Source organism: Lachnospiraceae bacterium, from assembly GCA_025758065.1.
In the GTDB taxonomy this organism is placed as follows: Bacteria; Bacillota; Clostridia; order Lachnospirales; family Lachnospiraceae; genus Enterocloster.
The window spans coordinates 1063700-1121370 of sequence record CP107199.1 but is presented as its reverse complement, the minus strand read 5'-3'; the positions used below and the strand labels follow the sequence as shown (position 1 = coordinate 1121370).

The window sequence follows — 57671 nt, the reverse complement described above, 5'->3', positions numbered from 1 at the left end:
GATATGGTGCAGACAAATAGAAAAAGCGCAGGAGAAATAAGATCATCATGGAGAAGCTGAAACAGAAAGTAAGGCAGACCATAAAAGAACATCATATGCTGCAGCCGGGTGATCCTGTGATCATTGCGCTGTCCGGCGGGGCAGACTCTGTCTGCCTTTTAAGTCTGCTTGCAGATATGAGAGAGGAATTTGGATTAAAGCTTAGGTCTTTGCATGTACACCATGGTCTTCGCGGGGAAGAAGCGGACCGGGATGCAGCCTTTTCACAAAAAATCAGTGAAGCTTTTCATGTCCCCTGTCATATGATAAAAGCAGATGTAAAACAATATGCTTCTGAAAATGGGCTGTCAGAAGAAGAGGCCGGACGTCTGATCCGGTATCAGGCGCTGGAAGAAACTGGAAGAAACTGGGAAAAAGAAACAAAAAGACCGGTTAAAATAGCAGTGGCCCATCACAGCCGGGATCAGGCAGAGACTATTTTGCTGAATTTATTCCGTGGAAGCGGGCTTGGAGGTTTAAAAGGCATTCCTTATGTACGGGAAAACATTATAAGACCTCTTTTAGATGCAGAGAAGGAAGAGATACTGGCATATCTGGAAGAAAAGGAAATTTCCTGGGTCAATGATTCCAGCAATGATACGGATCATTATGCAAGAAACCGCATCCGCAGTCATATCCTTCCGGCTGTTAAAGAAGAGATAACCACCGGGGCGGAAGCGGGGATACGAAGGGCCGGATATCTGGCAGGAATGGCAGATGCCTATTTAAAAAAACAGGCAAAAGAATGGATCAGGGAACAGGTCACATTGGCAGATGATCACTGTATGATCCCGGAAGAACCATTTAAGCAGGCAGATCCGGTGATCCAGCTGTACAGCATCATGGAACTTTTAAAACAATATGCCGGATCGGCAAAGGATCTGAGCCTGGTCCACGGGGAACAGACGGCAGAACTGTTTGGGAAGCAGACGGGACGCAGGATCAGCCTTCCCTATGGCCTGCAGGCGGAAAAAGTATATGGCGGGGTAAAGATCGGGGTACATGAAAATGCCGGGAAAAATAAAGGATCAGATGACGCTGTAAAAGAAACGTTAAAAACTTCCCTTCCGGAGCCAGAATTTGAGGTTTTTTCTTATGAAAAAGCCATGGAATTTCCGCAAAAGATGTATACGAAATGGTTTGATTGTGATAAAATAAAGGGTACGCCCGTTGTCAGGACCAGACAGACCGGAGATTATATTATGCTGGATAAAGACCGCAAAAAAGCGCTTCGCCGCTTTATGATCGATGAAAAGATACCTGCAGATAAGCGGGAGCAGGTGGCACTGCTGGCAGACGGAGACCATATCATGTGGATCATAGGGTGGCGCATCAGCAATTATTATAAGATAGGGCCAGATACAAAACGAGTATTACAGGTTAAGATCAAAAACGGAGGATAAATCATGGCAGACAAAATTCGTGTGTTATTAACAGAAGAAGAAGTAGATAAGCGGATTAATGAGGTAGCAGAGTGCATTAATAAAGATTATGCTGGAAAGAGCATTCACCTGATCTGCATTTTAAAGGGAGGCGTATTTTTCACCTGTGAGCTGGCAAAGAGACTGAAAGTGCCGGTTTCTATGGATTTCATGTCCGTATCCAGCTATGGCTCAGGTACTGTATCCAGCGGAGTAGTACGTATCATTAAGGATCTTGATGAGCCGTTAGAGGGAAAAGATGTCCTGATCGTAGAAGATATTATTGACTCCGGACGTACTCTGGCATACCTGATCGAGGTATTAAAGCAGAGAGGACCGAAGGATATCCGTCTGTGTACCCTTCTTGACAAGCCGGAGCGCCGTGTGAAGAAGCAGGTGACTGTAGATTATACATGTTTTACTATCCCGGATGAGTTTGTAGTAGGTTATGGTCTGGATTATGACCAGAAATACCGCAACCTGCCATACATCGGCGTGGTAGAGCAGGAGCCTGAACAGTAAATTTAAGGAGGCAATTCGTTGAGACAGCAACAGACATTCAGAGGTTTTATGTTTATTATCCTGATGCTGTTCCTTCTGATGCTTGCATTGCGTTTTCCGTATGCAAGACAGGCAGAGGCGGTGACAGCCCAGGAATTTACCCAGGTTCTGGAAAGCGGAAGCGTGACAGATGCAGTGATCAGTCCAAATCCACAGACACCAAGCGGATATGTGACAGTTACACTGGCCAATGGTCAGTCCGTCCGCCAGAATGTATCTGACGTAAAAGATGCAGAGCAGCTTTTAAAGGACAATAACATTGATTATTCCATGGAGGAAGTACCTCAGGAGAATACACTTCTTACTGTGGTAATGCCTTTCATGCTTTCAATCGTAGTAGTTGTTGTGATCGTTACTATGATGAACCGTGGGGCAGCAGGAGGCGGTTCAAATGCCAGAATGATGAATTTTGGCAGAAGCCGTGCAAAGCTCAGCCGTGACAGTAAGGTGAATTTCACTAATGTAGCTGGTCTGGAAGAGGAAAAAGAAGAGCTGGAAGAAGTAGTGGATTTCTTAAAAAATCCTCAGAAATACACCAGCGTAGGTGCGCGTATCCCTAAGGGAATGCTTTTAGTAGGCCCGCCTGGAACCGGTAAAACCCTTCTTGCAAAGGCAGTAGCCGGGGAAGCAGGAGTTCCGTTTTTCTCCATTTCCGGTTCTGACTTCGTGGAAATGTTCGTAGGTGTGGGCGCTTCCCGTGTCCGCGATCTGTTTGAAGAAGCAAAGAAAAATGCCCCATGTATCATTTTCATTGACGAGATCGATGCAGTGGCCCGCCGCAGAGGTACCGGTATGGGCGGCGGACATGATGAAAGAGAGCAGACATTAAACCAGCTTCTGGTTGAGATGGATGGCTTCGGTGTCAATGAAGGCATCATCGTTATGGCTGCTACCAACCGTGTAGATATCCTTGATCCGGCAATCCTTCGTCCGGGACGTTTTGACCGCAAGGTGGCTGTAGGCCGTCCGGATGTAAAGGGAAGAGAAGAGATATTAAAGGTACATTCGAAAGAAAAGCCATTAAGTGAAGATGTAGACCTTCACAGAGTAGCACAGACAACTGCCGGTTTTACAGGCGCAGATCTGGAAAACCTGATGAACGAGGCTGCGATCATCTCTGCAAGAGATAACCGCCGTTTTATCCGTCAGGCAGATATTGACAAGGCGTTTGTAAAGGTTGGCATTGGTGCTGAGAAGAAGAGCCGTGTGATTTCTGAAAAAGACAAGAAGATCACCGCTTATCACGAAGCCGGTCATGCGATCCTGTTCCATGTGCTTCCTGATGTAGGACCTGTGCATACAGTTTCCATTATCCCTACAGGTGTTGGTGCAGCCGGTTATACCATGCCGCTACCGGAAAAGGATGAAATGTTCAATACAAAGGGCAAGATGCTTCAGAATATCATGGTGGATCTGGGAGGACGTATTGCAGAGGAGATCATTTTCAAGGATGTGACCACCGGAGCTTCCCAGGATATCAAGCAGGCAAGCAAGCTTGCAAGGGCCATGGTCACTCAGTATGGTATGTCTGACCGCGTGGGAATGATCCAGTATGGCAGTGATGAGGATGAAGTATTTATCGGCCGCGACCTGGCACACACCAAGTCTTATGGAAATGAGATCGCAGATGTGATCGATGAGGAAGTTAAGCGGATCGTAGATGAATGCTACAGCAAGGCGAAAAAAATCATTCTGGAACATGAGGATGTGCTCCACTCCTGTGCTGCTCTTCTTATTGAAAAAGAGAAGATCGGACAGGAAGAATTTGAAGGATTATTTAAAAATCATGAACCTGTCATGCATAATGACGGTGAGGTGTAAAACAGGATCAGAAAGTGTCTGTCAATTTTGACAGCAGAAAACAGTAAAAAAAATTCATATTTGTGCACACTTTTATGGGGGGTTATGCTATTATAATAGACGTAACCCCCCAATACATTATATAGTTTTTGCTACACCCCATAAGAAACGAAATACCTTCTCCTGAAAAGCCTGGCTACCCCGCCAGGCTTTTCCCATGTCTGGACACCTGGAAAAAACTGGGGTTTAGAAGGTTGTTGCAGTTAAGAACCGGTATACCGGCGTGTTGCATATTTAAGAAAATTGATTTACAATATTAATGATGAGTAAGAAGCCATTTTTTGAAGAAAAATGAGTGGATTACGAATGTTTTTCAAGAGTTTAGGAAATAAGAGGACAAACGTGTGATGAGTGATATCCAGATAAACAGGGAAGCCCTGTTTTCAGCAGAAACCCAGGATTATCGTATGCCTTCAGAGCCGGATGCCGGTGATATGGTTACAGTGCGGATGCGGACGGCAAAAAACGGTGCAGATCATGTTTATTATATAGAAAAGAAGAAAGCTGTTTTGATGAAAAAAGCTGCTTCTGACAGTCTGTTTGATTATTATGAACATAAGATAACAGTGAAAGAAGCGCAGATACTTTATCATTTTAAGATCGAAAATGATGGTGAAGTCTGTCATTACAACCGTCTGGGACCATCGGATCAGGACACAGACCAGTTTGATTTTAAGATCACACCCGGCTTTCATACCCCGGATTGGGCAAAGGGCGCAGTGATGTACCAGATTTTTGTGGACCGCTTCTGCAATGGTTATCCCACTAATGATGTACAGTCCTGTGAGTATGTTTATATTGGAAGACCAGTGTATCAGGTCAATGACTGGAGCAGAAATCCGTCTACTATGGATGTAGGCTGCTTTTACGGCGGTGATCTTCAGGGTGTGTGGGACAAGCTGGACTATATTCAGAGCCTTGGAGTAGAGGTCATCTACCTGAATCCAGTATTTGTATCCCCCTCAAACCATAAATATGACTGCCAGGACTACGAACATATTGATCCTCACTTTGGAAAGATCGTAAAAGACGGCGGTTCTCTGGTGGATCAGAATGCAGAGGATAATAAAAAGGCAGAGCGTTATGTAGTCCGTTCTGCTGACAGAGAGAATCTTAAGGCCAGTGATGCCTTTTTTGCAGAATTTGTAAAAGAGATCCATAACCGCGGCATGAAGGTGATCTTGGACGGTGTGTTTAATCACTGCGGATCCTTTAATAAATGGCTGGATGCAGAGCAGATCTATGAACGTTCCGGGGACTATGAGCCGGGGGCTTATATTTCAAAGGACAGCCCATATCACAGCTTTTTCCGCTTCAATGACAACAGTGACAAGGCATGGCCTTATAATAAGACTTATGATGGATGGTGGGGGCATGATACACTGCCGAAGCTGAATTATGAAGGCTCTGATAAGTTAGTAGAATACATTTTAAATGTGGCCAGAAAATGGGTTTCCCCACCTTACAGTGCAGACGGCTGGCGCTTAGATGTAGCTGCGGATCTGGGGCATACAGCGGAATATAACCATGCTTTCTGGAAGAGCTTCAGAAAGGCTGTAAAAGAGGCAAATCCACAGGCACTGATCCTTGCAGAACACTACGGCGATCCTTCCGGCTGGCTTCAGGGAGATGAATGGGATTCTATTATGAATTATGATGCCTTTATGGAGCCGGTCACATGGTTTCTTACAGGTATGGAAAAGCACAGTGACAGCTATAACGGCGGACTTTACGGAAATGGCCAGTCTTTCTTTGATGCCATGGCTTATCATATGAGCCGGATGCAGACGAATACTGTATTTACAGCCATGAACCAGCTGTCAAACCATGATCATTCCCGCTTTCTTACCAGGACAAACCAGGTAGTAGGCCGCATTGGCAATATGGGGCCGGAGCGGGCTTCTGAAAACGTAAAGAAATGTGTTATGAGAGAAGCGGTCATGATCCAGATGACCTGGCCGGGTGCACCTACGCTGTATTACGGTGATGAAGCTGGTGTATGCGGCTGGACAGATCCTGACAGCCGGCGAACCTATCCATGGGGCAGAGAAGACCTGGAATTAATGGAATTCCACCGCTATATGGCCGGTATACACAAACGCCTTCCTGCACTGCGAAAAGGGGCTGTAAAGCCATTGTTTGCAGCGAACCAGCAGATCGCCTATGGACGTATGTGGGGAAAGTACCAGACAGTGACTATTATTTCCAATCTGCCTCAGCCGACCACTATGGAAATTCCAGTATGGCAGTTAGGAGTGACCGATGAGGACATCTTAGGACGGCCGATCCTCACAACAGAAGAGGGATACAACGCGGGAATCTTATTCTACTATGTAAAAGATGGCATTTTGAAAGTGAGAATGCCTGCTTACAGCGGTGCTGTATTTACTTCTCATCCGGAAGATTTCTATCCAGTGTTAAGATCCAGATTTGTGGAGGACGGGGAAGAAGCGAAAGAAAAAGAACGGCCGGAGGCAGTTGGACGGGAATAGACAGTTAAAAGAAAAGATATAAAATATAAAAACAGCCGGGATCAGACCGGCTGCGGATATCAGAAATATTTTTGAGCAGACTTTTTTTGTGGTCTGCTCATTTTTTTGATGGCATGTGTCTGGAAGAAGCTGACGTTGGCAGGCTCTGTAAACAGAAAATATTATTTATGTAAAAAAAGAACAGAACCACAAAGGCTCTGTTCTAAAAGCTGCCGTAGACCGGAATCGAACCGGTACGGGTATCACTACCCACGGGATTTTAAGTCCCGGGCGTCTGCCAGTTCCGCCACTACGGCATATTCTTTTTCATACATACCTATCGCTGAAATCAGAATGCATACGTGCAGGCACTGTCACCCTTAGCAGGTATGTAAATGGGCGAAGGTGGATTCGAACCACCGAAGGCAGTGCCAGCAGATTTACAGTCTGTCCCCTTTGGCCACTCGGGAATTCGCCCATGGCTTTTACAAGCAGTAATGATAATACCATAAGAAAAGGGAAAAATCAATAGTTTTATGAGGAAAAAATTTCAAAATTTTTTTAAGAAAGTTACAGAAAATAATATTCCCAAAAATTGGAGATGTGCTACAATAAAAAAATCAAAAATAAACGGATCCCTACCATTCATATTTTATCGGAAAGAGGCATATTATGTACATGAAACAGATAGACCAGGGGGAGCAAAAATGTACATTATATATTCAGACATTGGGGACGATGCGGCTGACTTCAGGGGATGAGATAATTTCGCTGCATACATCTATAACAGGGAAAGCCTGCCAGCTGTTTCTTCTTTTAGCTTATGCAGGAACAAAAGGCATTACAAGAACAGCGCTGCAGGATGCGCTGTATGACAGGAAGACAACAGATGCAGCCAATGCACTGCGTATTAATGCCAGCAGGCTGAGAAAGCTTCTGATGCAGTCAGCACTTCCGGAGCATACATATGTGATGGTGGATAAAAATATTTACTATCTCACAGAACCTGAAGGCATGGGGGATTTTCAGATGGATGCGGTTCTTTTAGAGCAGCTGTGGGAACAGAGCCGGGGCGAAACGGATGTATCAGTCCGGAGAGGATTATTGGAAAAAGCGTGCAGCCTTTATGGAGGGGAGTTTTTAGCCCCGCTTTCCGGTGAAGTATGGGTGGAGAATTTAAGAGGCCATTTCCAGGAGATCTATTTTAAATGTGTACAGGCATTGTGCCAGATCTTAAAGCAGCAGGAAGATTATAAAAGCCTGGTCCAGGTAACGAAGGATGCTATGCGTTTATATCCTACAGAAGAATGGACAAAGCTGAAAATGGATGGCTTTATGGGAATGCAGAAGTATAAAGAAGCAGTAGAAGCCTATAAAGATGGGGTAAAAGCCATTTTTGCGGAGCAGGGAATGGCGGTTTCGGAGCAGATGTGGGAACGGTTTAAGTCCTTACGCCAGTATATGGAGAAGCAGCCGAAAAATCTGGAAAACATAAAAGAGTGGTTATGTGAAAAGGAATGGATCCCTGGGGCATATTGCTGCAGTTATCCAGGTTTTATTGATTGTTACCGTATGGAAGTAAGGGCAGCAGAACGAAGAAGACACCAGGGGATATTGATGGTATGTACCATAAGAGACCGTCAGGGAATTGCTGTGGCAGAAGAGGAAAAACAGCAGGAGTATATGGACAAGCTGGATCAGTGTGTATGTACGTCGTTACGGAGAAGTGATATTTATACCAGATACAACCGGGAACAGATATTGATCCTGGTAAATGACCTGAAACCAGAAAAGGCAGTTTCCGTAGAAAACAGGATCATTGCAGCATTTCGCAAGGCATGCGGGGGAAAAGCAGAGGTGCAGACGGAAAGTATCCCATTAAAAGAATGGCTGGATCTGCCAGAGGAGCTGTTAAAAGCGAAAGAAAGAAGGAAAAAGACAGAGCGGGGAAGCCGTGCCAAAGGAGACAGTCAGTTATAAGTTATAAAAAATGGTTACATTACGGTTACAAATATAAAAAATGGTTACATTACGGTTACAAATATAAAAAATGTTGAAATTATTAAATTTTTCAGTATTTGTGAAATGGTTTATGAAATGCCTGCTGTTGTATGATTAGTTCATCAGAAAAAATCATATATAACAGTGAAGATCATGAGCAGTTATCATGTTGTATTTACTGGTACAGTTATTTACGAAACGATGTACTATAGGGAGATAGATGAGGAGGAAAAGTGTATGGTAAAAAGGAATGAATTTAAAAAGCGTTCACGTTATCTTGCTATGCTGACAGCATTATCACTGGCATTTTCCAATATTGGTTCCTGTGTAAATATGGTATATGCAGCAGAGGCAGAGTCCCAGGAAAACGGAAGTGAGGAAGGACAGGAAGCTGGCGGTGAGGAAGAAAACGGCGGTTCTGGGGAAGCAGACGCAGGAGAAGATTCCGGCAATGATCCTGAAGAGGGCGGATCCGAAGAAGAAAATGGAGACGGGAACGACTCTGAAGGCGAAAATGGCGGAGAAGAAAATTCCGGAGAGGAAAATTCTGGAAATGAAAATTCCGGCGAAAAGGGAGAAAGCTCTGATCAGGGAGAGAATCAGGGAGAGTCTGAAAAGGGAGAAAACGCTGGTGAAGACAGCAGCGAAAACAGTTCTGGGGAAAATAAATCTGAAGAAAATAAAGATGAAAACGGATCCGGGAATGAAGGCAGAGAACAGTCTGGTACTGAAGAAGCAAATGGTCCTGAAGGCGGCAAGAGTACAGTAAAAGAGAACTCTGAGGCGAAGAAGGGTACATACAAGCTGACTTATTCCGTTGACCCGGATGAAGGAGCAAAAGTAGAAGGCCCATCATCTGTGACAGCCGGCAAAAATGCTGTGTTTACTGTAGAAGCGCAGGAAGGCTATGTGATCAAAAATATTTCCTGTGAAAGTGCTGAGATTTCTGCAGTAGAAGATATAGATACAGCATCTGCTTCCAATGCACAGAAGAAAAATGCAGGAAAGAATGATGGTGAGAAGTTCCAGACTTACCAGATCGAAAACGTAGAAGCTGATGCAGAGATCATTGTTGAAATGGATAATGAAGACCTGTCTGTATATGAAGCAGAAGACAGTACTGAAATCAATGGTGTCACTGTTACTGCAAAATGGAATACCAGGGAAAGCGGTATTTCCGCCGATGCGAAGCTTCATGTAGAAGAAGTAACAGAGCAGTCTAAAGATAAAGTGGTAGAAGACATCGAAGCCGGTAAGGTAGCACAGTTAGATCCACAGGAAAACCAGATCCAGGATGTAGTGGTCTATGACATCACTCTGGCAGATGCGGATACTGTATACAGCGCATGGGCAGATGGAACAGTTCTTGTAACCTTTACAGGAACTGAGATCGAAGAAAAGATCGCCCAGGCAGATAAGGTTTCCGTTCTTCATGTAGATGATACAGAAGACAAACTCACCCAGGTAGCAGCAGAAGATGTAGCCGGTGAGACCGGTTCAGAGGTTTCCTTTGAGGCAGAGCATTTTTCAGAGTATGCTGTGGCATTTACAAAGAAAGTGGTGAAGGCAGCAGATGCTGTGGTCAGCCCGGATATGAACTCTGCGGATATTCAAAATGTTATTAATGATGTTAAAAATTCTGTTATTGTATTCAGCAAGGGCGAATATAAGGATATGGCATTAACCATTCCTGAAGGCAGAGATATTACAATCGTTCCAGAAGAAGAGGTGAAATTTACATATACTGCAGCTAAAAATGCATTTGAAGTAAAGAAGGGAAGTTCCCTTACCATTGGTAATGGAGCAGAGGCTACTCTGGAAATTGATGGGGCTTCTAATGGTATTTATGCATATAATATTGACGGTGATGCCAATATTACAATTACTGGAAATACAAGATTCTATGTTCACGATAATGTTATGGTAGATGGACCATTAACAGGAAATGGTATTTCCTTAAATGGTAAAGGTGATTATTATTTAATTGCAGAGAAAGGTTCTTCTGTTGAACTGGTGAGAAATAAAGCGGGAATTTATACATATGGAGCAGAACCCGGAACGCAGAGCAGCCCGATTGGTGTATTAAAAGCAACCTTTACTGAGTGTACATTACTTGATCTCTCTGATAATACTGCAAGTGGTATTCATCAGGGTGATGGACAGTATATGAACGCAGAGATCATTGTTGATGGCTGCCAGGAAGTAAAGATGAATAAGAATGGCATAGATGCTGTCTGCGTGAATGCTGGTGCAAATCTGTCTCTGATCCGGATTAAAGATTGTCCTTCCGTTGAGATGAATGAAAATGGTTCCTGGGGAACCAATGGCGGTGATATTGAAATATTAAACTCTTTGGTAGATATCAGCCGCAATTCTGATAATCCATGGGCCAGAGTTAGTTATACTTCTTCTAATTTGTATGCTGAAAGCTTGAAAGTAGAAAAGTCTACGGTCACAGCCAATAACTGTGGTGCCAACTGTGGAATCTGGGTAGAATCTTCAGCCAATATTGAAAATTCTACCATTTATGCAAATGATAATGGTTTGAAATGCTACGGAAATTATAATCGTTCAGATAAGCCATATTATTGCGGTGATTATCCGTGGAATACAGGAAACGGAATTGCACTGTGCGGTTCAGAGACCAGGATCGTGGGTTCTGCCATTTACGCTCAGGGAAATGGCGGAAGTGGTATTGCTTTTGCATCTACGGAAGACAAGGGAAATGTTCAGGTTATTTCTTCTGAACTGTATGCAGATAAAAATGGTGTTTCTGAAAATATTGGAGCATCCGGAGAAAGAGTAAATAATGTAAATGTAAATAAACATGATGCCATTCATTTTTCAGGAATTGCAGTTATCAGAGGAACAGTAGAGGTAAGTGATTCTATTATCTCTGCAACAGAAAACGCAAAATATGGAATTTCCTATCATGACCTGTATAATGCAGAATTAACACTGGATGGAAAAACGGTAGCGAAAGTTCAAACAAACAGTGATATCCTTAAGGGTGAAGTAAGAACTGCTGACTATACAAGTGGTAAGCAGGATACAGTTATAATAAATGGTTCTCTTCAGGGTGACCGTGATAATATGACTGGCGAATATACTCTGAATGATTTAAAAGCTGAAAATGAAATTTATACAGCTCCTGTTAATATTTACGGAACCAAGCTTACAAGATTTAACTTACATGGTTCCAAAAATCTGGAAGTTGGGGATTCCATGACTCAGGAATTCACATATCTGGATCCTAATGTAAATGAGACTGTGGACTATTCCTTCCGCTACAACACAGCAGCAGAAGACTTAAACGGCACTGGCGGCAATGCATATGTATGGGCCCCTGTATCTGTTCTTCATTATGACGCAACAGAAGGCAAGATCAATGCTTTCGGTACTGCTGTACAGGGAAATGTGGCATTAGTCAATGCCCGTGGTGATGGCAGTGCAGTAGGAAATACAGGAAATCCGGAAGAAACTTCCGACCGCTATGCAGCAGACTACACCATTTTCGGAAACAGCATGAACTTAACTGAAGGCGAACTTCCGGTGGCTGTAAGAGACGGATACAAATTTGCAGGCTGGTATGTAGCTGATGACGAAGGTGCAGCAGTAGATTATGCAAGAAGCGGCAACTGGGCAGAATTAAATAAGCTGTTAAACATACGTTTTACAGCTGATTCTAAGGTATCTGAGGATATTAATGATGTATCTAAAGGACAGGAAGAAAAGACCATCTACGCAAAATGGGTACTTCCAAGCCAGTATAATATCGTGATCAATTACATTAATGAGCGAACAGGTGCAAGCATTACTGCTTCCTACAACTCACGACAAACGCATGAATGATTATCCCCTGTCAATTCTTTTTTTACTATATTTCATTTTTTTAAGCTTCTAAAAGTTCTTCCAGATATTGAATCGGGTGCAAACTAACTACAAACCTTTTCTTTCTCATCGACAGCTTATGCCTTGTCATCTGTGCCGGTTTCAAAATACTCAGGCTCCATTTCCTTATGATATTCAAATTTTGTGCTGCCAGCTTATCTATTGTTGTGTTCGCATCTTCCCGGAATGTTACATCCAGATACCAGTGCATGCTTTCTATACTCCAGTGTCCTCTAACTGCACGGCTGACCTGTTCGATATCTGCCCTCAAACTGCTAATGAAATAACGATACTCTATGGCTGTATTGCCTTCCTTCTTCAGGGTTTTCTTTTCCATTATGATGCTGGACAGTCCTTTCCACTTCTTTTTTTGACTTAACCACTTTATATCCTCTGTCTGATAATACTCCCTTATCTCGATCTGACCATGTGCTTTTTCCTGGTTTTTTTTGTAATTACCTCTTTCACGGATCTCTTTTTGGAACTCTTCGTCTGAAAAGTATTCTTGTACATCTTCATACAGACTGTTTTGATTTCTCTTCAATGCCAGCACATAGTCTGCCCGTTTTTTCTTTATTTTCTCCGCTATTGCAGTCTGCGTTCCCATTGCATCGATTGTTACGATCTGGCCTTTTATCTGGATCTTGTCCAGCAATTCCGGGATCGCTACGATCTCATTGCTTTTTTCTTCAACTGCTTTTTGACCAAGGCAAAAACCATCCTCCTTACTCCATGCTGATACAATGTGGGCCGCCTTCCCATCTCCTCTTTTATTGGAACGCATGGTTTTTCCATCGATACAGATGATCTTCTTCAGCAGTTCCCCATCGTCCTGATTTAAACGATCCTGCCATTTTCCATAGAGCTGCTGCAGGATTTCTGGTGATATCATTCCCATTACGCGTCTTATTGTATCATGAGATGGTATTCCGTTTTTTAACTCTATATATTTGCGAAGATAATCCTGATAATTTTCTGCAAATAATGCCATTTCTACCCAGTCATCTGCATTTGCTAATGTTGCAAACAACACAATAACAAGAATGTCCTTTAATGTATGACGAACTTTCCTTTGCTGACGATCATCTTTTATGTATTCCAGCCAATCTAATAATTCCTGCATGTATCAACGCCCCTTTTCTTTTAATTTTATCAGAAAAGGAGCGTGTTCACAATTTATTTACTCATGCGTTTGTCGTGCCTACAACTCTGATTACATGGAGGAAGGCAGCAGCTATGATGTAAATGCCCTGCTTAACAAAGCGATTGACGGATATACCTGGATCCGTTACGAAGGCGGACAGTCGGCAGGCAGTTTAAATGGTGATCTGGTATTCAATGTATATTATAACAGCAATTCTACTTCTAACAGAGGCGGCGGCTCTGGTGGTGGAAGCAGCAGCGGAGGCCATGGTTCTATTGTCACAAGCAATGGAGGTCCTGGAGTGACCATTCAGGAGGAAACAGTTCCGTTAGCTGAACTTCCAACAGAAGCTCTTCCACAGGAACCGGTTTCTATCCCGGAAGATGAAGTTCCGTTAGCAGCTCTTCCAAAGACCGGACAGAGTGCTGGAAAAGAGATCGTGCTGTTTGTATCTGCTATTGCGTTAGGCGCAGCAGGTTTCTTTGGAAAGAAAACAAAAGAAGATTAAGAAAAAAGATTTTAAAAATTAACAGGATCCCGGCTTTTGGAGAAAAATCCCACAGCCGGGATTTTTTTGCTTAAAAAAATAACCACCCTATTGCCATGCAGCAACAGAAGTAATATTGGATCTGATGATCATCGGCTTCAACATGAGAGGATTATACATGTATCGCCGATAAATGTGGGAGGGGAGCTATTTATAAATATACAGTGCTAAAAGCGGAATCCCCGTGAGAATCAGGGATAGATTGAATTTCAGGATAAAAGATCGTATAATATCTTCATATAGTAAATTTTGCACTTACGGAGGAATTATTTATGGGAAAAAGAAAAACAAAGGCTATTGCAGCAGTGATGATGACAGCAGCACTTATGGGAGCTATGAGTGTTACTGCGTTTGCTTCTGGCTGGCAGCAGAATGATAAGGGCCGGTGGTATGGTACAAATGAAGATAACAGTCAGTGGTATTCAAATGGCTGGCAGTGGATCAATGATGGGGAAAACATTGCTCATTGCTACTATTTTGACGCAGATGGTTATATTTTAGTGAATACCACTACTCCGGACGGCTACTATGTTAATGAAAAAGGCAGATGGACTACGGATCTGAATCTGGTTCCTGGCGGCGTGGTCCAGGTTAAATATATTGATCCATGGGGAAATATGTTTGATATCCAGCAGTGGTAAAGAAAAAGGGATACAGAGAGAAAAACGTATGAGAAACGCATTTTTTAAGCAGGCTGCAGTGCTTGCGCTGGCAGCAGCTATGGTTGTTGGAACTACATCAACTGCGCTGGCAGGTGAGTGGAAGCGTCATAAATATTATGGCTGGTGGTATGAAGAGAGCGATGGAAGTTATCCGACGAATCAGTGGAAGTGGCTGGATAAAGATGGTGATGGCGCACTGGAATGTTATTATTTCAAGGAAGATGGCTATATAGCTACGGAACAGGGTGAGAACATGCCTGGAATTAATGTCACACCAGATGGCTATACTGTAAATTACGATGGCCAATGGGTGGTAAACGGGCTTGTACAAATGCAGGGAACTCCTACCAAGCTTCCGGCAGGGGCTGTTGTAAATGGCAATGGAATCCGCAGAAATCTGCAGCCTGGCGAAACGTATCAGGTATCCAATGGCACATGGGAGCGTGATGAAAAAGGATTTAAGTTCAAAAAAGCGGACGGGTTCTATGTGTATCCAGACATGGATATCAACTTTAAATACATGCATGATCCATATGTAAGAGATATTGTGTGGATGACAGATGATGACAATGACGGAACATGGGAAATTTATGAATTTAATGAGGACGGATATCTGGATACGAGCATAAGTAAAAGTGGATGGACCTGGGATTTTGGCCGCTATGGGATCCATGATACCTATGGGTATTTAACCACGAATTATTATAAAGGGGCATGGAGCAACATGGGACCTTATCAGGTTGTACGCCGTGGAAATACATGGTACTGCGAAAACGGTACACTTCCAGATTTTTCAGACGCATGTTGGCGTTTTACTGGTGATTATTCCCGTGATGCGTTTGCGATTATTGGCGGACTTGACCATGAACTCAGCCGTATGAGTAGTGGCAGCTATCGTAATGTAGAAGTGAAAGAGGTAAAATAAATTTCTGAGAAATCATTACAGTGATATTTCAAGGCTGTGTAAGGAAAACAAGGAGGCGGTCATTATTACAGTTAATGGCAGAGCAGCAGAAGCTTCAAAGGTTTTAGAAAGAAAAAACGAATAAATCATGAAACAGCCACCGACCGTCGGAATATTCATCCGGCGGTCGTTTTTTTTTCTGCATAAGCAATCAAAAAGGACACCTTTTATTGTATAATTATGTTACCCACAAAACAACACGAAAGAAGGTGTCCTTAATGAAAAATTAGCATTAAAGAAGCTGGTAACGACCCTGGCGCAGGGGAATCCTCGGGTTTTATGGGAAATGATAAACCGAAGATGGGATATAGAAGAGAACAGATTCCACCAGTTGAAAACGTATTATCATGCAAAACATTGCTATTGTCATGCAGCAAAAGAGAAAATAAGTGTAGAAGGGGAGCTATTTATAAATATACAGTGCTAAAAGCGAAATCCCTGACTGATAATCAGGGATTTCGCTTTTAAGATAAAAAGTTCCCCGTTTTGCAAGGGATCCATCTGGCAGAACGGGGAATTCTCATATTGAATAAAAAGTTACTGTTTTTTCTGCATAAGCAATCAAAAAGGACACCTTTTATTGTATAATTATGTTACCCACAAAACAACACGAAAGAAGGTGTCCTTAATGAAAAATTAGCATTAAAGAAGCTGCTAACTTATATGAAAAGTGTATATAAAATCCCGGAGAAAATCAAGGGGTTATCGGACAAAAGAAAAAGAAGAACGATCCCATTATTTAATATCGTCATGCCGGCACTGCTCTTTCTGATGCTGCAGTATGAGAGTTTTCATACAGTTTTTTCTGCGCCTGAAAGTATGGGAAAACGATTGAAAAACTGCATACATGGAAAAATACCTAAAATTGATGCGGTCCGTGACCTTCTTACCCAGATAGATCCAGATGAGATCCGTGAGATCCACGACCAGACGATCGATATCATAAAAAGCAACCGTGTATTTCGGGAAGGGACTATAGGTGGATATGTTGTAGCCGGTATCGATGGAGTGGAATTGTTCAACAGCACAAAAAAGTCCTGTTCGGACTGCCTTAGCCGGAAAAACCGTGCAGGTGAAACAGAATATTTCCACCGGAGCGTGGTCTGTATGACAGTAGGAAAAACGCCACATGTAATCCTGGGCCAGGAAATGTTAAAACCGAGGGACGGAGCGGAAAAAGATGAAGGAGAACTGACAGGAGGAAAAAAGCTGATCAGACGTCTGAAGGAAAGACACGGACATTTCGCAGATGTGATCGTAGCAGATGCGCTGTATCTGAATGCCCCATTTATCAATACGATAAAAGAGTGCGGACTGGATGCGGTGATCCGACTAAAAGATGAACGAAGGGAACTGTTTCAGGATGCGGAAAGCCTGTTTAAGCGGGATGAGGGGAAAAAAAGGTCGTTTACCTGTGGAAAAAAGAATATAGAAGTCTGGGATCTTTCAGGATTTGAGATAGATAATAGTCCCCATAAGCTTCGCGTGATCCGATATCATGAAAGCTGGAAAGAAAACGAACGCCGGATGTGGCTGGTAACGACTCTGGATCAAGGGGAACCTCGGGTTTTATGGGAGATGATGAACCGAAGATGGGATATAGAAGAGAATGGATTCCACCAGTTGAAAACGTATTATCACGCAAAACATTGCTATTGCCATGCAGCAACAGAAGTAATATTTGATCTGATGATCATCGGCTTCAACATGAGAGAATTATACCTGTATCGCCGTATTCAAAGATTTAAAGAAAGTGGAATCAGCCGAAAAAGTGTGAACCGGAAGTTTTGTGATGAGCTATTATTGGAAAAAGTAAAAAGTATCTTGTATGAAAAGGGCGGATAGTCTGTCAGTGGGAAAATAAAAACAGGCGCTTTGAAATGAGCTAAATTTAACTAAGGGGGGACGTTGTGCGCATTCAGCTATTCAGGAAGCAAAAGAGAAAATAAGCGTGAGAGGGGCACTATTTATAAATATACAGTGCTAAAAGCGAAATCCCTGACTGATAATGTTTATCATGGACGAATGACCTCGCATATGGTATAATTCATAAGATAGGCGTATTCCATTCATTTTTGGATACGATTGGAGGAAGACTATGGATGAGAAAAGGAAGGTGCGGGGGAGCTTCCGCATTTATCTTCAGTGGCCTTTATTTTTATCGGTCCTGATGGTCCTGCTGACAGCTGCTGTGGGGGCAGTTTCATTAAGAGCAGGCATTATAGTTTCATTTTTTACTCTTATCTATATTGGAATAGCGTTATGGCTGTATTTTTCCAGGAGAAAAGGCATATTGGGGGGACTTATCGCGTTTTCCCAGGCTTATGATCAGAGCAAGAGCAAGTTTTTAGAAGAAATGCTGGTGCCTTACTGTGTGGCGGATATAACAGGCCGTATTTTGTGGATGAACCAGGAAATGGGAGCTATTCTTGGGGATGACAAGGCTGCCATCAGGAATATTACCCAGATGTTTCCGGATATTACAAAGGAAATGCTGGTTACCGGCGGCGAAACGGTAAGTATACACAGTGCATTTAAAGATAAGAAGTACCGTGTGGACATGAAAGAGATCCATACAGAAGAGACTCAGGCAGCAGCGTCTCAGTGCGGGCTGGATGAAGGCAATTCCCTGGTGACTGCTATTTATCTCATTGATGAGACCCAGATGCTTCTTTATAAACAGCAGATCAATGACCAGAAACTGGTAGCAGGTCTTATTTATCTGGATAATTATGATGAGGCATTAGAAAGCGTAGAAGAGGTACGCCGCTCCCTTCTGACTGCACTTATTGACCGAAAGATCAGCAAGTACATTTCTTCCATGAATGGTATTGTAAAGAGCATTGAGAAGGATAAATATTTCTTTGTCATCAAGCAGCAGTACATTGCCAGGATGCAGGAAGAGCGTTTCTCTATTTTGGAAGATGTAAAAACTGTAAATATTGGAAATGATATGGCAGTCACCTTAAGTATCGGTATTGGTATGAACGGTGAGAGCTATGCGCAGAATTATGAATATGCAAGAACATCTATTGACATGGCCTTAGGCCGTGGCGGAGACCAGGCGGTTGTCAAGGATTCTGATAAGATCCTCTATTACGGCGGAAAAGCCCAGCAGATGGAAAAAACCACTCGCGTAAAGGCTCGTGTAAAGGCACATGCCTTAAAGGAACTGATGGATAATAAGGACCGTCTGCTGATCATGGGACACCGGATGGCAGATATTGATGCTTTCGGTGCAGCAGTTGGTATTTACCGCATTGCCATGTCCATGAATAAAAAGGCCAATATCGTACTCAATGATGTAACCTCTTCTGTGCGTCCTATGATGGAGCGCTTCCAGAACAATCCGGAGTATCCTGATGATATGTTCCTAAAAGGCGCAAAGGCAGCAGAACTGGTGGATGCAGGAACCATGCTGGTAGTTGTGGATGTAAACCGTCCAAGTATTACTGATGAGCCTAACCTTCTGCGTCTGATCCGCACGATCGTGGTTCTGGATCATCATCGTACCAGCAGTGAAGTGATCGACAATGCAGTTCTTTCTTATGTGGAGCCATATGCTTCTTCTGCCTGCGAAATGGTTGCAGAAGTGCTTCAGTATATTGCAGATGGGATCAAGGTAAGGCCCTGCGAGGCAGATGCCATGTATGCAGGTATTGTTATTGATACCCAGAATTTTACCAACCAGACCGGTGTACGTACCTTTGAGGCTGCAGCATTCCTTAGAAGAAGCGGTGCTGATGTTACAAGAGTGCGCAAGCTGTTCCGTGAAAATATGGTAGATTATCAGGCGAAGGCAGAGGCAGTAAGGGCGGCAGAGGTTTATATGGACGCATTTGCCATCAGTGTATGCCCGGCAGAAGGTCTGGACAGCCCGACCATTATTGGTGCCCAGGCAGCGAATGAGCTTCTTGAGATCAAGGGGATCAAGGCTTCTGTGGTACTTACAGACTATAACAATACTATTTATTTCAGCGCCAGATCCATTGATGAAGTTAATGTTCAGGTTATGATGGAAAAACTGGGCGGTGGCGGTCACAGGACCATTGCAGGTGCCCAGATGCAGGGCATTACAGTTGAAGAGGCCAAGGAACGCTTAAAAGCTGTCATCCGTCAGATGATGGATGAGGGAGATGTATCGTAGGGATGAAACAGATATACCAGGTATAGATCTGATACAGATTAGATTTAGATAGATACAGACATAGAAAGGAAGTTTTGTAAAATGGAAATCGTATTATTAGAAGATGTAAAGGCATTAGGTAAAAAAGGACAGGTTGTAAAGGTAAATGATGGTTACGCACGCAACTTTATCCTTCCAAAGAAGTTAGGCGTAGAAGCGACCTCCAAGAACTTAAACGATTTAAAGCTTCAGAAAGCAAATGATGCAAAGATCGCAGCTGAGCAGCTGGCGGCAGCCAAAGAACTGGCAGAGAAGTTAAACAATGCTTCTGTAACTGTTTCTATCAAGGCTGGTGAAGGCGGCAGGGCATTTGGTGCTGTTTCTTCTAAGGAGATCGAAAAAGCAGCTAAGGATCAGCTGGGACTGGAGATCGACAAGAAGAAGATCGTATTAAATACACCGATCAAGGCTATTGGCAGCTTTGAGGTGTCTGTAAAGCTTCACAAAGAGGTAACTGCAAAACTGGCAGTTAAGGTAGTGGAAGCATAGAAAGGTTCCGGGAGAACATTAACGATAAGACAGCCCGGGGGATATAGCCCGGAAATGTAAGGAGATAATTTTTATGGAAGAGACCCTTATTAAGCGGGTGCTTCCTCACAGTATAGAGGCGGAACAGTCTGTTATAGGTTCTATGTTAATGGACAGGGAAGCGGTAATCGCTGCATCGGAGATCATCACGGGCAGCGATTTTTATCAGCAGCAGTACGGGATCATGTTTGATGCCATGGTGGAACTGTTTAATGAAGGAAAGCCGGTAGATCTGGTAACACTTCAGGACCGCTTAAAGGAAAAAGAGGTTCCGCCGGAGGTCAGCAGCCTGGATTTTGTCCGGGATATCATTACTATTGTGCCTACATCGGCCAATGTAAAGTCCTATGCTGCTATTGTCAGTGAGAAAGCAGTCCTGCGCCGGCTTATAAAGACAACAGAAGAGATCGCGAATACCTGCTATGCGGGAAAAGAACCATTGGAAAATATTCTGGCAGATACGGAAAAGTCTATTTTTGACCTGCTGCAGAATAAGGGCGGACAGGAATTTGTGCCTATTAAGCAGGTTGCTATCAATGTACTGGAAAAAATCGAGGATGCATATAAAAACCAGGGAACCGTTACAGGTATTCCGTCCGGATTCATTGATCTGGATTACAAATTGTCCGGTTTCCAGCCTTCAGATTTTATTTTGATCGCAGCACGTCCGTCTATGGGTAAAACGGCCTTTGTCTTAAATGTAGTTGACTATGTTTCTGTGCGTAAGAACCTGCCATGTATGGTATTCAGCCTGGAAATGTCAAAGGAGCAGCTGGTAAACCGTATGCTTTCCATGGAGTCAAATGTAGACTCGCAGAAGCTGCGAACAGGTACTCTGACAGATTCTGACTGGGATGCAGTTGTGGAAGGTATTGGTATTATCGGTAATTCCAAGCTGATCATTGATGACACGCCAGGTATCTCTATTTCTGAGCTGCGCTCCAAGTGCAGGAAAATGAAGCTGGAATATGGCTTAAGTATTGTTATCATCGACTACTTACAGCTGATGAGCGGAAGCCGTAAAGGGGGAAATGACAACCGCCAGCAGGAAATTTCCGATATTTCCCGTTCCTTAAAAGCGTTAGCCAGAGAACTTCACGCCCCGGTCATTGCCTTATCCCAGCTGTCCCGTGCCTGCGAGACCCGTACCGACCATCGCCCTATGCTTTCTGACCTTCGAGAGTCCGGAGCCATTGAGCAGGATGCGGACGTTGTTATGTTCTTATACCGTGATGATTACTATAACAAAGATACTGAACATCCCAACGAGGCCGAAGTCATCATCGCAAAACAACGAAACGGCCCTATTGGTACTGTAAACCTGATCTGGAAGCCTGAATACACCAAGTTTGTAAATGCGGTGCGCCCTCAGGGAGGAAATCAGGAAGGATAATAGAATTTTGGCGCTTGCATCAGTTGGTGCAGGTGCCATTTATTTTTTAGTCATAATAGTGATTCTCAACGCATACATTGATAATAAACGGCGGCAAAAAGAGCCGCAGTTAATCAGAGTGATACGTGATATGAAGGAGAGAATGGCTATGGATGAGGTACATTATCTTATATCAGATGCGTCCAGGAAGGTGGATGTGGAAGCCCATGTATTGAGGTACTGGGAGGAAGAACTGGAGCTTGGGATCCCCCGAAATGAAATGGGGCACAGGTATTATACGGATTTTCATATCCGGCTGTTTAAACAGGTGAAAAACCTGAAGGAAAAAGGATATCAGTTGAAGGCGATCAAGCATGCATTGGAGCAGATGAAAAAGGACGGAAAGCTGGAAGGAGAGCTGACTGACGAACTTTTGGAGCAGGATATGGATGCAGCTTTAAAAGAACTTAAGGAAGAGGAAAGCACAGCCATGGTTGCAGCAGGAGAAGGCATGCCTCTTTCTGCCAGCGCAGAGGAAAAAATGGCCCAGTTTCAGCAGATGATGAACCTGATCATCGGACGTGCCCTGGAAGTGAATAACGAGAAGCTGAGCCAGGATATCAGCTGTCTTGTAAAAGAGCGGCTGGCAGGCGAACTGGAGCTGCTTTTAAAGGATTCCAATCAGAAAGAAGAGGAACGGTTCCGCATGCTGGATGAAACGATCCGCTCTTTTCAGAAAAGCGGACAGGAAGAAGCGGCTGCAGCGAAAGTACCATTTTTTAAGCGGAAACGCTTTGGACGTGGTGCTAAGAAGCTTTTTCACAGGGAAAAGAGAAGTTAAGAAAAAAGTTTAAAAAAGAGGGACAAGCCAGACACTGTCACTGAGATGACAGGATCCGGTTTGTCCTTTTTTGAGATAATTACCGTACAGGAACTTGCGATTTCCTTAAGACCATGAAAAATATCGAAAAAAGAAAGGAGATGTGTTATAACTTAAGTTTTTCATAATGGCGCTGCTGGACGGACTTTCGATGTCCTTTACCAGCGACAAACGTTGTTTCATCCAACTGCCAGATTTCTACGTATTTCGATGCGGCTTCCTTTAAGTATTCTGGCGAGTATTCCGTATTAATACTGAACTTTATCCCCGTGTATTGAAGCTCAAGATTAATTTCCTGAAACAGGGAAGTGATCTTCTCAAACAGGCGGTATCTGGATTTTTCAGTCGCTTTCTTCCATACCCAGGAATACTTGTTTGTGTTGGCTTCAAACTTAGAACCGTCAATATATAAATGTTGCAGGTCCGTATGTTCTTTCTCAAAAATTTTTTGATTGATATCACAGAATAGTTTCTCAATAGAATCGCTGAGTATCTCATTGATAAAATATCCAAAAGTCCGATAGGACGGGGCTTTATGATCCATCAGATATATGAACCTTAGATTCACTTTGCAGCTGTCTTCCAGCTCACGAAGAGAGACATATCCATTTGTCATAAATCCGAACAGGATTGTTTTTAGCATACTGACCGGGTTATACCGAAGTCTTCCCACCTCATGTTTCGTGATTTCCTTCAGGTATTTCTCCAAATCGATTTCTCCCATAAATCGATCAAATGTCAGCACCGGATCACAAATGTCCAGATAATCTTGAATAAATAGTGGCAAAACTGCCTGTTTTGGATTAGAATAAGTATTAGTTAGATTTTTCATCGCAAGTTAATTCTAACACAAAAAGAGGACCTTGGGGTTTTTTATGAACCCTTGGTCCTTCTTTTTTATAGGCTATGTTTTTTCACAGCCCCTTTAAGAGGTACAAAGTTCATAAAAGAAAAGGAGAAGGAATCATGGACAACAAGACTAATTTTTCCCTGGAAGGTAAGATTGCTCTGGTAACCGGCGCATCTTACGGAATCGGTTTTGCTATTGCAAAGGCTATGGCCGGCGCTGGCGCAACCATCGTTTTCAATGATATCAAGCAGGAATTGGTGGACAAGGGTATTGCTGCTTACAAAGAAGAGGGCATCACTGCTCATGGCTATGTATGAGATGTGACCAACGAGGACGCAGTTAATGCAATGGTTGCTCAGATCGAGCAGGAAGTGGGCGTAATCGATGTCCTGGTAAACAATGCAGGTATCATCAAACGTATCCCAATGATCGAGATGTCAGCAAAAGACTTCAGACAGGTTATTGATGTTGACTTAAATGCTCCATTCATCGTATCCAAGGCAGTTATTCCAAGCATGATCAAGAAAGGTCATGGAAAGATTATCAACATCTGCTCCATGATGTCTGAGTTCGGCCGTGAGACCGTATCTGCATATGCAGCTGCAAAGGGCGGCTTGAAGATGCTGACCAGAAACATCGCATCTGAGTACGGCGAGTACAACATTCAGTGCAACGGCATTGGACCTGGCTACATCGCTACTCCACAGACTGCACCGCTGCGTGAGAGACAGCCAGATGGCTCCAGACATCCATTTGACCAGTTTATCGTTTCCAAGACTCCGGCAGGCCGTTGGGGCGAGGCTTCCGATTTAGGCGGACCAGCAGTATTCCTGGCATCTGAGGCTTCCGATTTCGTAAACGGACAGATTCTGTACGTAGACGGCGGTATCCAGGCTTACATCGGCAAACAGCCTTCATAATTATATTTGTTATCTGATAAACAGGCAGGAGCGTCTTCCTTTGGGGAGACGCTCCTGTTTTTGCTTACTGTGAAATATATTTATTCCCTCCGGCATCTTTTGGAGCCTGTTCAGTTCACGTTTGCGCTCCCCAACAAGGCTTTTGCGGTAGCGGACAAGTTCCCGCAGCTCGCGCTGGTCTTTGTCTGGGGGTATAACTGGCCTGGAGCAGACCGTGTGTAAGGAGATTGGCAGTCCATTCCATTTCGCATCATTTATACTATTGAAGGCGTTTGACTTGTCGATGTGCTGGTTTTATCAAAACCTATTTTTTATATAGGATTCCCATATATTAGTTGCTATTTAGCAGTGGAGAAGATAAAATAAAAGTATTATTTTAGGGCAGAATGAGACTGATGGGGGGAGAGATGTAATGAAACAGTACTATCAGGGATTGTCATTGAAAGTAAAACTATTTGTGATTTTTCTGTTGGTCATAATCGCCAATTTTGTCGCTAATCTGTTCTATCGTCATGAGGTAAAAAATCTGATTGAATTTTATAATGTCAGTCAGACAGAGCATTACCGTGTTAACAAGATTTCCGTATCTTTAAAAAATGCAAAGTTGAGGCTGGATGAGTATTATTCCATTGGGGAGGAAGATGCTGCAGACGCATATGAGGCAGAAAAAGGAGAAGTATTGGCTTTTATTAGCCAATTGACTAATGAGCGGAACAATCCGGCGGAATGGTATATGATTCATGCTATCACTAATTCAGCGGAGGTCTTTTTTCAGAAAAGTGATATTACAGTCCGCAAAAAACGTGGCAGTGAGGATTTTATTTATATAGAATATTATCAGGCATCGAAAATCCAGGAATATTTAAATGGATACCTGAATGAATATCAGAATATCCTTCTGGAAAAAGATGGGGAAGAATATGCACGGCTGGAGAGGAAGGCCGCCAATATAGAGGCTATGACCAGGGTATTTTTGGTCGGAAGTGTTCTCATCAGTCTTTTGGCAGCGCTTAATCTGTCAGAGACGGTGACAAGTCCGATATGCAAATTGGCAGAATATACCCGGAAAATTTCAAAGGGTAACTTTGAACTGGAAGACATTCAGGTGGCAAGCCGGGATGAGGTGGGGGAACTGGCTGTGGCGTTTAATAGAATGAAGGATGACATCCGCCGCCTGATTGAAGAACTGAATCAAAAATCCCAGGTGGAAGCCAGGCTCCATCAGCAGGAACTGAAAAATATCCGCATGGATGAACTTTTGAAGGAGTCGCAACTTTTAGCCCTTCAGTCCCAGATTAATCCTCATTTCCTGTTTAATACTTTAAACTCCATCTCACGTTCGGCTCAGTACGAGACACCGGATGTGACAACGGCATTGATTCGTAATCTGGCAGACTTGTTCCGGTACAATCTGGATCATTTTAATCGTCTTTCCACAGTGGAAGAAGAACTGGAGATTGTGGCCAAATATATCTATATTCAGCAGCATCGTTTTGGGGAGCGGATACAATATGCTGTGCGGGTCGAAGAAACGGACAGTGATTACCTGATTCCCAGCATGACTCTGCAGCCTTTAGTAGAAAACGCAATCATTCATGGGATTGAAAACTTAGAATTCGGCGGTACGATTCTGGTGGATGTTTCCTGTCGCGGCGGTTTTCTGCGCATTAGGATTTGCGATAATGGTTGTGGGATTGAGCGGGAACGTCTCAGAGAAATATGGCTTGGAAATGACGAAAAGCGGAGAGGCCATACGACGGGGATTGGTCTGTCCAACATAGCGGCTCGAATCGGCCTGTATCCGGGAGGAGTCTGCAGGCTGTATTCCAGTCCAAGGTACGGGACGATTGTGGAGATTTTATTCCCACAGATGACGGAGGAGAAGAATGAATTATAAAATATTGATAGTCGACGATGAACAGTTGGAGCGCAGGGCACTGGAGAGCATCATAGTGTTGCAACTGGGTACCCGGGTGGAAATTATGCAGGCGGTAAATGGTAGGGATGCCGTGCAGATGGCACGGGAATTTAGGCCGGATATAGCGTTTCTTGACATAAAAATGCCGATTATGAATGGAATTGAGGCGGGCAAAGAGATCCTGGAATTTTTGCCGGATTGCTACATCATTATGCTGACTGGATTTACTTATTTTACCTATGCGAAGGAAAGCGTTAATATCGGGGCTGCAGATTTCCTTGTGAAACCGGCAGCCGACGAGGATGTGGTGAAGGCGTTGGAAAAAGCGACACGGGAAGTAGAGTCACGGATCAGAAAGCGGATAGACGATGAGGAAAACAGAAAGAAAGTCCGGCGTGCAGAACAATACATGGAAGGTGAACTAGTTTCAGCCATTGCCTGTAACAATGCAGACGAGGAATTGATCCAGGCGCAGATGGAGGAACTGGGTATCCAGTTCCACTATGGAGTGGGAGTTGTGGTCAGGGCACAGGCCAGGGGGCCAGAAAATCCACATTCAACTGCAAAATTGTGCAAAAGGTGTATCAGTCGCCTGGAACTGGATGGTAGAATTTGCTATTGCGAACACTATCATAACTTTTATTTGTTGCTCCTGACAGATGAGAGTAGAAGTCGAGATTGGTATAAGGAGCTGTTTAAACGGTTTAGTGTCATAGCGGAAGAGTCTGGTATCCAGGTGAAAGTTGCCGTAGGAATCCAAGTTTCCAAGTTGAAAAATATCTATCTGTCGTTCCAGGAAGCAAAAAGGAATATTAACAGTGATAAACGAATCCATATCCACCGGCATCAAATAGGGAACGGGGAGTCAAAACTGACTCAAAGGGAGCAGGAGCGCAAACTGATCGCTTATTTGAAGACAGGTAATTACGACGAGGCCATGCTTTATCTAGAACAGTTGATGGAACAGTTTTTTGAAGAAGACATGGAGCCTATGATGAAGATCTATGAGTTGCTTGTGGTGATTAACCGGAGTTTGCCGCAGAATCTGGAAATTATGCCGGTCTTTACCCTTTTTGAGCAGATGAGCGGGGAGTCCGGACGAGAACAGATTATGAGTTTGGCTTCCCAGTATGTGGAGCATGTGGTGGATGCACTGATTGCAGAGGAAAGTATGATGGATACTGCTTGGGCGTCTCGTGCAGAGGATTACATCCAGGCAAACTACAGCAGGAATATTACATTGGAAGACATGGCGGGTCATACGGGATTTTCCATTTACTATTTCAGCAAGTTGTTTAAGCAGCAGTTTCAGATGAATTTTGTGGATTATCTGACAAAAGTCCGTATTGAAAAGGCCAAGATGATGCTGCATGACGAACAAGCCAGTGTGAAAGAGGTGGGCCGTAGCGTAGGTTACAGTGAGGCAGGATATTTTAGCAGGGTTTTCAAAAAAGAGACAGGGGTTCCGCCATCGGTATACCAAAAAAGTGCAAAAAGGACAAAAATGTGTTAAGGCTTTGTAAAGACAAAAAATGGATAAAATATACAACAAAAATCTGATAGTAGACGACAAGTGTGTGCATTTTGTTTGCACTCATTGTCGTCTATAATTAATTTATCAATAAAATAACCAATAGGGGGAATAAAATGAAAAAAAGAATGTCATTTATTTTGGCAGCAGTATTGACTGCAGTATCTCTGACAGGTTGTGGTGCTGGTTCTAAGCCTGCGCAGACCACCACATCGACAGCAGCCGCAAAAGAAGAGGAGACAACTGAAAAGGCGACAGAAACTGCCTCAAAAGAAACCATTGTACTTCGTCTGGCTGAGACTCAGACTGAGACTTATCCAGCTACCATGGGAGCCATCGAATTTGCCCGTTTAGTAGAAGAACGGACAGATGGACGGATAAAAATTGAGGTATTCACCGGAGGGCAGTTGGGTGGAGACGAGCAGGCAATTCTGGAGCAGGTACAATTTGGAGCAATTGATTTTACACGTGCAAACTTTGCCCCGATGACAGAATTTGCTCCGATTCTTAATCTGCTTCAGATGCCATATTTATTTACCGATGCGGATCATATGCATAAGGTGATAGACAGCGAAATTGGTACTGAATTGTTGAGTAGTGTGGAGGCAGGAAATTTTGTCGGACTGGCTCTGTATGATGCAGGAACAAGGAACTTCTACAACTCAGTACGTCCGATTAAGACTGTGGAAGATATGAAAGGATTAAAGATTAGAACCACACAGAGTCAGTTAATCGTGGACATGGTTGAGGCTTTGGGTGCCTCCGCTACTCCGATGGCATTCGGTGAAGTTTATAGTTCTCTGCAGACTGGAGTGATTGACGGTGCGGAGAATAACTGGGTGTCCTATGATCAGAACAGCCATTACGAGGTGGCAAAGTATATCTCTTTAGATGGACATACGGCTCCGCCGGAAATCCTGGTATGTAGTAAGATGGTATTTGATAAACTGTCCCCGGAAGATCAGCAGATTCTACGTGAATGTGCTAAGGAGTCAGAACTGTGGGAGAGAGAAAAATACGACGAGATTGAGAACAAATCGATGGAGCACGTAATCGCTGAAGGTTCTGAAGTGACTGAACTGGAAGACAGAGAAGGTTTTGTGAAGGCAGTAGAGCCCTTGTACGAAAAATATGCAGGTGACTATATGGATACTCTGCAGGCTATTATCGATATGCAGTAGTTGCTTCTAATGATGGGGGAATAATCATGAAATATATTGATGCTTTTTTTAACAGACTGTTGGATTTGTGTATGATTCTTGCAAAAATCCTGCTGGTAGTCATGACAATTATCATCTGTATTCATGTGTTCTACCGTTATGTGTTAAACCGCAGTATTCGCTGGTCTGAGGAGATCACCATGATGATGATGGTGTACATGGGGTTTTTTAGTATCGCCTATGGTGTAAAACATCGGCTTCATTTGAGTGTGACTGTGTTTTTTGATATTTTACCGGAACCAGTAAAAAGAGCGGTACTGAAATTTACAGATGCAGTGCTGATGGTTATGGGAATCGTTCTCCTGTATTTTGGAATCGGCCTGATCAAAAGCACTATGAATAATCTCATGATTGCGACCCACCTGCCGTCAGCCATGCTGTACGGCGGGGTACCAATCTCAGGAATTCTGATTGCTTATTTTTCTTTTGTAAATTTGACTGGATTGCGGTTTGAACAGAAAAAAACGGAGAAGGGAAGTACAGAACATGGTTGATTATCTTGGCATTACAATCCTTTTGGGGTCTTTTATCCTGTTGCTCATCCTGCGCACGCCCATATCGTTTGCGCTTCTGACATCAGCAATCTTGACTTCTTTTTACCTGAAGGTACCGTTGATGAGCGTGGCGGTTCAGATGGTCAAAGGAATCCATTCTTTTTCCCTGTTAGCCATCCCATTTTTTATCCTGGCAGGAGAGATAATGGGAGCAGGAGGTATTTCAAGAAGGATTATTGAATTTACCAATGTACTGGTAGGCCGAGTGAGGGGCGGTCTGGCGCAGGTAAATATCTTAGCAAGCATGTTCTTTGGCGGTATTTCCGGTTCTGCGATTGCAGATGTGTCTTCTATCGGAGCCTTGTTAATTCCTATGATGAAGGATAGTGGTTATGATACTGACTACGCGGTGGATGTGACTATAACCAGCGCCTGCCAGGGACTGATTATTCCTCCCAGCCATAACATGATTATTTTTGCAGTGTCAGCTGGAGGCGTGTCAGTGGGACAGTTGTTTTTAGGCGGCATGCTTCCCGGCGTTTTGCTTGGGATGGCGTTAATGATTATCAGTTATGTTATTGCTGTCAAGCGAGGATATCCTAAGGGAGCAAAGATTTCTTTTAAGGAAGCAATCAAAATTGCCAGCAGTGCAATCCTGGGATTGCTCACTGCAGTGATTATTATCGGCGGTGTAATCGGTGGGATATTTACAGCAACAGAGTCTGCTGCGGTGGCCTGCCTGTATGCGTTTATTGTAACATTCTTTATTTACAGAGAGATTCCTCTTAGCAAGATGGATGAGATTTTGCTTAATGCACTGAGGACTTTGGCGACGGTTCTGGCACTCTTGGCATGCTGCAATGCATTCGGATGGTTTTTAGCCTATCTGAAAATTCCTGCCTTGATTACAGGTGCATTATTGGGTGTGAGCAACAATAAGATTGTAGTACTGCTTTTAATCAACTTGCTTTTGCTGGCACTGGGAACGATTATGGATATGGCACCGTTGATTATGATTACTACTCCAATCCTGATGCCGGTCATTCAGAGTATTGGAATGAATCCTATTCAGTTTGGTGTCATGATGGTGTTAAACCTGGCAATCGGACTTTGTACGCCTCCGGTGGGCGCGGTGCTGTTCGTGGGCTGTACCATCGGCAAAATATCCATGGAAAAGTTAACAAAATCACTGTTTCCGTTTTATGCAGCGATGCTGGCAGTGCTGATGCTGGTAACTTTTGTACCAGAGGTGGTTTTGTTTATACCGAATTTGCTTTTAAAATAAGAAGGAGATGGAATTATGATAGATAAAAAAGTATTGTTTATTACAGGCGCTGCAATTGGAATCGGTCACGCGGCATGTCTCAAATTTGCTTCTGAAGGGTATGCTATCGCTTTCAATGATTATAACGTAGAAAATGGGAATAAAGCATTGGAAGAACTTAAAGATAAGGGATATGAAGCAATTTTTCTTCCGGGTGATGCTACGAAGGAAGAGGAAGTCAAAGCCATGGTGGCGAAGACCGTAGATACATATGGCAGGATTGACACTCTAATTAACAACGCGGGGGGCCTGGGAGGCAGATCTTCTTTTGAAGGTATGGAAACTGAGTTTTGGAATCGGGTGATGGATTTGAACCTGAACGGAGCATTTTTTGCTGCTAGAGAGTGTATCCCCTATCTGAAAACTGTAAAGGGAACTATGATTAATATTACCACGATTGCGGCTTATAATGGTGGAGGACCCGGAGCAGGTGTATATGCGGCAGCAAAGGGAGCGGTTCTGACTATGACGAGAGCACTGGCAAAGGAACTGATTCCGGCAGGCGTCCGCGTGAATGCCGTTTCCCCGGGAACAATCAATACAGCTTTCCACGCTGCCAGTAGTAAAGAACTTTTGGAAAGTTTTGTAAAGGCAATTCCTGCAGGACGCATGGGACGGCCTGAAGAGGTTGCGGATGTGATGTATTATCTGGCCTCAGATCAGTCTTCTTATCTGGTAGGCGAGGTGGTTCAAATCAATGGTGGACAGATGATGCTTTGATTGATATGTCAATGCATTGATAAGGAGAAGAACGACATGGTAGTAAAGTATGAAACTGTGGTGGGACAGGACATCGGAGGAGGAATTACAAGAAGGATTTTGGCTCATAACGGTAATATGATGATTGTTGAAGCTGTTTTTAAGAAGGGCGCAGTAGGGACTGCCCATCGGCATCCTCATGAACAGGTAAGTTACATTTTATCTGGCTCTTTTCAATATACGATGGAGGAAGAAGTTTATGAACTGAAAAGGGGGGATACCTATTATGTACCTCCTGGAGTTCTTCATGGTGCGACAGCGCTGGAAGACGCGGTGATATTGGATATTTTTACACCGCAAAGGGAAGATTTTTTGGAATAAAGCAGATAATCCCTGACCATGCAGATTATGAACTGTGGTCAGGGATTTTTGCTTTATTAGGAAATGTTATGTCCTATTATTTCCCGATGGAATCGAACTTATCGCAGATTTCCTTGGAAGGTGCTGCAGTGGCCAGGGAAACGATGATGATTGCCGCACAGGCCACCAGGAATGCCGGGAGCAGTTCGTAGATTCCCCAGATACCGCCCATAGGCTTGATGCCATATTTCCGACAAATACCATGACGCCTCCGGCTACCATGCCTGCGATGGCACCTGGAAGGTTGCTGCGCTTCCAGAACAGGGCAAACAGCATTACAGGTCCAAAGGATGCGCCGAAACCGGCCCAGGCAAAGGAAACGATGGTAAATACGGAACTGTCAGGGTTCCATGCCAGGACAACAGCCACCAATGCAATGCCGATAACGGTAAGTCTGGCGGCCCGCATGGAGGTCTTGGTGTCCATCTTAATCTTTAAGAAGTCCTGAAGCAGGTTCTGGGAGATGCCGGAAGCCGCTGTAAGCAGCTGGGAATCTGCCGTGGACATGGTGGAAGCCAAAATGCCTGCCAGGACGATTCCAGCGATGATGGAAAGCAGGAAACCATTCTGTCCTAAAAGTCCGGACAACTGAATGATAATGGTCTCAGACTGGGAACTGGTGGACAGCATTGGCACGGAAGCGCTGTAACCGATGATACCGATCAAGATGGCCACAAACATGGAAATCACTACCCAGACAGAAGCGATGCGCCGGGAAAGAGTCAGTTTGTTCTCATCCTCAATAGCCATAAACCGCAGCAGGATGTGAGGCATGCCAAAATATCCAAGGCCCCAGGCTAAAGTGGAGCAGATAGTCAGCAGGCTGTATGGAGAGGATGTGTGATCTGCCATATTGTGCATGCTGGTCATGCTTAAGTACCCTGCCAGGGACTGGGCGTTGGAAATCACGGCATCCCAGCCTCCAGCTACATGGATGCCGAAGAAGACGATGATAATAAGTGCAATGCTCATAACTACGCTCTGAATCAGGTCTGTGGTGGAAACAGCCAGGAAACCGCCTAAGACAGTGTATCCGATGATGATGGCAGCGCCTGCAATCATGGAGACATGATAGTCAAAGCCAAACAGACTGTTAAACAAGGTGCCTACGGCCTTAAATCCGGAAGCCGTATAAGGGATGAAGAAAATCAGGATGATCCCTACAAAGCCTGAAAACAAAGCGTTTGTAGGGAGTTTCTTGTGTTATGCTCTTTTGCCCAGTTCCATTTCTTTGAAGAATCTTTTGAAGTCTTCCTGCTTCGCGTAAGCATAGTAGAAGTTTGTTCCAAACGTTTCTTGTATTCGGCGATAATCCAAGGCTACTTGATCCTCGCTGCTGAATTTCAGGCTTGGCACCAGTTTCCCACTTTTCCGATCCGGGATTTCCTCGTACCGGATCTTTCCACCAACATCCAGCAGGCGGACATAACCGCCTCTTTCCAACAGGCAGTTTGCGCTTCGCAGCGCTTCCGCAATCCTGTCCACCGACAATCTTTCAATCCCCATTCTGTTTTGTATCAGACGCAGGATCACAAGCGCCACGAAACAGATCAGAAAGTGTGCCCGGATATGCTCCCGCTTGTTCAGATAAATCGGTCTTGCATCGAAATCGCTCTTCATGGTCTGGAAAGATTCCTCAATACGCCACAAACCATGGTATACTTCCCGTATCTTTGCAGCATCATAATCCATCTCACTGGTTATGATTGCAAAATATCCGTCATAAAGGGCATCTTTTTCCGCCTTCTCCCGGTCCACTGCGGATACTTTGGCTGTCTGCCTTTCATCCAGAACTTCACCGGTCTCTTTCAGGATGGTTTCTTCTTTTATATACCGGTCTTTTCCATGGACGATCCCATAGGCATTGTTCTTTGTACTCTTTTCTGCTTTCTTCAGCTTTTCTTCTCTTTTCTTTGCTGCCATTTCTGCATCTGCTCTTGACCAGTAAAGAAGAACCTTCCGCTGCCGCCTTACCGCTTTCTTTTTCTCTGTTTTCTGTCCGTCCTGCATTTCAAATGAGATATCATACCCCTGGTATTCTTCCGTGAGCAGTTTCCATTTGTAGGAACCGTCTTCCGCTTCCTGCCAGCCTTCCTGGGCAAACAGGGCTTCCTGGTAACGTTTCCCTTTTGTTCCTTTTAATATCTGGGAAAATACATAACCATCGCCCTGACTGCACAGAAGATCAATATTGCGAGAACAGTTCATCCCTTTATCTGCCACGACAACTGTCCGTTCCATGCCGTATTCCTTCTTGAATCCGTCCAGATTTTCTTTCAGTGTATCGGAATCACTCATGTTCCCCCGGAATACATCCATGCATATGGGAACCCCGTTTCCATCCATGAAGAGTCCCATCTGTATGATAGGCGTCAGCTGGTGCTCCTTGGAAACGCCTTTCTGCCCCAGGGCAGGGCCGCTTACCAGCTTTCCCGACCGGTCACGGTATTCTTCATCCGGGTCTGCAAAATCTTTTTCCGTATAGTAGTTTGTTACATCATAGAAACTGTACTGCAGGTCCCGACCAAACCGCTCTCCCACCTGTTCACTGATAAAACGCTGGAGGTCATAAAAGATGATGTTGAACTGGTCTAATGCGCGGTAAATATCCGGAAGGTCAAATTCGCTGTTCAGGCCGTAATAATTCAGAAGGCGTGAAGCTACTTCCCGTTTCGAGGCCGGATAGAGGATTCTGTCCATCACAAGGTAACGGAAGATTTCATTCAGCGAGTATTTTCCGCGGAATCCGGATGACCGTTGGTATTGTTCAAAGAAGGTGTCGATTCCAAGAAGATGGTAAACGGATTCCGGAAACTTGTAGCCATAGTTAAGCAGCCTGTTGTTTTCGGAATACATCATTTCGGAAACGGGGATTTCAATACGCAGATCCCGCTTATGCTTGAGGCTGTCATTGCAGGCATTTACTTCTTTCCAAAATGCTTCCAGGTCAGTCTGATCTTCCAAATAGCCGAAGCTTTTTACGGTACGCTGTTTAGGGGAAGCGTTTGGATAACGTAAATAGAAATCATCAAAAAATCCCAGAATAATTGAATTTCCTGGGATTTTAGTATCTGCCACAATAATTTTCCAGCTAAAACTGTAAAAGTCAGGGTACAGGAACTTGCGATTTCCTTAAGACCATGAAAAATATCGAAAAAAGAAAGGAGATGTGTTATAATGTGGTGAGCGCAGAAGAAAAACAAGCGCCGCAGAATGCGGCATTTGTTTTTCTTGCGCTCACCAACGAAGGACCCGCCTGCGCTAGCAGGTAGTGGAGCGCGAAGCGCGAGGGTCCTGAGTGGACCAAGCAACGAAGGACAACAAGTGAGGATACATTTGATGAACCAGAAATATACATATTATTTAAGATATGCCTGCGTATCCGGTGTTTTGGCGGCAGCTTTGGCACTGGGGGGCTGCTCTTTGAGCGGCACTGGGGCTGCTGTTCAAAATGAGGCCGCAGAACCGGCAGAAGCAGATGCCGCAGATGGACAGGCGTTCTCAAACGGAACCGATGAGACCATAGCACCCTTAGGAATGGATGGACAGATCCTTCCTGGACTGACGGATGTAGAGCTTCCGGAGGACGCAGAATCAGCACCACAGTACTTAAGGGAAGGTGTTCGCCATGAGATCGTAAAGAAGCTTCAGCAGCGACTGATGGATCTGGGCTTTATGGATAACGATGAGCCTACGGATTACTTTGGCCAGGTAACGCTCACAGCAGTAAAACATTTCCAGAGACAGAATGAACTGCCTCAGGATGGCATTGTAGGTAATACCACATGGGATGAATTGATGGCAGAAGATGCCAAACATTATGCAGTATCTAAGGGAACACAGGGCGATGATATCCAGAAGATCCAGCAGCGACTGTATGAGCTGGGATATCTGGCTTCTGCAGACCAGGTAACGGGCAACTTTGATGATGCTACAGAAATTGCCGTTTTAAAGCTTCAGGGGGTTAATGGACTGGCAGAAGACGGAAAAGTAGGCCGGCAGACCTATAACCTGATGTACAGCGATGACATTAAGGCAAATATGCTTGCATACGGTGAAAAGAGTGATGTGGTACTGGCATGCCAGCAGCGTTTAAAGGATCTGGGCTATCTGACTACAACACCAGATGGTACATATGGTCAGGACACTGTGATCGCAGTTAAGCAGTTCCAGGCAAGAAATGACCAGGTAGTAGACGGCTACTTAGGACCATCCACCCGTATTGTATTAAACAGTCCGGATGCCAAGCCAAATGGTTTAATGATCGGTGAACAGGGCGATTCTGTTACCAGAGTACAGCAGCTGTTAAGCAAATACGGCTATTTGCCATCTTCCAATGTAACTGGCTATTATGGTGAAGCAACGGAAGATGCAGTAAAGAACTTCCAGTCACGCAACGGTCTGTCTGCAGATGGTAAAGTTGGCGTACTGACCATGGCCAAGCTTACCAGTGACGATGTGAAGAAACCGGCACCTTCTACAGCTGCACCGGCTAAGGGCAACAAAAACAATAACAGCGGAAAGAACAATAATTCTAACAAGGGCAATAACGGCGGCAATACCAGTACACCGGCTCCAAGACCGGCATCCGGTACAGGTGTTTCTGCGCTGATCTCCGTAGCATCTTCCAAGCTTGGAAGCCCATATGTATGGGGAGCAAAGGGCCCCAGCTCTTTTGACTGTTCCGGTTTTGTATACTGGTGCTTAAAGCAGGTAGGCGTAAGCCAGAGTTATATGACTTCTTCAGGCTGGAGAAGTGCAGGACGTTATACAAAGGTAAGCAATTTTGGAGATATCCAGGCGGGCGATATCGTAGTTGTAAGAGGCCACGTAGGTATTGCAGCAGGCGGCGGAACCGTTATTGATGCTTCATCCAGTAATGGTAAGGTTGTCCACAGAAGCTTAAGCCAGTGGTGGAGAAATAACTTTATCTGCGCATGGCGTATCTTTTAAACAGTAACATACACCCGGTCTGCGCCTGTGGGCGCAGGTATATTAACAAAGGAGGAGACATTTATGCAGACGATCCTGGTATGTGATGATGATAAACAGATTGTAGAAGCCATTGACATTTACCTTACAGGAGAAGGCTTTAAAGTTATAAAAACCTATGACGGATATGAAGCTCTGGAATATCTGGAGACACAGTCCGCAGATCTTTTGATCTTAGATGTGATGATGCCGGGACTGGATGGTATACGTACTACCTTAAAGGTACGTGAGACCAGCAGTATTCCGATCATTATCCTTTCTGCAAAATCAGAGGATGCAGATAAGATCCTGGGACTTAATATCGGTGCAGATGATTATATTACAAAGCCATTTAACCCGTTAGAACTGGTAGCAAGAGTCAAATCCCAGCTGCGCCGTTATACACAGCTTGGGAACATGAGCCAACAGGCAGAAGGCCAGGTTTACAAGTGTGGCGGTCTCCAGATCAATGATGACAACAAGGAGGTTACTGTAGATGGAGAGCCGATCAAACTGACGCCTATTGAGTATAACATCCTTTTGCTTCTGGTTAAGAATGCAGGAAAGGTATTCTCTATTGATGAGATCTACGAAAAAATCTGGAACGAGGAAGCCATTGGTGCAGATAATACAGTAGCTGTCCACATCCGTCATATCCGGGAAAAGATTGAGATCAACCCGAGAGAGCCAAAATATCTGAAGGTAGTATGGGGCGTAGGCTATAAGATCGAGAAACAGTAGGTGGCCTATGGAAAAAAAATCGTTTGGTCTGAGAAAATGGAAGGTGCTGCTGTCCGTGTTTCATGTGATCTTTCTGGTCATTACACTGGCGGGTATCAGTGCCATGTATTTAAACGGCGGATACGGTAAAGGTATCCGCTGGATCTATGATGAAACATACGAGGATTCAAATGCATTCTGCTCCCAGCTGGGCATAGATATCAGCAATATTTTTACCTATATCGGCTATAAGGATATGTTTGAAACGAATGGTGTTCTGGACATGCATAAGAATATTGTGCGTATTACAGACGGACCAGGCGTAGATGAAAATATGACACTGGACCAGATCGTCCGTTATGCAAAAATCCGCGGATATTACCTGGGGGAAGATTTTACAGTTCAGGGGTCTCCTATGGCCATGGACGATGATGACATGGAAATCACCGTAGAATATAAAACGGATAACCCAGGTCTGGCAGATGCAGATGGCCTGGAGACCAGGATGACTAAAGAGGAAATGGCTCTTGATATCCTGGATCGTTTGGGAAAATATTATACGATCTATTATAATTTCATCAGTAATAATACAAATGTCCGGTTCCGTATCTTTTATAAAAGCGATAGTGGGGAAGAAGCGGTTTATACGAATGTTCCATCTATGTCCTTAGATGAGCTGAGAGGTTTTGGAAAATATTTATTTATTCCCGGAAATACCATCCGTATGGAAAGTAATCTGGCTTTGATACCGGAAAATGCGGCTTCCCTGCTGGAAACCTGGAATCCATTTGACAATGACCAGAATTACATGGTAGTTTCTGTGGATACAAATTATCCATATGCTGATAAATATGCAAAGGAAGCAGGAGAATATAAAGGTGCCCGTTCTGCTTTTATTGTAGGAATGGGTGCTGTGATCGCCGGAATGGTCGGATTTTTCACTACGCTGGTGGCACTGGTGCTTTTGTCTGGTCATGAAGATGAGCTGGGTGGTGCAATCCGCCTGTTCCCCATCGATAAAATGTATACGGAGTCCTGTGTGCTTTTGTGTGCGGCAGCAACAGCCGGTATTTTGTACTTTTGCAGAAAGCTGGGTATTATGGTCATTGGCCTGTTTGCTTCAGAAGAACATCTGGCTTACTGGAATAAATTATTAAAATATGTGATACTTTATGGATGCAGTATTCTCTGTGGCTTCAGTCTTTTAAGGCGTTATAAGGCCAATACATTATGGGAGAAAAGCATTGCAAAAAAGGCAGTAAATGCTTCAAAAGATTATATTGCCAAAGCCAGTTTTGTGGCAGGTACCAGCCTTTGTTATCTGCTGTTTTTAGTTGTTAATGGCATGATGATGTGGGGAACGCTGTTCCTTTTTGCCTATAAAGATGAAAAACTGACTTCACGTATTTTATTTTATGTATGCGCTGTTTTGTTTGTGGGACTGGATGGCTGGATCTACCACAGGCTGTTTCGTAAGGCAGAGCAGAAAGATCTTTTGAATAATGCCATTACCTGCATTGCAAAAGGTGATACCGGTTTCAGGCTGGACACAAAAAAGCTTACCGGAAAAGAAAGAACAGTAGGAGATCATATTAATAATATTGGAAGTGGTCTGGATACAGCACTACAGGAAAAGGTAAAAAGTGAGCGCTTAAAAGCGGACCTGATCACTAATGTTTCCCATGATATTAAGACTCCCCTTACATCCATTATCAACTATGTGGATCTGTTAAAGAGGCAGAAGATACAGGATCCCAAGATCGCCTCTTATCTGGAAGTCCTGGACCAGAAATCCCAGCGTTTAAAGACATTAACAGAGGATCTGGTAGAAGCATCCAAGGCAAGTTCCGGCAACCTGAAGCTGGAAGTGACAGATATTGACCTGGTAGAGCTGGTGCAGCAGACAAATGGTGAATTTGAGGAACGTTTTGACCAGCGCCATTTAAAGATCATCTCTGATTTCCCGGATGGCATGATCATTATTAAGGCAGATGGGCGCAGATTATGGCGTGTTCTTGAAAATCTTTATACCAATGCTTTTAAATATGCTCAGGAAGGCAGCCGGGTATATGTGGATGTGGCTTCTGTAGATGGAAAAGCCATTTTCACTATGAAAAATATTTCGGAAAAGCCGTTAAATATCAGCCCGGATGAACTGACAGAACGTTTTGTCAGAGGAGATGTGGCGCGGACCACAGAAGGCAGCGGATTAGGGCTTTCCATTGCCCGGAGTCTGACTCAGCTGCAGAAAGGCGAGTTTGTGATCACCATTGACGGTGATCTGTTCAAGGCTCAGGTCATTTTCCCGCAAGTGCGCCAGGAGACCAGGGCAGAAATGCGTCTGGAACGGGCTGCGGAAGAGAAGCGGGCAGAAGAACAGTCCGGGGAGAAAATGTCCGGGGAAATGCCAGTGGGAGAGAACCTGCTGGAAATCGTCCCCTATAACTGGGATGTAATGGTAGAAAATGACAAGAATTTAACAGTGAAAGAGGAAGTACTGATCCGGAATGGAAACCGGGAGAATAAACAGGAAACATAAACCGGAAAACTAAATAGGAAAAATAAACAGAAAACGCAAGGAAGATACTAAAAAAGACAGGCCCACAAGGAACCTGTCTTTTTTGACCGTAAATCTGCAGCCCGCTTTCAGGCGGTACTGCTTAAATGTGTAAATAGAACTTATTGATACTCGAAAACATTGATCCAGCTCTCTAACAGATCTTTCTCTTCCGGACGCTTATAAGCCAGCTGTGCGGCTGCTACGATTGGAAGCCAGCCCTGTACATAGCGTTTTTCTGTACCTGTTTTTTCACAGAACAGATCCATGTACAGCTCTGCTTTCTTTTTGTCCTTTAAGCTGAGCAGAAGGTAGGTTCTGGCCACATCGGCACTTGCATTACCCTGGGAAGCATGTACCCAGTCAATGACATAAAGCTTTCCATCGTCCCCAACAATGATGTTGGATGGATTGAAATCGCCGTGGCAGAGCTTGGTGTGTTTTGGCATTCCGTCCAGTCTGGTCAAAAGCTCATAACGTGTGCCTTCGTCCAGCTGTTCCACGGATTTTAAGGAACGGATGGTTTTTTCTTTCAGTTTGTTGAGCAGCGGGCAAGCCTGGCTGTGGATCAGCAGCTGAAGATCTACCATCTGGGACATGTACTCGTCCAGCTTGTCAGGATTTTCATCCATCAGCTGTTCTAAGGTCTTGCCTGGTACATATTCCTTGATAATAGACCATTTTCCATCAGTTACCGTTACCCCTAAAACCTTTGGAACATTGAGCGCTTCGATGGTCTCCACTCTTGCATTACATAATGCTTCGTTTAAAACCTCAGCTTTCGGGAATCCTTCACAGAATTCCTTAATGGCAGTATCTCCGTCACGGTAGACGGTCTTTTTTGCACTACTGAAAATCATTTCTTTTGCCATAATCATACTCTCCTTCCACACATTATATACGGTACTGCTGCGGTGTGAACTGCCGCATCGATTATTATTTTACTACATGAATGATTAAAAGTACAGCAAAATTGATAAAAAATTAACGAAATTTACCATAAAAGTGTTACCGGCACTTAAAACCGGAAGATCGCAGTTCCATATCCGCCTAACGGATAAGAAATAGAATATGGCTGTCCATCACATTCACCTTTTATGGATGTATAAGTCGGGCACTGGCTTGGTTTATAGGCGCCATGGACATTATCTAAAAGAAGTGACAGCTTACAGCGTTTCGGAACGCCTACACGGTAATCCGGGCGGTCTACAGGTGTGAAGTTTACTATGAACAGCAGGTTCTTTTTGCCAGTTTCATCTTTACGGATAAAACTAAAAATGCTGCGGTCACCGTCATTGGCGTTGATCCACTGGAAACCGTTCCAGTCATTGTCAAGGCGGTACAGACACGGATATTTCCTGTAAATATGAAGAAGATCACGGACATATTCCTGAAGCTTTTTGTGGCTTTCTTCTTCAGCTAAATACCAGTCAAGGCTGACCTTTTCATCCCATTCGTGCCATTGGCCAAAGTCCTGTCCCATAAATAAAAGCTTCTTTCCGGGATGGCCTAACATAAAGGTGTAACCGGCTTTTAAGTTGGAGAACTTGTCCTCTCCAAGGCCGGGCATCTTGTTGATCATGGAACACTTCAGGTGGACTACCTCGTCATGGGAGAGTACTAAAATGTAATTTTCACTGGTAAAATAGGTGAGGCTGAAGGTCATGCGGTTGTGATTATATTTGCGGAAATATGGATCTAATTTCATATATTCCAGGAAATCATGCATCCAGCCCATATTCCATTTAAAGGTAAATCCCAGTCCGTCATTTTCCGGATGCTCCGTCACTTTCGGCCAAGCAGTAGATTCTTCTGCGATCATGGAAACACCGTGGTTGCGGCCCTGGACAACGGTATTTAAGTGCTTAAAGAACTCAATAGCCTCTAAATTCTGGTTTCCGCCGTCTTTATTTGGTACCCACTGGCCTGGTTCACGGCCATAGTCTAAGTACAGCATGGAAGCAACTGCATCTACCCGCAGTCCATCTACGTGGTATTCTTCTACCCAGTAGAGAGCGCTGCTGATGAGGAAGTCTTTTACTTCATTTTTGCCATAATCAAAGACTTTTGTGCCCCAGTCCGGATGTTCACCCTTGCGAGGATCTTCATATTCAAAAAGAGGATGTCCATCAAAATCAGCCAGTCCATGGGCATCTTTCGGGAAATGGGCCGGAACCCAGTCAAGGATAACTCCGATGCCATTTTTATGTAAATAATTCACAAAATACATGAAGTCGTTAGGGCTTCCGTAACGGGAGGTAGGGGCAAAATAACCGGTGACCTGATATCCCCAGGAACCGTCATATGGATGCTCTGCGATACCCATAAGCTCTACGTGGGTGTAGCCCATTTCCTTTACATAGGCAGCCAGTTCATGGGCAGCTTCCACATAGGTATAATATCCGTCCTTTTCTTCACGGTCCTTCTTCTTCCAGGAACCCAGATGGACTTCATAAATGCTGATAGGCTGCTTTGTCATATCTGCCTGGGAGCGCTTTGAGATCCAGTCACCGTCATTCCAGGAAAATCCGCTGATATCGGCAGTAACAGAGGCAGTACCTGGGCGGTATTCTGCACTGAAGGCAAATGGATCTGCTTTATAAAGGATCTTTCCTGTATCTGTGGTAATAGCGAATTTGTAAAGCTCGCCAACCTGCATACCTGCGTTAAAGTATTCCCAGATGCCGGACTGTCCCACTTTTTTCATAGGATTGGCTTCCGGATTCCAGCCGTTGAAATCGCCTACCAGATGGACTGCCTGGGCATGTGGTGACCATACACCAAAATAGATGCCCTTTTTGCCTTTGTAGGTCATGGGGTGAGCGCCCAGCTTTTTATAAATCTCATAGTGGGTACCTGCACCGAATAAATAGCAGTCCAGATCGGAGATCAGACCGGTGTTTCCTGCATTCTTTCTGGCAGCTGCAGAACCGGCAGTCTTTCCCTGTGTTTTAGATTTTGCTGCAGTACTTTTGGAAGAAGTGTTTTTTGCTGCAGTTTTTGTACCTGTGCTTTTTCTGGTAGTTTTATGAGCTGTGGCCGGGATTGCTTTTTGTGCCTGATCCGCCTGCTTTCTCGTTGTCATATTAATTTTCCCCCTTAATTTTAAGGACAGCACCCCAGTTGCCCTTTAATTTAATTTCCAGTCTGCCGTTTTGTACAGGCAGAACTTTATCTTCGCCGGTTTCATCATCACTGTTTAAAAGATCCACTGCTGTCTGTGCCTGGATGGGAACCGGGATGTTTAATATAGTTTCATTATCATCATTATTTAAGGCTGTGATGATCAGGCTGTTATTTCCCCATCTTGCGTAGGCATACTGCCTGTTGGTAAGAAGCAGTTCCTGATATTTTCCGTTGTGAAGCTCTTCGTTTTCTTCATGGATCTTTCCAAGTCTGGAAATAAAATCTGTAAGCTCACAGTTTAACTGTGGTATCTTTTCAGCCGGAATGCAGGGGCGCAGGTCATCATCACAGGTGGAAGTACGTTTTCCTTCCGTTCCCCATTCACCTCCGTAGTAAATAGACGGTATTCCCGGAAGGGTCATTAAACAGGTGTATACAGGATACAGATGCTTTTTTATCTTTAATTTGCTGGCAATGCGGTCTTCATCATGGTTATCAAGGAAGGTATAAAGCTGTCTTCCAATGGCTTCCAGACGACGTACATTGTGGGCGATCTCAAAAAAGTTATGGTCATTAAAACCGGAATAAATGCTTTTGTGCAGTTCGTAGTTAGTAACCGAATGGAGCATTTCCGGGTTGACCCAGCGGCTGTAATCACCGTGGATGACTTCTCCCATAAGCCAGAAATCCGGTTTCATGGAAGCAGTTTTGGTCCTCATTTCTTTCATGAAATTAAAGTCCAGGATATTGGCGCAGTCTAAACGGATGCCGTCAATGTCAAACTCATCCACCCAGAAGCGGATCACATCAAAAAGATAATCTTTTACCTGCTGGTTATAAAGATTTAAACAGGGCAGTTCAAAATGCCCCTGCCATGCTTCATAGCCAAATGGATCGCCTAAAGGGCTTTGCCAGTCAAAATTCACCCCTTTGTACCAGTCCTTGTACGGGAAGTCCCATTTTTTTTCCTGAATGTCTTTAAAAGCAAAAAACTCACGGCCAGTGTGGTTGAAAACACCGTCAACTACTACTTTGATGTCATTTTCATGGCAAAGCTTTGTAAACTCACGGAAATCTTCGTTGGTTCCCAGACGGCTGTCCACCAGCTTGTAATCCCTGGTGTCATAGCCATGACTGGATGATTCAAAAAGAGGACCTATGTAGATGGCATTGCAGCCTAAAGAACGGATATGTGGGATCCACTGATCCAGTTCTTTAAACCGGTCTGTCACCTCTGTCTGCGCATTCTGTTTCGGCGCTCCGGTCATTCCCAAAGGATACATATGATAAAAGATAGCTTGTTCATACCAGGTACTCATGTTGTCAGTCCTCCATGTTTTTGAATTTTCTCAGCAAAAACTGATAGCGCAGCTGCGCTGCATTCCATTCGTAGATATAGCAGTCGATCAGCGACGGCTCTGTAGCCTGTTCAAAATGGTTCTGGGCTGTTTCCAGAGCCCAGAGAGTACGTTCAATATCGTCCCACAGTTCCCGCTTTGTAAAAACTAAGTTTTCTTTTACAGGTGCTGCGGCTGCAGCCTCGCGAACGGCTTTTAAAAATCCCGGCATAAATCTTCATCTCCCAACTGCCAACAGATTTACTCTGGCATCAATTAGTATATCTGGAAAAAAAAGAATTATGCATCATTACATAAACTCCTCCAATCTATATCCCAGCTCCATAAGAGAGCGGGTGGAGTCACGTAAGGTGAGATAGTAATAGTTGGCTGTCCCGTCCTGGCGTACACCCACCAGACCTGCATCTTTTAATATTTTTAAATGATGGGAGATAGCAGGCCGGGAAAGACTGGTGCGGCGGGTGATCTCATTTACATTCATGGCGCAGCCTTCAAAATCAATGGTTCCCCGTGTGCCTCCGTTCTTTAAAGCATCTTCGCTGAGAAGCTCTACGATCGAAAGGCGTACCTTATCCCCAAGGGCAATAAAAAGAGGCATGCAGCAATGAAATTGTTTCTGCAGATCCTTAGCCGTTGTCATAGCCGTCCCCTCCTTTGGTTTAAATTTTTAAACTAATATCATTTTACCATTACAGTACACTGGGGTCAATAGAAAAACGGATGAAAAAATAATCCAAAATGCTTCCAAAAAGCTCTTGACAGGAGGGGAGAAATACGGCATAATAAGGTCACATTCTTAAAAAAATCTATTTTTTATTTTTAATTCTGTAATTTTTATGTGCGGATTTCAGCACAGTATCCAGATGCAGTGTATTTTGATCAAGATGAGAAAACAGTTTTTTTGCATCTTTTATGGGGGAGGTGAAGATATCGGTCTATTTTTATTCAAATGATTTTTTGCGGATCCTGTTTTTAACGGGACTGGCAGTTGCTGGTGTAAGTGACTGGAAATATTACCGGATCCCTAATTGGGTTATCGTCTGGGAAATGGTATTGGGCTGTGTTTCCCTGTTTTTTCAGGCTGGCAGAGGGGGAATCGGAATCTGGAACGTACAGTGGCTATGGTTTCTGGTGGCAGTGGCAGCCTGTGTATTTCGGGCAGTTTTGCTGTTGATACCGGGCATCGTTCTTTCACATTTTGGACTGGTGGGTGCCGGGGACATGAAGCTTATGGCTGTTTTTGCAGTCTGGCTTGGTCTTGAAAAAACGGGAAAGGTCTTTATTGCAGGACTTCTTTTGGGAGCGGTTCTGTCTCTTTTAAAAATGCTGCAGGATGGAAGTGCCTGGGAGCGTTTTCTTTATTTATCTGCCTATATCAGGCAAGTGTTCAATGATAAAAAAGTTGAAAAGTATTATGTTTTATCCCGGGATGGAACCGGATGTGTGATACCTTTAGGAGCCTGTTTCTGTGCAGGTGCTATTCTTATTCTGGTTCTTTGATGTCTTATCAGAGTCTTTCCTGTACCTGTCTTTGCTTTCGGCTTTTCACAAGATCAGGTACAGGAAGATTCCTAGAGAACATTTTGGGAATGCAGGGGATTTTAAGGAGGATGGAAAATGGTAAAAGTAATGGCTGTATACGATGAAGATCCGTTGTATGCAGGGCGGCTGGCAGAATATGTGAACCAGAAGGAAACATTTCCTTTTCAGGCAATGGCATTTTCAGACCTGGAAAAATTAAAGGAATATGGACAGACTCATGACATTGAGATCCTTCTTGCAGGTGAAAATGTACGGGAAAAAGCAAAAGAAGTAAAAGCCGGATTGAAAATGATCCTCTGTGACGGGGAATTTGTGTCAAAAGGAGAAGCAAAAGAGGAAGCTTCCGTGTATAAATACCAGTCCGGTGATTGCATTTTACAGGAAGTAATGGCCTGTTACTGCATTGCACCGCCTCAACCAGGTCTGGCACTTATGGGAAAGAGCGGTTTGGTCATGGGAGTTTATTCACCGGTGGGACGCTGCGGGAAAACTTCTTTTGCATTGGCTCTGGCTCATATGCTGGGAAAGAGCCAGGCAGTTTTATTTATCAGCCTGGAGGAATATTCCGGTTTTTCAAAGCTGGTCTGCGGGGGATATGAGCAGGATCTTTCAGATGTATTTTATCTGTATCAGAGGGGAGATTTTAACTGGCTTAAATTAAAATCCATGATCTTATCCAGTGGAAATGTGGATCATATTCCGCCGGTCTCTTATGGAGAAGACTTAGACCAGATCCCACCGGAAGAAATAGCAGGATTGCTTCGAAAGATTGCAGCAGAAAGCGGTTATGAGAGGATCGTTGTGGATATGGGGCATATGGGAAAAGGAGCAGTGGAGCTGTTTGAGGCCTGTGATGTTATTTATATGCCTGTATTGGATGATATGGTTTCGATGGCAAAGCTGGAAGAATTTGAGGAATATTTAAAAGAAGCAGATGAGAGGGAGGATCGCAGCAAAATACAGAAGCTGCGTCTTCCTGTAAGCAGGATGACAGCTCACAGGGAAAATTATATAGACCAGCTGATCTGGGGTGAAATGGGGGATTTTGTGAGAAAACTTCTGGAAGGGGGATATGAAAGGTGAGTGATGGGCAGATGCATTTAGCCGGAAAACGGGAAGGAATCCGGGGAGAATTAAGGAGAAATGTGCTGGGACAGTTAAAAGACCAGATATACCTGGAAGATGAACAGCTTTATGACCAGATTGATGCAGCTATCCGCCAAAAGGGAAGAGAGGTTTATCTTCCGTTAAAGGAGAGGTTGTGGCTTAGAAACAGCCTTTATGACAGCTTCCGCCGTCTTGATATCCTTCAGGAACTGTTAGATGACAAAGAAGTAACGGAGATCATGATCAATGGAGCGGGAAAGATATTTATAGAAAAGAAAGGGAAAATGCTTTTATGGAACCGCAGATTTGAAAAAACAGAGCAATTAGAGGATATCATCCAGCAGATCGTGGGAAAGGTGAACCGTATTGTAAATGTGTCCAGTCCCATTGCAGATGCCAGGTTAGAGGATGGTTCCCGTGTACATATTGTTCTGCCGCCGGTGGCACTTGATGGTCCTGTAGTGACTATCCGCAAGTTTCCGGAGCCTGTTACCATAGAAAAACTGATCCGCTTTCAGGCGATCACAGAAGAAGCAGCAGCATTTTTAGAAAAGCTGGTGGAAGCACGGTACAACATTTTTGTAAGCGGCGGCACAAACTCGGGAAAAACCACATTTTTAAATGCATTGTCTTCTTTTATTCCAGAACAGGAGCGTGTGATCACCATTGAAGATTCTGCGGAACTGCAGATCCGTCATGTTCCTAATCTGGTGCGGATGGAGACACGCAATGCCAATACAGAGGGGGAAGGGGAGATAACCATCAGTCAGCTGATCAAGGCTTCTCTGCGAATGAATCCCAGCCGTATTATCGTAGGAGAGGTAAGAGGCGGGGAAGCCCTGGATATGCTTCAGGCTATTATATGTACTATATAACAATTATATATATAACGTATATAAGGATGGAAAATATAGATTAGAGGGAAGGCATAGGAACGATATGAACATTAAGTATAGGTTATTGTGTAAAAGGTTAATAGAGGAAAGGAAGAGAGTAGGTGTCATTCAATATTATAATGTACTGTTCATAATGGAGTTATTGTCAGATAAAGACATATGGTTTTTAGAACAGTGGGTGAACGGTATAAATAACATATATATGAAGGATATACATAACTGGTGTAGAATGCATTTTGTTAAATATCACACTGTATTTGTTTACAGGAAAGAGTATCCGGTAAAAGCAAATATTTGGAATGGATATTCATATATAAGGTGGCGGATGGAGCGGATGATGAATTTGGAATAAGATAAAATAGTGCTTGCATGAAAGGGAGTCTTAGAGTAGGGTATTCTTTTGAAAGTATGGATAGAACGAAGGCTGAAGGCTCTGCGCTATTCGTTTGGCAGAGCCTGAGTATTGTCCTGATCCGTAGAAAATAAATCTAACTGACCTTCTGGAGTGGAACTTTGACCGGATTCATCTTCAGTTGATTGTTCTCTTTTTTTGGGTGTTTTATGAGTGTATAATTTCTCAAAAGGAAGTGAATACTTGGATTTTTTATTGTATTCTAGTAAAAGAGCTTCTGCAAACCCTAATGAACCGGCACGACGTTCTCTGGCAGTACGACTGATTTCTCTGACAGAGACACGTCCTACTTTTTCTTTAAATGTGTCATCTTTCATTGTTTCTCCATAAGCATTATCCAGACGGGCAATAGCATTAAGCATATTGGAGCTAAAGGACATAGGCGCGCCTTCCCATGTGGCAACGCAAAGGCGTAAAACACGATCAAGAGTGTGAAAACCATATTTTTCATAGATATTAATTAAAGTGGATACAGCACATATACCTCCGGGGCGAGAGGAAGAAGTAATAGAGAGATCATATGATTCAACAAGGTCACGAATAATAAGTTCTCTATCATTACCAGCTTCAATATTAGCCATGAATATTTCATAAGGTAGTAACGATTTGACATATTTCATCTGATTTGCAAAAATATCTGCTTCTTGAGTGTAAACAAGATCATCATAAACCATGCACCAGACAGGAGTTTCTCTTGATCCAGAGACGAGAGCGACAATTTCTATAGTGTGTTGTCCGTTGAACACATAATTTATCCCATCACGTCTACTTACTTTTACAGGGTTTATCTGATAAAGGTCAAAATTAGCTGCAGCACGCTGAACGTGTTTGATAGAAAGATTACGTTGGTAATCTTGATTTGAACATAAATTTTTAATAGGTATTTGTTCAAAATGCACTTGGGGAACAAACTTTTGTAAATCTTCGGTATTTCCATCCATAATTATATTTCCTCCAATTTTTTCAAAATATTATTTGTGGTTGATATTAGGCACATAAGCTGATATTTAAGCTTATATTTTGCTGTATCAGATGCAATTTTAAAATCTGAAACTTTTAATACTCTTTCGATAGAACTGTTCCATGAGGGAATCGTCAACGTAAGACTTGCAATTTCCGCATCTGGATCAAATTGTGGCAGATTGCGTATAGATGGAATAGAAACGGAAGATTCTTTCTTTAATATCGGTTTGGCGTAATTATTCCACAGTAATTCCCTTTTCATATCATGATAACTGAGATGTTCTATCTTTTCGGCAAGAAGGTAGTTATTTAGACTTAAAAGCTGCTCTTTTGATAATCCTGAAAGTTCAATAATATTAGCTTGGGAAATCCAAAGCTGACCAGAACGAACTCGTTTGACAAGATCCGGAACTTTTTCATCAATTATATCTAGTGCACTACTGTAAGCAGAATATTTGTAAACGGTAGCCATTGCTACATTACATTCTTCGGATATTTTTTTTGCTGCGATGCTTGCACCGGAAATATGAGATTTATTCGTAGATGAAAGTTGTCTTGAAACTAAAATTTTTTCAGCATCATATTTTTTCCCAATCAGGTATTTTTTATTGATATTGGTTAAATCCTCTCGTTTAAGTTGGTCAGTACATATCCATGAAATTACATCTTCTTTACTGGAAAAATGGAGTCTTTTTATTCGGAAAGGAATACTGTGTTTACGAAATAATTCATATGCTTCTATACCATTAATGACAATACCATTCCATGTGCAGATGGGGGTGTGATAGGAATGACATAATATCTGTTGCTCAAGTTGTTTATAATCTTTTTCACTGAGATATTGATACAAATTGGTGAATTCTAGTTTTGTTTTTAATGTATATATACTATAATTGCGCATACTCATCTCCCATTATTTCTGATTTGAATTCTGTTTGTGGCAGTTTTGTGATGATGTTATCCATGGAAAATAGAGCTATTTTCTTATCTGGGTAAATATTGCCTTCTAAACGAAAAATGTTAAATTTCTCCCAAGAAAGGTTAAGCTGGGAAAGTGAATATAGTAATTCTCGGCTGTACAATTCATAACTGTTACCATTGATGACAAAATAATCCTTAACTTTATGTGCCAATTTATCCTCTGCACAACTAGCCTTTATACCTATCATTTTTTGATCAGGATTAACAAGAAGTTGAATATATTCTGGGTTACCAATTTGACGGAGTGTATTGCGGTGGATTCGTATACGATTCTTTTTAAAGTCAATACATATTAGTGGATGGGAAGAGTGTTTGTTGTTCATAGGATTTTTCCTCACTTTCTGCTGTTGATGGTTCTTTTGCTTTTTCTATGGATTTATCAGTTGCCTTCTTCTTTTCTTGTATGTCAAATACTGCGTAGCCTTCAAATATATTGACTTGCATTGATTTCTGATGTTCTTCCACTGGAATACCGAATTGATTCTTCCATTCTTCAGGATAAGAAGGTGTCCTAGCAGTGGTTACAGTTCCATTGTCTTTTAGTGTACGAGGAAATATTTCAGGTGAAGTTAAATCGAAAATGAACAGTATTTCATTGCCAGAACGAATTAATTTGCCGAGAATCTTGTACCGATAATTAGGATTCCAATCCATGAGAGATATCACTTTAGCAAAGAAAATTCGACAGGTGATTTGTTTTGGCGAACGCTTTTTTCCAGAGGAACACCAACGAAAAGAGTCTTTTTCTTCTTCTCGACAGGGACGGACAGCCAGTTTTTTTTCAATGGGATTGACTAATATTTGCACATATTCGACATCGGGTAGCTTTTTTATGCAGGCGGTATTTACAGATACCTTGTAGTTATTAAACGTAAACGAAGGTTCGTAAATATGAGCGAAGAATTCGCCACGTACAACTTGATAACCGTCATAGCTGAAAGAATCATCGTCAATGACTTCCATTTGATTTGAGGGGCTGGGTGCGACTGTTATTGGCATAGGTGTGTTGATTTTCATCATATCAGAAGGTTCTGTAGTCATATTCCATTGATTTATAGGTTGCTCGCTCATTGGGTGTCTCCTTTAATTTCTGTAATAATATTCTTTATATTTTGTATAATGGTTTCTTTGGGAGTGGTTTGTAGCTCGGGTTCTTTATAAGGTTTACTTTCTGAAGCAGTTTGCCAGTTTTTGTCCACTGTAAATTCTGTTAATTCTGGCGCTTGAGACTGAGTATAGTAATTATTACCGAAGCTATTCATCCAGTCGGCAGGATAAGCTAACACACTCTTAGAATCAGATATTGTATCAGGCGTGTTGTTATTGGGGGCGGATACTTCGTTGGTACTTGTCGGGATTCGTATTTCTGTATCGTCCATGTTGAAAATAAGGACATTTTCATTGTCTTTTTGGTGGGCAACTCCTAATATTCTATATTTGCATTTTTTGTCCCACTTAAATATCTCGTATAATGTTGGCAAAAATGCAGCACCGGAAATTGGTTTTGGAATAAGTTGACCATCTTTGAGACGTGACCACTGCACTTTATTTTTTGTTTCAGAGGAACATGGTCGAATAGCAAGTAGTTTTGAGCTCGGGTGTATTAGCATTTCGACAAATTTTATGTTTGGAAATTTCCGTATAGCATCTTTGTTAAAAGAGATCTGTTTATATGAAAAAGAAACAGAAATCCGACCAACCGAGGAGAAAAATTGTCCTCTAGCAACTTCATAGTCTCTTAAATCGAAGGAACCGGCGGAAGCAGTAATTGTTTCAGGTGCATTCATATTTGCCGGTTTAAGGACGCTTTGAGATGCTTCAAAGTAGTCTCTGGATTTAAATCCAGACCATCTTGGATTAATGCTTATAAATCCACTTAGAGAGCCTTCTTGTATCACATGTAATTCTGGTAAAATCTCTTTATTTCCATATTTCGCATTTGTAATTAATTTTTGAACAGCTATGAAATCATCTCGGGAGATAATAGCTTCATGATGTCCGACTTTTCTGTATTGATTACGGTCTTGATTGTTTTTCCTTGATTTATGGTCAAGATAATTCGGAGTCCATGTTTTTCTCGCCAGAACATCCCCACAATGGCGTTCATTTTGAAGGATTTGTAGTATGGTACTGGATGACCAGACATCATTATTCTTTTTTGTTTTACAACCGAGTTCTGTCAAAGAGTCAGCAATTTGTTGAGTACTACTTCCATTAAGATACATATAAAAAATAAGCTGCACAATTTTAGCTTCATGTGGATTGATTACAAGATCTCCATTTTCGTCTTGGTCATATCCGAGCAGAGGAGGTGTAAGGAATATTCCCCGACGAAAACGCATTTCAATGGAAGAATTCATAATTTCACTTTTGGTATGACTTTCTTCCTGCGCAAGTGTTGACATGAATGACAGAATCATTTCGCTTTTGGGATCAAGAGTATTTAAATGCTCTGTTTCAAAAAATACACCGACGGGTGGACGGAGTGAAGAAAGCTCTCGTACATATCGGATACAGTCAACAACGTTTCTTGCAAATCGGGATACACTTTTTGTTATGATTAAATCAATTTTTCCGCCTTCACAATCTTCAATCATTTTTTTGAATGCATCTCTATGTTGAAGCGAAGTGCCGGAAATGCCTTCGTCGGCATATATTTCTACAAGCATCCAATTCGGATTTTTATTTACTACATCCTGATAATGATTTTTCTGTAATTCATATGAGGATGTTTGGCGTGGATCATCCGTAGATACCCTTGCATATACAGCTACTCGTAGTTTTTTTTCTGTTTTAAAAATATCCTCTGGTGGAAGTGCCGGAATTACTTCCAGTTCTTCTGGATCAATACCTTTGTATCTTTGCCGGATTCTGGCTTTCTGTTCATCAATATTACTGCTTCGTTCTTCACTTTCTTTCATCAATAGCGACATCCTTTATAGTTGATATAACTATCATAGAATTTTTGGATTGAAAAAGACATAAACCATCGGTTAAGTGATTAACGGATGGTTTATGTAGAAATAGATATTTGATTGTTATTGAATGATTTAATAATCATTCGGGTTATCAGCATCGTAATTGTGTTTTGAGGATAGATGCCAATCATTGATTCGTAAAATGTTTTTTATGGCTGAAAGAACCTCGAATATGTAACGTTTTTCAGTGCTGGTACAATCTGCCATTAATAAATCAATGTCAGTTTGATATTCCGTAGGATTGTATAACAAGTTCCCATAGAGTAATTCATCAATAGTAATTTCAAGTGCGTTGCTAATTTTGATTAAAGATTCTAAACTGGGTTTACGCTTGGCATTTTCAATATAGCTTATATAAACAGTAGAAAGATCAGCAATTTCAGCCAGCTCCTCGGCAGATAATCCTCGTTGTTTGCGGGTTTCTCTTATACGTTTGCCTATAAGTGCATAATTTATTTCCATGTCCTCACCTCCTTTCCATCACAACTTGACTTTCTTGTGTTGTAGATAGAAAAAATGGTGAGCTATACAACAGCAATTGGTTGTATAAAGAGAAGTATATCATATGTATATAGCAAAAAGAAGATTGTCGATTGATGGGAGAAAAAGGCGATAAGTTGTAATTGAACAACAGCGAAAAAAGGGTTATCATTTATGTATTAAAAATTATGTCTGGGAGGAAAATACATGGCAGATAAAGAGGAAATAAAAACACTGGAGGAATTAGAGGAAAAAGGAAGAGTACTGCGGGAGTACAAAGAAAAATTCCGGCAGATGTGCCAAGAGAATAAAATGATAAAGGGTTCGACAGTGCTGAAACTATATGATAAAATTGAAGAAATACAAAGAGAATATGAGCATTTAGATAATAAGCTGACATTAATGGAATACAACTTTATATAGTTCTATTTTTTTTGTTTTAATACTACTGTTTCCCTTAGTAAATACTTGTAAGATACATCTCTAATAATTTTGCGGATTTCTAGTTACAATTAAGGTAACTACTATCGGAAAGAGGTGTATTTACTTGCGTACAGAGGATTATATTGCGGACAATATTATAGCTTTATGTAAAAAACGTGATATGAGTAAATATCGGCTGTCACAATTGACTGGTATATCTCAATCTTCGATTGGAAAAATTATTGCTAAAGAAAGTTTACCAACTATGCCTACTGTAGAAAAGATATGTGATGCACTGGGAGTAACAATGGCACAATTCTTTGCCGGAATGGATGTTCCAGTAAGCTTATCAGAATCACAACAAGAGGTTCTGAATATTTGGAATAATCTTGATGAAAAAGAACAGAATGTAGTGATACAAATGCTCCGGGGACTTCAAAAATAAAGGAAACAGTTGTAACGAAAATGTTGACTGTTTCTTTTTTTATGGAGTTGAGAGATTATGGTGATTGAAAAGAAATATTATGATATTGCACAGCATGAATTGGAAGAAATGCAAAGAGAAATTAATGAAGAAAAAGCGCAAATGTCAGAAGAAGAGATACTAGAGGATAAAAAATGGCATGATGAACAATTGGAAACAATTATTAAAAAGGCAGAAGCTCATATGCGTCGTTTTAAGAAAGTTCCAGATCCTCAAAAAGTAGTGAAATTCACTTTTTTACAAAAAGATGCATTGGAAATTGCACGAAATATGCAGATGAATATAAAAACTGAGCGTAAAGAAGATGATTTATGGGGGACGATAGAAATGTCATTTAATAATATGTGGTTTTTAGATTCGGCTCCTAGTGAATGGAAAGATATTTGGAATAACTTGCTGAAAGAAGCTCAGAGAGTGTATATAGAAGCAAAAGATAACATGATCATGTATCAATATTATTATGATTTGGCGGTAGAAGTTCCTTGTGTGCAGACACAATACAAATAATGATATATGAATGCTGTTCTGTAATAATTTTATGATATACTGTGGATATGATATGTAAAAATAGTCGGAGAAAGATTTGTGAATGCACGATTATTTAGGAGGAAAAAAGCATGACAGATGCAGAACAAAGAGAGGCTGCCCGTCAATTTGTAAACCGATGGATGGGAAAAGGGAAAGAAGATGAAGATGGACGTTCTTATTGGATTGATTTATTGACGAATGTTTTGGGAATGGATAATGTGACAGAACGTTTGAACTTTGAAAAGAAAGTTGTAATTGATGGAAATACAAAACGTATTGATGTGTATATTCCTGAAACACGAGTAATTATTGAACAGAAGAGTCTTGGAAAAGCATTGGATCAGAAAATCAGGAATTCAGGAGATGTTGATCTTACTCCATTTGAACAGGCAGACAGATATAATGGAAAGCTGACTTTTGATGAAAGAGCTCGGTGGATTGTTACGTCAAATTTTGCTGAAATTTGGATTTATGATATGAACCAGAAACAGCCAGAACCGACAAAGATTGCTTTAGATGAATTACAAAGCAAATATCCATTGTTGGACTTCTTGGTGAAAAAGGAAGTAAAGACAATATCGCATGAAATGGAAGTATCAATAAAAGCAGGAGGTATTGTTGGGCTTATTTATGATGCGTTTTTAAAACAATATCGTATACCAGATATTAAGGAAAAGGATGAAACACTTGAGCAGAGAGAAAAAAGAGAGCATAAACTAAAGAGCCTGAATGCTTTATGTGTGCGAATTGTTTTTTGCTTGTATGCAGAAGATGCTGGTATTTTTGGAAAGAGAAATATGTTCCATGATTATTTGGAAACATATGAAGTAAAGGATTGCCGGAGAGCTATAATAGAATTATTTAAGATATTGGATACACCTGTATCAGAGCGAGACGAGTATTTAGAGGAAGAACTTGCTCAGTTCCCGTATGTAAATGGTGGGTTATTTGCTGATGAAACTATTGAGATACCACCTTTTACAGAGAAAATTAAAGAATTACTTCTTACAAAAGCGTCAGAAGATTTTGACTGGAGTGATATTTCTCCAACTATATTTGGAGCGGTATTTGAATCTACATTAAATCCTGAGACCAGACGTTCAGGAGGAATGCATTATACATCTATTGAAAATATTCATAAAGTTATTAGTCCTCTTTTTTTGGAAGATTTGCAGAAGGAATTTGATAGTATTAGAGCAATTCAAGTGAAGCGTACCAGAGATAAAAAATTGGAAGAATTCCAAAATAAATTGGCATCACTTACATTTTTTGATCCTGCGTGTGGTTCCGGAAATTTCCTTACAGAAACATACCTGTCGCTTCGTCGTTTGGAGAATGAGGTGATAAAGGAAAAAGTTGGCGGACAAATGACATTGGTAGAGGTAAATAATCCAATTAGAGTTTCTATTCAGCAATTTTATGGAATAGAGATTAACGATTTTGCAGTTACAGTTGTGAAAACGGCTTTATGGATTGCAGAATCTCAAATGTTGGAAGAAACGAAAAATATTGTGTATGGATTTAATGACGATTTTCTTCCTTTAAAGACATATGTAAATATTACAGAAGGAAATGCATTAAGAATTGATTGGAATGATGTAATTCCTGCAGAAAAATTATCGTTTATAATGGGAAATCCGCCATTTGTAGGAGCACGTTGGATGGCGTCGGAGCAGAAGGGAGATGTTGAGAAGATATTTGAAGGATGGAAGAGTATAGGAAATCTTGATTATGTTAGTTGCTGGTATAAAAAAGCGGCTGACTATATGGGAAATTATAATATCAGAGCAGCATTGGTATCAACTAATTCAATTACACAGGGAGAAAGTGTTTCGATTCTCTGGAAACCGCTTTTTGAATCAGGTGTACACATTGATTTTGCATACAGAACATTTATATGGGATAGTGAAGCGTCAATAAAAGCGCATGTTCATTGTGTAATTGTTGGCTTTAGCAGAGCTGTAAATAATAAGCAGAAAATAATTTATTCAGGTGAGAACGCAATTCCGGCGAATAATATTAATGGATATTTGCTTGATGCAGAAAATATATTCATTGAAAAAAGAATGAAACCATTGTGTAATGTTCCTGAAATAGCATTAGGTGGGCAAGCAATTGATGGTGGATTTTTAATATTGACGGAAGAGGAAAAGGAAGAGTTTTTGGAAAAAGAACCACAGGCTTCTCCGTTTTTTAGACATTATATGATGGGAAAAGATTTTATTGATCGAAAGCCGAGATA

At 42.5% G+C, this 57671-nt stretch carries 44 protein-coding genes, 2 tRNA genes and 5 pseudogenes (1 of these 51 cut by a window edge); 33 read left to right on the top strand and 18 right to left on the bottom strand.

Translation table 11 applies throughout. The features are described 5' to 3' along the window. Nucleotides 1-47 precede the first annotated feature (47 nt). The 4 genes from tilS (at nucleotide 48) to OGM16_05195 (ending at nucleotide 6373) form a co-directional block, all read left to right on the top strand. On the top strand, nucleotides 48-1442 hold the full coding sequence (gene tilS, locus OGM16_05210) for a tRNA lysidine(34) synthetase TilS (GenBank protein ID UYJ47666.1): 1395 nt from the start codon (nucleotides 48-50) through the stop codon (nucleotides 1440-1442). Between the two features lie 3 nt (nucleotides 1443-1445). After that, on the top strand, nucleotides 1446-1982 hold the full coding sequence (gene hpt / locus OGM16_05205) for a hypoxanthine phosphoribosyltransferase (protein UYJ47665.1): 537 nt from the start codon (nucleotides 1446-1448) through the stop codon (nucleotides 1980-1982). A gap of 18 nt (nucleotides 1983-2000) precedes the next feature. After that, the gene (gene ftsH, locus OGM16_05200) at nucleotides 2001-3842 is read left to right on the top strand and encodes an ATP-dependent zinc metalloprotease FtsH (protein ID UYJ47664.1); all 1842 of its coding nucleotides are present in this window, start codon (nucleotides 2001-2003) and stop codon (nucleotides 3840-3842) included. Between the two features lie 386 nt (nucleotides 3843-4228). Continuing rightward, nucleotides 4229-6373, top strand: a complete 2145-nt coding sequence (locus tag OGM16_05195; protein ID UYJ48396.1) for a glycoside hydrolase family 13 protein — start codon at nucleotides 4229-4231, stop codon at nucleotides 6371-6373. 210 nt (nucleotides 6374-6583) lie between these two features. Here the strand turns inward: OGM16_05195 and OGM16_05190 are convergent. Together OGM16_05190 and OGM16_05185 are read right to left on the bottom strand one after the other, a co-directional pair. Further along, a tRNA-Leu gene (locus OGM16_05190) sits at nucleotides 6584-6669 on the bottom strand. A gap of 79 nt (nucleotides 6670-6748) precedes the next feature. Further along, a tRNA-Tyr gene (locus OGM16_05185) sits at nucleotides 6749-6830 on the bottom strand. A 194-nt stretch (nucleotides 6831-7024) separates the two neighbouring features. Between OGM16_05185 and OGM16_05180 the strand changes: the two genes are divergently transcribed. Both OGM16_05180 and OGM16_05175 read left to right on the top strand, forming a co-directional pair. After that, nucleotides 7025-8332, top strand: coding sequence for a hypothetical protein (locus OGM16_05180; protein ID UYJ47663.1), 1308 nt, complete (start codon nucleotides 7025-7027; stop codon nucleotides 8330-8332). A 258-nt stretch (nucleotides 8333-8590) separates the two neighbouring features. Beyond that, nucleotides 8591-12205 carry a hypothetical protein gene (locus OGM16_05175; protein UYJ47662.1) on the top strand — a complete coding sequence of 1205 codons (3615 nt, stop codon included), beginning with the start codon at nucleotides 8591-8593 and terminating at the stop codon, nucleotides 12203-12205. A gap of 40 nt (nucleotides 12206-12245) precedes the next feature. On the opposite strand, the gene OGM16_05170 is transcribed toward OGM16_05175, so the two are convergent. After that, nucleotides 12246-13367 (bottom strand): ISAs1 family transposase, encoded by a 1122-nt coding sequence (locus tag OGM16_05170; GenBank protein ID UYJ47661.1) that lies wholly within the window; start codon nucleotides 13365-13367, stop codon nucleotides 12246-12248. A 94-nt stretch (nucleotides 13368-13461) separates the two neighbouring features. Between OGM16_05170 and OGM16_05165 the strand changes: the two genes are divergently transcribed. The 9 genes and pseudogenes from OGM16_05165 (at nucleotide 13462) to OGM16_05125 (ending at nucleotide 22488) form a co-directional block, all read left to right on the top strand. Next, the gene (locus OGM16_05165) at nucleotides 13462-13896 is read left to right on the top strand and encodes a doubled motif LPXTG anchor domain-containing protein (GenBank protein UYJ47660.1); all 435 of its coding nucleotides are present in this window, start codon (nucleotides 13462-13464) and stop codon (nucleotides 13894-13896) included. Nucleotides 13897-14207: 311 nt separating this feature from the next. Next, the gene (locus tag OGM16_05160) at nucleotides 14208-14576 is read left to right on the top strand and encodes a hypothetical protein (protein UYJ47659.1); all 369 of its coding nucleotides are present in this window, start codon (nucleotides 14208-14210) and stop codon (nucleotides 14574-14576) included. Nucleotides 14577-14604: 28 nt separating this feature from the next. Beyond that, on the top strand, nucleotides 14605-15522 hold the full coding sequence (locus OGM16_05155) for a hypothetical protein (GenBank protein UYJ47658.1): 918 nt from the start codon (nucleotides 14605-14607) through the stop codon (nucleotides 15520-15522). A gap of 4 nt (nucleotides 15523-15526) precedes the next feature. Further along, a pseudogene (locus tag OGM16_05150) lies at nucleotides 15527-15604 on the top strand (type II toxin-antitoxin system Phd/YefM family antitoxin). Nucleotides 15605-16224: 620 nt separating this feature from the next. After that, nucleotides 16225-17406, top strand: coding sequence for a transposase (locus tag OGM16_05145; protein UYJ47657.1), 1182 nt, complete (start codon nucleotides 16225-16227; stop codon nucleotides 17404-17406). A gap of 253 nt (nucleotides 17407-17659) precedes the next feature. Beyond that, complete coding sequence (locus tag OGM16_05140) at nucleotides 17660-19708, top strand: DHH family phosphoesterase (protein ID UYJ47656.1); 2049 nt, start codon at nucleotides 17660-17662, stop codon at nucleotides 19706-19708. A gap of 81 nt (nucleotides 19709-19789) precedes the next feature. Then, on the top strand, nucleotides 19790-20236 hold the full coding sequence (rplI, locus tag OGM16_05135) for a 50S ribosomal protein L9 (protein UYJ47655.1): 447 nt from the start codon (nucleotides 19790-19792) through the stop codon (nucleotides 20234-20236). 73 nt (nucleotides 20237-20309) lie between these two features. Further along, nucleotides 20310-21668, top strand: coding sequence for a replicative DNA helicase (gene dnaB / locus OGM16_05130; GenBank protein ID UYJ47654.1), 1359 nt, complete (start codon nucleotides 20310-20312; stop codon nucleotides 21666-21668). A 148-nt stretch (nucleotides 21669-21816) separates the two neighbouring features. Next, complete coding sequence (locus tag OGM16_05125; protein UYJ47653.1) at nucleotides 21817-22488, top strand: helix-turn-helix domain-containing protein; 672 nt, start codon at nucleotides 21817-21819, stop codon at nucleotides 22486-22488. Nucleotides 22489-22633: 145 nt separating this feature from the next. On the opposite strand, the gene OGM16_05120 is transcribed toward OGM16_05125, so the two are convergent. After that, nucleotides 22634-23359 carry a transposase gene (locus tag OGM16_05120; protein UYJ47652.1) on the bottom strand — a complete coding sequence of 242 codons (726 nt, stop codon included), beginning with the start codon at nucleotides 23357-23359 and terminating at the stop codon, nucleotides 22634-22636. A gap of 134 nt (nucleotides 23360-23493) precedes the next feature. On the opposite strand from OGM16_05120, the pseudogene OGM16_05115 reads away from it, so the two are divergent. Further along, nucleotides 23494-24297 (top strand): annotated as a pseudogene (locus OGM16_05115) (gluconate 5-dehydrogenase). A 75-nt stretch (nucleotides 24298-24372) separates the two neighbouring features. On the opposite strand, the pseudogene OGM16_05110 reads toward OGM16_05115, so the two are convergent. Then, nucleotides 24373-24544: pseudogene (locus OGM16_05110) on the bottom strand (IS110 family transposase). A 165-nt stretch (nucleotides 24545-24709) separates the two neighbouring features. Here OGM16_05110 and OGM16_05105 point away from each other — a divergent pair. From OGM16_05105 to OGM16_05075, 7 genes are all read left to right on the top strand, one after another. Then, entirely contained in the window at nucleotides 24710-26194 is a 1485-nt protein-coding gene (locus OGM16_05105; protein ID UYJ47651.1) for a histidine kinase, read from the top strand. Continuing rightward, complete coding sequence (locus tag OGM16_05100; protein UYJ47650.1) at nucleotides 26184-27728, top strand: response regulator; 1545 nt, start codon at nucleotides 26184-26186, stop codon at nucleotides 27726-27728. The genes OGM16_05105 and OGM16_05100 overlap by 11 nt, the downstream gene beginning before the upstream one ends. 134 nt (nucleotides 27729-27862) lie before the next feature. Then, a complete protein-coding gene (locus OGM16_05095) occupies nucleotides 27863-28927 on the top strand; it encodes a TRAP transporter substrate-binding protein (GenBank protein ID UYJ47649.1) in 1065 nt (354 codons plus the stop codon). 26 nt (nucleotides 28928-28953) lie between these two features. Then, nucleotides 28954-29460, top strand: a complete 507-nt coding sequence (locus OGM16_05090) for a TRAP transporter small permease (protein UYJ47648.1) — start codon at nucleotides 28954-28956, stop codon at nucleotides 29458-29460. After that, nucleotides 29453-30745: a TRAP transporter large permease gene (locus tag OGM16_05085; GenBank protein ID UYJ47647.1), complete on the top strand. Its 1293-nt coding sequence runs from the start codon at nucleotides 29453-29455 to the stop codon at nucleotides 30743-30745. Before OGM16_05090 ends, OGM16_05085 begins: the two co-directional genes overlap by 8 nt. Nucleotides 30746-30760: 15 nt before the next feature. Further along, complete coding sequence (locus tag OGM16_05080; GenBank protein UYJ47646.1) at nucleotides 30761-31504, top strand: SDR family oxidoreductase; 744 nt, start codon at nucleotides 30761-30763, stop codon at nucleotides 31502-31504. A 36-nt stretch (nucleotides 31505-31540) separates the two neighbouring features. Then, complete coding sequence (locus OGM16_05075) at nucleotides 31541-31864, top strand: cupin domain-containing protein (protein ID UYJ47645.1); 324 nt, start codon at nucleotides 31541-31543, stop codon at nucleotides 31862-31864. Between the two features lie 76 nt (nucleotides 31865-31940). On the opposite strand, the pseudogene OGM16_05070 reads toward OGM16_05075, so the two are convergent. After that, nucleotides 31941-33061, bottom strand: a pseudogene (locus OGM16_05070) (sodium/proline symporter). A 45-nt stretch (nucleotides 33062-33106) separates the two neighbouring features. Continuing rightward, nucleotides 33107-34981 (bottom strand): IS1634 family transposase, encoded by a 1875-nt coding sequence (locus OGM16_05065; protein ID UYJ47644.1) that lies wholly within the window; start codon nucleotides 34979-34981, stop codon nucleotides 33107-33109. Nucleotides 34982-35242: 261 nt separating this feature from the next. On the opposite strand from OGM16_05065, the gene OGM16_05060 reads away from it, so the two are divergent. The 3 genes from OGM16_05060 to OGM16_05050 all read left to right on the top strand — a co-directional run bounded on the left by OGM16_05060 (nucleotide 35243) and on the right by OGM16_05050 (nucleotide 40133). Beyond that, on the top strand, nucleotides 35243-36856 hold the full coding sequence (locus OGM16_05060) for a peptidoglycan-binding protein (GenBank protein UYJ47643.1): 1614 nt from the start codon (nucleotides 35243-35245) through the stop codon (nucleotides 36854-36856). Between the two features lie 63 nt (nucleotides 36857-36919). Beyond that, nucleotides 36920-37615 (top strand): response regulator transcription factor, encoded by a 696-nt coding sequence (locus tag OGM16_05055; GenBank protein UYJ47642.1) that lies wholly within the window; start codon nucleotides 36920-36922, stop codon nucleotides 37613-37615. A 7-nt stretch (nucleotides 37616-37622) separates the two neighbouring features. Next, nucleotides 37623-40133: an MFS domain-containing histidine kinase gene (locus tag OGM16_05050; protein UYJ47641.1), complete on the top strand. Its 2511-nt coding sequence runs from the start codon at nucleotides 37623-37625 to the stop codon at nucleotides 40131-40133. A gap of 140 nt (nucleotides 40134-40273) precedes the next feature. Here the strand turns inward: OGM16_05050 and OGM16_05045 are convergent, their stop codons facing one another. The 5 genes from OGM16_05045 to OGM16_05025 all read right to left on the bottom strand — a co-directional run bounded on the left by OGM16_05045 (nucleotide 40274) and on the right by OGM16_05025 (nucleotide 45275). Then, nucleotides 40274-41023 (bottom strand): aminoglycoside phosphotransferase family protein, encoded by a 750-nt coding sequence (locus OGM16_05045; GenBank protein UYJ47640.1) that lies wholly within the window; start codon nucleotides 41021-41023, stop codon nucleotides 40274-40276. A 146-nt stretch (nucleotides 41024-41169) separates the two neighbouring features. After that, complete coding sequence (glgB, locus tag OGM16_05040) at nucleotides 41170-43236, bottom strand: 1,4-alpha-glucan branching protein GlgB (protein UYJ47639.1); 2067 nt, start codon at nucleotides 43234-43236, stop codon at nucleotides 41170-41172. 1 nt (nucleotide 43237) lies between these two features. Beyond that, entirely contained in the window at nucleotides 43238-44596 is a 1359-nt protein-coding gene (locus OGM16_05035) for an alpha-amylase family glycosyl hydrolase (GenBank protein ID UYJ47638.1), read from the bottom strand. 4 nt (nucleotides 44597-44600) lie between these two features. Next, complete coding sequence (locus tag OGM16_05030) at nucleotides 44601-44846, bottom strand: YaaL family protein (protein ID UYJ47637.1); 246 nt, start codon at nucleotides 44844-44846, stop codon at nucleotides 44601-44603. 78 nt (nucleotides 44847-44924) lie between these two features. After that, the gene (locus OGM16_05025) at nucleotides 44925-45275 is read right to left on the bottom strand and encodes an ArsR family transcriptional regulator (GenBank protein UYJ47636.1); all 351 of its coding nucleotides are present in this window, start codon (nucleotides 45273-45275) and stop codon (nucleotides 44925-44927) included. A 281-nt stretch (nucleotides 45276-45556) separates the two neighbouring features. Here OGM16_05025 and OGM16_05020 point away from each other — a divergent pair, with 281 nt between their 5' ends. The 3 genes and pseudogenes from OGM16_05020 to OGM16_05010 all read left to right on the top strand — a co-directional run bounded on the left by OGM16_05020 (nucleotide 45557) and on the right by OGM16_05010 (nucleotide 48144). Beyond that, nucleotides 45557-46135 carry a prepilin peptidase gene (locus OGM16_05020; GenBank protein UYJ47635.1) on the top strand — a complete coding sequence of 193 codons (579 nt, stop codon included), beginning with the start codon at nucleotides 45557-45559 and terminating at the stop codon, nucleotides 46133-46135. Nucleotides 46136-46252: 117 nt separating this feature from the next. Next, on the top strand, nucleotides 46253-47260 hold the full coding sequence (locus tag OGM16_05015; GenBank protein UYJ47634.1) for a hypothetical protein: 1008 nt from the start codon (nucleotides 46253-46255) through the stop codon (nucleotides 47258-47260). A gap of 11 nt (nucleotides 47261-47271) precedes the next feature. Beyond that, nucleotides 47272-48144, top strand: a pseudogene (locus OGM16_05010) (ATPase, T2SS/T4P/T4SS family). A gap of 474 nt (nucleotides 48145-48618) precedes the next feature. Here the strand turns inward: OGM16_05010 and OGM16_05005 are convergent. The 6 genes from OGM16_05005 to OGM16_04980 form a co-directional block, all read right to left on the bottom strand. Then, on the bottom strand, nucleotides 48619-49533 hold the full coding sequence (locus OGM16_05005; protein UYJ47633.1) for a hypothetical protein: 915 nt from the start codon (nucleotides 49531-49533) through the stop codon (nucleotides 48619-48621). A gap of 2 nt (nucleotides 49534-49535) precedes the next feature. Beyond that, complete coding sequence (locus tag OGM16_05000; protein ID UYJ47632.1) at nucleotides 49536-50456, bottom strand: hypothetical protein; 921 nt, start codon at nucleotides 50454-50456, stop codon at nucleotides 49536-49538. After that, entirely contained in the window at nucleotides 50443-50859 is a 417-nt protein-coding gene (locus tag OGM16_04995; protein UYJ47631.1) for a hypothetical protein, read from the bottom strand. Before OGM16_04995 ends, OGM16_05000 begins: the two co-directional genes overlap by 14 nt. Then, complete coding sequence (locus OGM16_04990; protein UYJ47630.1) at nucleotides 50819-51607, bottom strand: integrase; 789 nt, start codon at nucleotides 51605-51607, stop codon at nucleotides 50819-50821. Before OGM16_04990 ends, OGM16_04995 begins: the two co-directional genes overlap by 41 nt. Then, entirely contained in the window at nucleotides 51604-53457 is a 1854-nt protein-coding gene (locus OGM16_04985) for a recombinase family protein (GenBank protein ID UYJ47629.1), read from the bottom strand. Before OGM16_04985 ends, OGM16_04990 begins: the two co-directional genes overlap by 4 nt. A gap of 129 nt (nucleotides 53458-53586) precedes the next feature. Continuing rightward, entirely contained in the window at nucleotides 53587-53976 is a 390-nt protein-coding gene (locus OGM16_04980) for a helix-turn-helix transcriptional regulator (protein UYJ47628.1), read from the bottom strand. 225 nt (nucleotides 53977-54201) lie between these two features. On the opposite strand from OGM16_04980, the gene OGM16_04975 reads away from it, so the two are divergent. The 4 genes from OGM16_04975 to OGM16_04960 all read left to right on the top strand — a co-directional run. Further along, nucleotides 54202-54417 (top strand): hypothetical protein, encoded by a 216-nt coding sequence (locus OGM16_04975; protein UYJ47627.1) that lies wholly within the window; start codon nucleotides 54202-54204, stop codon nucleotides 54415-54417. Between the two features lie 124 nt (nucleotides 54418-54541). Continuing rightward, entirely contained in the window at nucleotides 54542-54862 is a 321-nt protein-coding gene (locus OGM16_04970) for a helix-turn-helix transcriptional regulator (protein ID UYJ47626.1), read from the top strand. Nucleotides 54863-54919: 57 nt separating this feature from the next. After that, the gene (locus OGM16_04965) at nucleotides 54920-55408 is read left to right on the top strand and encodes a chemotaxis protein CheY (protein ID UYJ47625.1); all 489 of its coding nucleotides are present in this window, start codon (nucleotides 54920-54922) and stop codon (nucleotides 55406-55408) included. A 110-nt stretch (nucleotides 55409-55518) separates the two neighbouring features. Continuing rightward, nucleotides 55519-57671: the 5' portion of a methylase gene (locus tag OGM16_04960; GenBank protein ID UYJ47624.1), read on the top strand. It continues 646 nt past the right edge of the window; 2153 of the gene's 2799 nt are visible here — the first part of the coding sequence; it begins with the start codon at nucleotides 55519-55521; its stop codon lies beyond the right edge, outside the window.

What these genes read in the sequence shown, in the direction of transcription:
- tilS (UYJ47666.1), top strand. Translation starts at nt 48, where the DNA reads ATGGAGAAGCTGAAACAGAAAGTAAGGCAGACCATAAAAGAACATCAT.
- hpt (UYJ47665.1), top strand. Translation starts at nt 1,446, where the DNA reads ATGGCAGACAAAATTCGTGTGTTATTAACAGAAGAAGAAGTAGATAAG.
- OGM16_05195 (UYJ48396.1), top strand. Translation starts at nt 4,229, where the DNA reads ATGAGTGATATCCAGATAAACAGGGAAGCCCTGTTTTCAGCAGAAACC.
- OGM16_05180 (UYJ47663.1), top strand. Translation starts at nt 7,025, where the DNA reads ATGTACATGAAACAGATAGACCAGGGGGAGCAAAAATGTACATTATAT.
- OGM16_05175 (UYJ47662.1), top strand. Translation starts at nt 8,591, where the DNA reads ATGGTAAAAAGGAATGAATTTAAAAAGCGTTCACGTTATCTTGCTATG.
- OGM16_05170 (UYJ47661.1), bottom strand. Translation starts at nt 13,367, where the DNA reads ATGCAGGAATTATTAGATTGGCTGGAATACATAAAAGATGATCGTCAG.
- OGM16_05165 (UYJ47660.1), top strand. Translation starts at nt 13,462, where the DNA reads ATGGAGGAAGGCAGCAGCTATGATGTAAATGCCCTGCTTAACAAAGCG.
- OGM16_05160 (UYJ47659.1), top strand. Translation starts at nt 14,208, where the DNA reads ATGGGAAAAAGAAAAACAAAGGCTATTGCAGCAGTGATGATGACAGCA.
- OGM16_05155 (UYJ47658.1), top strand. Translation starts at nt 14,605, where the DNA reads ATGAGAAACGCATTTTTTAAGCAGGCTGCAGTGCTTGCGCTGGCAGCA.
- OGM16_05145 (UYJ47657.1), top strand. Translation starts at nt 16,225, where the DNA reads ATGAAAAGTGTATATAAAATCCCGGAGAAAATCAAGGGGTTATCGGAC.
- OGM16_05140 (UYJ47656.1), top strand. Translation starts at nt 17,660, where the DNA reads ATGGATGAGAAAAGGAAGGTGCGGGGGAGCTTCCGCATTTATCTTCAG.
- rplI (UYJ47655.1), top strand. Translation starts at nt 19,790, where the DNA reads ATGGAAATCGTATTATTAGAAGATGTAAAGGCATTAGGTAAAAAAGGA.
- dnaB (UYJ47654.1), top strand. Translation starts at nt 20,310, where the DNA reads ATGGAAGAGACCCTTATTAAGCGGGTGCTTCCTCACAGTATAGAGGCG.
- OGM16_05125 (UYJ47653.1), top strand. Translation starts at nt 21,817, where the DNA reads ATGGATGAGGTACATTATCTTATATCAGATGCGTCCAGGAAGGTGGAT.
- OGM16_05120 (UYJ47652.1), bottom strand. Translation starts at nt 23,359, where the DNA reads ATGAAAAATCTAACTAATACTTATTCTAATCCAAAACAGGCAGTTTTG.
- OGM16_05105 (UYJ47651.1), top strand. Translation starts at nt 24,710, where the DNA reads ATGAAACAGTACTATCAGGGATTGTCATTGAAAGTAAAACTATTTGTG.
- OGM16_05100 (UYJ47650.1), top strand. Translation starts at nt 26,184, where the DNA reads ATGAATTATAAAATATTGATAGTCGACGATGAACAGTTGGAGCGCAGG.
- OGM16_05095 (UYJ47649.1), top strand. Translation starts at nt 27,863, where the DNA reads ATGAAAAAAAGAATGTCATTTATTTTGGCAGCAGTATTGACTGCAGTA.
- OGM16_05090 (UYJ47648.1), top strand. Translation starts at nt 28,954, where the DNA reads ATGAAATATATTGATGCTTTTTTTAACAGACTGTTGGATTTGTGTATG.
- OGM16_05085 (UYJ47647.1), top strand. Translation starts at nt 29,453, where the DNA reads ATGGTTGATTATCTTGGCATTACAATCCTTTTGGGGTCTTTTATCCTG.
- OGM16_05080 (UYJ47646.1), top strand. Translation starts at nt 30,761, where the DNA reads ATGATAGATAAAAAAGTATTGTTTATTACAGGCGCTGCAATTGGAATC.
- OGM16_05075 (UYJ47645.1), top strand. Translation starts at nt 31,541, where the DNA reads ATGGTAGTAAAGTATGAAACTGTGGTGGGACAGGACATCGGAGGAGGA.
- OGM16_05060 (UYJ47643.1), top strand. Translation starts at nt 35,243, where the DNA reads ATGAACCAGAAATATACATATTATTTAAGATATGCCTGCGTATCCGGT.
- OGM16_05055 (UYJ47642.1), top strand. Translation starts at nt 36,920, where the DNA reads ATGCAGACGATCCTGGTATGTGATGATGATAAACAGATTGTAGAAGCC.
- OGM16_05050 (UYJ47641.1), top strand. Translation starts at nt 37,623, where the DNA reads ATGGAAAAAAAATCGTTTGGTCTGAGAAAATGGAAGGTGCTGCTGTCC.
- OGM16_05045 (UYJ47640.1), bottom strand. Translation starts at nt 41,023, where the DNA reads ATGGCAAAAGAAATGATTTTCAGTAGTGCAAAAAAGACCGTCTACCGT.
- glgB (UYJ47639.1), bottom strand. Translation starts at nt 43,236, where the DNA reads ATGACAACGAGAAAGCAGGCGGATCAGGCACAAAAAGCAATCCCGGCC.
- OGM16_05035 (UYJ47638.1), bottom strand. Translation starts at nt 44,596, where the DNA reads ATGAGTACCTGGTATGAACAAGCTATCTTTTATCATATGTATCCTTTG.
- OGM16_05030 (UYJ47637.1), bottom strand. Translation starts at nt 44,846, where the DNA reads ATGCCGGGATTTTTAAAAGCCGTTCGCGAGGCTGCAGCCGCAGCACCT.
- OGM16_05025 (UYJ47636.1), bottom strand. Translation starts at nt 45,275, where the DNA reads ATGACAACGGCTAAGGATCTGCAGAAACAATTTCATTGCTGCATGCCT.
- OGM16_05015 (UYJ47634.1), top strand. Translation starts at nt 46,253, where the DNA reads ATGGTAAAAGTAATGGCTGTATACGATGAAGATCCGTTGTATGCAGGG.
- OGM16_05005 (UYJ47633.1), bottom strand. Translation starts at nt 49,533, where the DNA reads ATGGATGGAAATACCGAAGATTTACAAAAGTTTGTTCCCCAAGTGCAT.
- OGM16_05000 (UYJ47632.1), bottom strand. Translation starts at nt 50,456, where the DNA reads ATGCGCAATTATAGTATATATACATTAAAAACAAAACTAGAATTCACC.
- OGM16_04995 (UYJ47631.1), bottom strand. Translation starts at nt 50,859, where the DNA reads ATGAACAACAAACACTCTTCCCATCCACTAATATGTATTGACTTTAAA.
- OGM16_04990 (UYJ47630.1), bottom strand. Translation starts at nt 51,607, where the DNA reads ATGAGCGAGCAACCTATAAATCAATGGAATATGACTACAGAACCTTCT.
- OGM16_04985 (UYJ47629.1), bottom strand. Translation starts at nt 53,457, where the DNA reads ATGAAAGAAAGTGAAGAACGAAGCAGTAATATTGATGAACAGAAAGCC.
- OGM16_04980 (UYJ47628.1), bottom strand. Translation starts at nt 53,976, where the DNA reads ATGGAAATAAATTATGCACTTATAGGCAAACGTATAAGAGAAACCCGC.
- OGM16_04975 (UYJ47627.1), top strand. Translation starts at nt 54,202, where the DNA reads ATGGCAGATAAAGAGGAAATAAAAACACTGGAGGAATTAGAGGAAAAA.
- OGM16_04965 (UYJ47625.1), top strand. Translation starts at nt 54,920, where the DNA reads ATGGTGATTGAAAAGAAATATTATGATATTGCACAGCATGAATTGGAA.